This is a genomic window from Streptomyces sp. NPDC059169 (assembly GCF_042755225.1).
In the GTDB taxonomy this organism is placed as follows: Bacteria; Actinomycetota; Actinomycetes; order Streptomycetales; family Streptomycetaceae; genus Streptomyces.
In genome coordinates, this window is the sequence record NZ_JBHZCF010000032.1 from 1 (window position 1) to 42964 (window position 42964).

Annotated in this window: 26 protein-coding genes and 4 pseudogenes; 13 read left to right on the forward strand and 17 right to left on the reverse strand. The window is 71.8% G+C overall.

Annotation, left to right across the window (positions count from 1 at the left end):
- The 3 genes from ACFXOM_RS34965 to ACFXOM_RS34975 all read right to left on the reverse strand — a co-directional run.
- Positions 1-5810: SDR family NAD(P)-dependent oxidoreductase (locus tag ACFXOM_RS34965; protein ID WP_385041516.1), on the reverse strand; the 5810-nt coding region annotated here is incomplete at its 3' end.
- A gap of 135 nt (positions 5811-5945) precedes the next feature.
- Positions 5946-6881 carry an ACP S-malonyltransferase gene (locus ACFXOM_RS34970; protein ID WP_384948723.1) on the reverse strand — a complete coding sequence of 312 codons (936 nt, stop codon included), beginning with the start codon at positions 6879-6881 and terminating at the stop codon, positions 5946-5948.
- A 220-nt stretch (positions 6882-7101) separates the two neighbouring features.
- Positions 7102-7386 (reverse strand): hypothetical protein, encoded by a 285-nt coding sequence (locus ACFXOM_RS34975; protein WP_384948725.1) that lies wholly within the window; start codon positions 7384-7386, stop codon positions 7102-7104.
- A gap of 99 nt (positions 7387-7485) precedes the next feature.
- On the opposite strand from ACFXOM_RS34975, the pseudogene ACFXOM_RS34980 reads away from it, so the two are divergent.
- Positions 7486-7668, forward strand: a pseudogene (locus ACFXOM_RS34980) (IS256 family transposase); the annotation flags it as partial.
- Between the two features lie 32 nt (positions 7669-7700).
- Here ACFXOM_RS34980 and ACFXOM_RS34985 read toward each other — a convergent pair.
- On the reverse strand, positions 7701-8711 hold the full coding sequence (locus ACFXOM_RS34985) for a GlxA family transcriptional regulator (RefSeq protein WP_385041518.1): 1011 nt from the start codon (positions 8709-8711) through the stop codon (positions 7701-7703).
- A gap of 216 nt (positions 8712-8927) precedes the next feature.
- Here ACFXOM_RS34985 and ACFXOM_RS34990 point away from each other — a divergent pair, with 216 nt between their 5' ends.
- The 9 genes and pseudogenes from ACFXOM_RS34990 (at position 8928) to ACFXOM_RS35030 (ending at position 18274) form a co-directional block, all read left to right on the forward strand.
- Positions 8928-9419 carry a DUF4352 domain-containing protein gene (locus ACFXOM_RS34990; protein ID WP_384942446.1) on the forward strand — a complete coding sequence of 164 codons (492 nt, stop codon included), beginning with the start codon at positions 8928-8930 and terminating at the stop codon, positions 9417-9419.
- Positions 9420-9885: 466 nt separating this feature from the next.
- Positions 9886-10638, forward strand: a complete 753-nt coding sequence (locus ACFXOM_RS34995) for a thioesterase II family protein (RefSeq protein WP_384942444.1) — start codon at positions 9886-9888, stop codon at positions 10636-10638.
- A gap of 196 nt (positions 10639-10834) precedes the next feature.
- The gene (locus ACFXOM_RS35000; protein WP_384942442.1) at positions 10835-13603 is read left to right on the forward strand and encodes an AAA family ATPase; all 2769 of its coding nucleotides are present in this window, start codon (positions 10835-10837) and stop codon (positions 13601-13603) included.
- 61 nt (positions 13604-13664) lie between these two features.
- A pseudogene (locus ACFXOM_RS35005) lies at positions 13665-14019 on the forward strand (metallophosphoesterase); the annotation flags it as partial.
- On the forward strand, positions 14016-14843 hold the full coding sequence (locus ACFXOM_RS35010; RefSeq protein ID WP_385041521.1) for a 4'-phosphopantetheinyl transferase: 828 nt from the start codon (positions 14016-14018) through the stop codon (positions 14841-14843). The pseudogene ACFXOM_RS35005 and the gene ACFXOM_RS35010, both read left to right, overlap by 4 nt.
- Before the next feature lie 49 nt (positions 14844-14892).
- Complete coding sequence (locus ACFXOM_RS35015) at positions 14893-15552, forward strand: thioesterase II family protein (protein ID WP_384942438.1); 660 nt, start codon at positions 14893-14895, stop codon at positions 15550-15552.
- Positions 15553-15662: 110 nt separating this feature from the next.
- Complete coding sequence (locus ACFXOM_RS35020) at positions 15663-17132, forward strand: class I adenylate-forming enzyme family protein (protein WP_384948731.1); 1470 nt, start codon at positions 15663-15665, stop codon at positions 17130-17132.
- A gap of 15 nt (positions 17133-17147) precedes the next feature.
- A complete protein-coding gene (locus ACFXOM_RS35025) occupies positions 17148-17936 on the forward strand; it encodes a carbon-nitrogen hydrolase family protein (protein ID WP_385041524.1) in 789 nt (262 codons plus the stop codon).
- A 140-nt stretch (positions 17937-18076) separates the two neighbouring features.
- On the forward strand, positions 18077-18274 hold the full coding sequence (locus ACFXOM_RS35030) for a hypothetical protein (RefSeq protein ID WP_384942432.1): 198 nt from the start codon (positions 18077-18079) through the stop codon (positions 18272-18274).
- Positions 18275-18279: 5 nt separating this feature from the next.
- Here ACFXOM_RS35030 and ACFXOM_RS35035 read toward each other — a convergent pair whose 3' ends face one another.
- From ACFXOM_RS35035 to ACFXOM_RS35080, 10 genes are all read right to left on the reverse strand, one after another.
- Positions 18280-19431 carry a sensor histidine kinase gene (locus ACFXOM_RS35035; protein WP_384942430.1) on the reverse strand — a complete coding sequence of 384 codons (1152 nt, stop codon included), beginning with the start codon at positions 19429-19431 and terminating at the stop codon, positions 18280-18282.
- 72 nt (positions 19432-19503) lie between these two features.
- Positions 19504-19674 carry a hypothetical protein gene (locus tag ACFXOM_RS35040; protein WP_384942428.1) on the reverse strand — a complete coding sequence of 57 codons (171 nt, stop codon included), beginning with the start codon at positions 19672-19674 and terminating at the stop codon, positions 19504-19506.
- Positions 19671-19958 (reverse strand): hypothetical protein, encoded by a 288-nt coding sequence (locus tag ACFXOM_RS35045; protein WP_384942427.1) that lies wholly within the window; start codon positions 19956-19958, stop codon positions 19671-19673. Before ACFXOM_RS35045 ends, ACFXOM_RS35040 begins: the two co-directional genes overlap by 4 nt.
- A 129-nt stretch (positions 19959-20087) precedes the next feature.
- Entirely contained in the window at positions 20088-21338 is a 1251-nt protein-coding gene (locus ACFXOM_RS35050; protein ID WP_384942425.1) for a nucleotide sugar dehydrogenase, read from the reverse strand.
- Positions 21339-21390: 52 nt separating this feature from the next.
- Positions 21391-22125 (reverse strand): PIG-L deacetylase family protein, encoded by a 735-nt coding sequence (locus tag ACFXOM_RS35055; protein ID WP_384942423.1) that lies wholly within the window; start codon positions 22123-22125, stop codon positions 21391-21393.
- Positions 22122-23357: a nucleotide disphospho-sugar-binding domain-containing protein gene (locus ACFXOM_RS35060; protein ID WP_384942421.1), complete on the reverse strand. Its 1236-nt coding sequence runs from the start codon at positions 23355-23357 to the stop codon at positions 22122-22124. The genes ACFXOM_RS35055 and ACFXOM_RS35060 overlap by 4 nt, the downstream gene beginning before the upstream one ends.
- An 85-nt stretch (positions 23358-23442) precedes the next feature.
- Positions 23443-24702 carry a crotonyl-CoA carboxylase/reductase gene (gene ccrA, locus ACFXOM_RS35065; protein ID WP_384948747.1) on the reverse strand — a complete coding sequence of 420 codons (1260 nt, stop codon included), beginning with the start codon at positions 24700-24702 and terminating at the stop codon, positions 23443-23445.
- Between the two features lie 539 nt (positions 24703-25241).
- On the reverse strand, positions 25242-25550 hold the full coding sequence (locus ACFXOM_RS35070) for a hypothetical protein (protein WP_384942417.1): 309 nt from the start codon (positions 25548-25550) through the stop codon (positions 25242-25244).
- A gap of 159 nt (positions 25551-25709) precedes the next feature.
- Complete coding sequence (locus ACFXOM_RS35075; RefSeq protein ID WP_384942415.1) at positions 25710-26750, reverse strand: aminoglycoside phosphotransferase family protein; 1041 nt, start codon at positions 26748-26750, stop codon at positions 25710-25712.
- Entirely contained in the window at positions 26747-28546 is a 1800-nt protein-coding gene (locus tag ACFXOM_RS35080) for an MDR family MFS transporter (RefSeq protein ID WP_385041526.1), read from the reverse strand. The genes ACFXOM_RS35075 and ACFXOM_RS35080 overlap by 4 nt, the downstream gene beginning before the upstream one ends.
- A 238-nt stretch (positions 28547-28784) precedes the next feature.
- Here ACFXOM_RS35080 and ACFXOM_RS35085 point away from each other — a divergent pair, with 238 nt between their 5' ends.
- The 3 genes from ACFXOM_RS35085 (at position 28785) to ACFXOM_RS35095 (ending at position 33155) form a co-directional block, all read left to right on the forward strand.
- Positions 28785-30470, forward strand: a complete 1686-nt coding sequence (locus ACFXOM_RS35085) for a flavin monoamine oxidase family protein (RefSeq protein WP_385041529.1) — start codon at positions 28785-28787, stop codon at positions 30468-30470.
- A gap of 18 nt (positions 30471-30488) precedes the next feature.
- A complete protein-coding gene (locus ACFXOM_RS35090; protein ID WP_384942411.1) occupies positions 30489-32273 on the forward strand; it encodes a fatty acyl-AMP ligase in 1785 nt (594 codons plus the stop codon).
- A gap of 156 nt (positions 32274-32429) precedes the next feature.
- On the forward strand, positions 32430-33155 hold the full coding sequence (locus ACFXOM_RS35095; protein WP_384942409.1) for a response regulator: 726 nt from the start codon (positions 32430-32432) through the stop codon (positions 33153-33155).
- Between the two features lie 39 nt (positions 33156-33194).
- On the opposite strand, the gene ACFXOM_RS35100 is transcribed toward ACFXOM_RS35095, so the two are convergent.
- The 3 genes and pseudogenes from ACFXOM_RS35100 to ACFXOM_RS35110 all read right to left on the reverse strand — a co-directional run.
- Positions 33195-33839 (reverse strand): hypothetical protein, encoded by a 645-nt coding sequence (locus ACFXOM_RS35100; RefSeq protein ID WP_384942407.1) that lies wholly within the window; start codon positions 33837-33839, stop codon positions 33195-33197.
- A gap of 199 nt (positions 33840-34038) precedes the next feature.
- A pseudogene (locus ACFXOM_RS35105) lies at positions 34039-40717 on the reverse strand (type I polyketide synthase); the annotation flags it as partial.
- Positions 40718-41098: 381 nt separating this feature from the next.
- Positions 41099-42961, reverse strand: a pseudogene (locus tag ACFXOM_RS35110) (SDR family oxidoreductase); the annotation flags it as partial.
- Between the last annotated feature and the right edge of the window lie 3 nt (positions 42962-42964).

Here is a 42964-nt window from a genome sequence, read left to right on the forward strand (position 1 = left end):
CCATCCGCGCCCTCCACCACCATCCGCCACAGGTCCTCCGGCGAGGACACACCACCCGGATAGCGACAAGCCATGCCGACGATCGCAATCGGGTCGTCGTCGGCGCCGGTACCGCTGTCGGCCGTCCCGTCGGCCGGGCGGGCCGGGAGCCGTGGCGTGTCGTCGTTCACGAGGGTGGTGGCGAGCTCGCGGGCGAGGGCGTGCGGTGTGGGGTAGTCGAAGATCAGGGTGGCGGGGAGTCGTACGCCGGTGGTGGCGGTGAGCCGGTTGCGGAGCTCGACGGCGGACAGCGAGTCGAAGCCGAGCTCCTTGAACGCCTGCTGGTCGTCGATGCCGGCGCTTCCGGCGGTGCCGAGGACGAGGGTGACGGTGTGTCGTACGAGGTCGAGCGCGGTCTTGTGGCGCTCCTCGGGGGAAAGGGCGGCGAGCTGGTCGGCGAAGGTGCGGGCGGTGCCGGTGTCGGCGGTGCCTCGCCGGGCTGTGGTGGTGCGGACGAGGCCGCGTAGCACCGCCGGTACGTCGCCGGAACCGCGTACGGCCGCGAGGTCGAGGCGGACTGGGGCGACGACGGGCAGGCCAGTGTGCCGTGCCAGGTCGAGGAGTTCGAGGCCGAGTTCGGTGGGCAGCGGCAGGGAACCGGCCCGCTTCATCCGTTCGATGTCCGCTTCGGTGAGGTGGGAGGTCATGCCGCTGCGCTCTTCCCACAGGCCCCAGGTGAGGGACAGGGCAGGAAGGCCCTGTGCGTGCCTGTGCTGGGCGAAGGCGTCGAGGAAGGTGTTGGCGGCGGCGTAGTTACCCTGTCCGGGCGCGTTGATGACGCCCGCGTCGGAGGAGAAGAGGATGAACGCGGTCAGGTTCTGATCGCGGGTGAGTTCGTGCAGGTTGACGGCGGCGTCGACCTTGGGGCGCAGGACGCGGGCGAGGCGCTCAGGGTTGAGGGATCCGATGAGGGCGTCGTCCAGGACGCCGGCGGTGTGCACGACGCCGGTGAGCGGGTGGGCGGCCGGGAGGGCGCCGAGGACGGTGCGCAGTGCGTCGCGGTCGACGGCGTCGCAGGCGGCGACGGTCACGGTCGCGCCGAGGGCGGTCAGTTCGTCGCGGAGCTCGGGGGCGCCCTGGGCGTCGATGCCGCGGCGGCTGGTGAGGAGCAGTCTGCGGGCGCCGTGACGGGTGACCAGGTGGCGGGCGACGAGGGCGCCGAGGGCGCCGGTGCCGCCGGTGACGAGCCAGGTTCCGTCGGGGTCGTCGGCGTGCTCGGTCTGCTCGGCGGGGACGGGGACGCGGCCGAGGCGACGGGCATGGGGGATGCCGTCGCGGAGGGCGAGTTCCGGTTCGTCGAGGCCGAGGACGGCGGGGAGGCCGGCCGCGGCGGCAGGCTCGTCGAGGTCGATGAGGCGGATGCGGTCGGGGTTCTCCGCCTGGGCGGAGCGGACAAGTCCCCAGAGTGACGCGCCGGGCAGGTCCACGGGGGCGGGTGTGGTGGCGACGGCCTGGCGGGTGAGGACGACGAGCTTGGCGGCGTCGAAGCGGGGGTCGGCGAGCCATTCCTGGAGCAGGTCGAGGGTGCGGGCGACGCGCTGGTGGACGGCGGCGGCGAGATCGTCGCCGGTGTCCTGGGCGAGGTCGAGGACGACGGTGTCAGGAGCGCCGGCGGCGGCGGAGTCGAGGTCGTGGTGGGCGGTGGCGGTGATCGGGGTGTCGGCCAGGGCCGCGGTGATGGTGGTTGCGTCGGCGCCGACGACGGCCCAGACGGCGGGTGTGGGCTCCGGTAGCCGCGCGGTGAGGGCGGTCCATTCGACGCGGTGGAGGGCGTCGTGGCCGGCGTGCGCGGGGGCGAGCTGTGCGGCGGTGGCGGGGCGCAGGGTGAGGGCATCGACGGTGGCGACGGTGGCTCCGGTGGCGTCCACGAGGGTGAGCCGTACGGTGTCCGGGGTGTCCGGGGTGGTCGCGGTGGCGATGACGCGGCAGTCGGACGCGCCGCCGAGGGTGAGCCGGACACCGCTCCAGGAGAACGGCAGGTGCACACCGTGGCCGTTGTCGGGGGTGAGGAGGCTGGTGGTGTGCAGGGCGGCGTCGAGGAGCGCGGGGTGCAGGCCGAAGTCCGCGGCGCTGTCGGCGGCCAGGTCGGGGAGTGCGACCTCGGCGTACACGTCCTGGCCGTGTCGCCAGGCGGCACGCAGCCCCTGGAAGGCGGGGCCGTAGCCGTACCCGTCGGCTTCGAGGCGCTCGTAGAAGCCGGTGAGGTCGAGGGGTTCGGCGTCGGCGGGCGGCCAGGCGGCGGGGGTGGTGGTGCCGGCTGGTGCGCCGTGGGTGAGCAGGCCGGTGGCGTGCAGGGTCCACTCGTCGTCGGGGGCGTCCTCGGGGTGGGAGTGGATGCTGAGTTCGCGGGAGCCGTCGGCGGCGGGTGCGGCGACGGTGGCGCGCAGGGTGACGCCGCCTCGTTCGGGTACGGCGAGCGGGGTGGCGAGGGTGAGCTCGTCGAGGAGTTCGCAGCCGGCTTCGTCTCCTGCGCGGACGGCCATCTCGACGAACGCGGTGCCGGGGAGGAGGACGGTGCCGGTCACGGCGTGGTCGGCGAGCCAGGGGTGCGTACGGAGGGAGATACGTCCGGTGAGGACGACGCCGTCGGTGTCGGGGAGGGTGACGGCCGCGCCGAGGAAGGGGTGGCCGGTGGCTCGCTGGCCGAGGCTTTCGGCGTTGGTGCCGGCGGGGGCGGTGTCGAGCCAGTAACGCTGGTGCTGGAAGGCGTAGGTGGGCAGGTCGGTGCGCCGGCCGCCGCGGCCGGTGAGGGCCGCGGCCCAGTCGACGGTGGCGCCGTGGGTGTGGAGTTCGGCCAGTGCGGTGGTGAAGGTGCGTGCCTCGGGGCGTTGGCTGCGCAGGGCGGCGGTGAAGTGGGCGGGGGTGTCGTCGCCGGCGGTCTGGCGCGCCATGGCGGTGAGGACGCTGTCGGGGCCGAGTTCCAGGAAGTGGGTGACGTCCTGGGCGCGCAGGTGGCGGACGGCGTCGGCGAAGCGTACGGCGTGCCGGACGTGGCGTACCCAGTAGTCGGGGGTGCAGAGCTCGTCGGTGGCGGTGGTGCCGGTCAGGTTGGAGACGACGGGGATGGTGGGTGGCCGGTAGTCGACGATGCGGGCGATCCACCGGAACTCGTCGAGCATGGGTTCCATCAGCGGCGAGTGGAAGGCGTGGCTGACGGTGAGCCGATGGGTGCGGCGGCCGCGCTCCTTCCAGGCTGCGGCGGTCTCGGTGACGGCTTCCTCGGTGCCGGAGAGGACGAGGGAGTCAGGGCCGTTGAGGGCGGCGATGCCGATCTCGTGCTCCCGTCCGGAGAGTGAGGGCAGCATCTCGTCCTCGGTGGCCTCGACGGCCACCATGGCTCCGCCCGCGGGGAGTTCCTGCATGAGGCGGCCGCGTGCGGCGACGAGGAGTGCGGCGTCGGGGAGGTTCAGCACTCCGGACACGTGGGCGGCGGTCAGTTCACCGATGGAGTGGCCGGTGACGTAGTCGGGGCGCAGTCCCCAGGATTCGGCGAGCCGGTAGAGGGCGACTTCGAGGGCGAAGAGAGCGGGCTGGGTGTAGCGGGTCTCGTCGAGGAGGGCGGCTTCGGGGGTGCCCTCGTCGGCGAACATGAGCTGCTTGAGCGGGTGGTCGAGGTGGGCGTCGAGGGCGGCGCAGGCCTCGTCGAGGGCTACGGCGAACACGGGGAAGGCATGGTGGAGTTCGCGGCCCATGCCAGGGCGTTGGCTGCCCTGGCCGGTGAAGAGGACGGCGGTGCCGCCTTCGGTGCGGGTGCCGGTGACGGTGCCGGGGCGTTCGGTGCCCTCGGCGAGTGCGTCGAGGGCCTCGAGGAGGTCGGTCCGGTCGTCGGCGACGACGACGGCGCGGTGGGCCAGCCGGCCGCGGGTGGTGGCGAGGGAGTACGCGATGTCGGCGTCAGATGCGGCGGAGGTGTCGGAGTCGACGGCGGTGAGCCGGCCCGCGAGGCGTCGGGCTTGGTCGCGCAGGGCGTCGGCGGTGGCGGCGGAGAGGGCGTGGGGGAGGGGGGTTCCGTCGGCAGCGGGCGGGGGGCCGGTCGGGGTGTCGGTGGGCTCGGGGGTGGCGGCGGGGGCTTCTTCGATGATGGCGTGGGCGTTGGTGCCGCTCATGCCGAAGGAGGAGACGCCGGCGCGGCGGGGGGTGTCGCCGTGCGGTGTCCAGGGGCGGTTGTCGTCGAGGAGCCGGACGTGGCCGGCGGTCCAGTCGACGTGGGGGGTGGGTTCGGCGGCGTGCAGGGTCGCCGGGAGGGTGCCGTGGCGCAGGGCCTGGACCATCTTGATGACGCCGGCGACGCCTGCGGCGGCCTGGGTGTGGCCGAGGTTGGACTTGATGGAGCCGAGCCAGAGGGGCCGCTCCTCGTCGCGGTCCTGGCCGTAGGTCTCGATGAGGGCGCGGGCCTCGATGGGGTCGCCGAGGACGGTGCCGGTGCCGTGGGCTTCGACGGCGTCCACGTCGGCGCTGGTGAGGGCGGCGTCGCCGAGCGCGTCGCGGATGACGCGGCGCTGTGCGGAGCCGCTGGGCGCGGTGAGGCCGTTGGAGGCTCCGTCGGAGTTGACGGCGGTGCCGCGGACGACGGCGAGTACGCGGTGGCCGTTGCGGCGGGCGTCGGAGAGCCGTTCGAGGACGAGGACGCCGACGCCTTCGGACCAGCCGGTGCCGTCGGCGTGGGCGGAGAAGGGCTTGCAGCGGCCGTCGGGGGCGAGTCCGCGGGCCCGGCTGAAGGCGAGGAAGCCGCCGGGTGAGGACATGACGGCGACGCCGCCGGCGAGGGCGAGGGTGCACTCGCGGGAGCGCAGCGCCCGGACGGCGAGGTGGAGGGCGACGAGGGAGCCGGAGCAGGCGGTGTCGACGGTGAGGGTGGGGCCTTCGAGGCCGAAGGTGTAGGCGAGTCGGCCGGAGGCGACGCTGGCGGCGTTGCCGGTGAGGAGGTAGCCCTCGAGACCGGCTTCGGCGTCGCCGAGGCGGGGTCCGTACTCCTGGGTCTCGGCGCCCACGAACACGCCGGTGCGGCTGCCGCGCAGCATGGCGGGGTCGATGCCGGCGTGTTCGAGCGCTTCCCAGCCGGTCTCCAGGAGGAGGCGCTGCTGGGGGTCGGTGGCGAGGGCTTCGCGAGGGGTGATTCCGAAGAACTGGGGGTCGAAGCAGTCGGCGTCGTGGAGGAAGCCGCCGTGGCGGGTGTAGCTGGTGCCGGGGTGGTCGGGGTCGGGGTGGTAGAGGCCGTCGAGGTCCCAGCCCCGGTTGTCGGGGAAGCCGGTGACGGCGTCCCCGCCGTCGGCGACGAGGTCCCACAGGTGGGCGGGTGAGGTGACTCCGCCGGGGTAGCGGCAGCCCATGCCGACGATGACGACGGGGTCGTCGGTGTGGTCGCCGGCGGGGGCGGGGGCGGGGGCAGTCTCGTCGGTGTCGTCGGCGGGGACGCCGTCGCCGGCGAGTTCGGCGATCAGCTGCTCGGCGAGGGCCCGGGGGGTGGGGTGGTCGTAGACGAGGACGAGCGGCAGGCGCAGCTCGGTGGCGTCGCCGATGCGGCGGACGAGTTCGACGGCCGCGAGCGAGCCGAATCCCAGGTCCAAGAAGGAGCGGTCGGGGGTGATTTCCTCGGCAGGGTGTTCCAGGATGTCCGCCACCTGCTCGCGGACGAGGGTGACGAGTATGCGCTTGCGTTCGTACGCGGAGGCTTGGGCAAGTGCGTCGCGAATGGAGGGCCGATGGGTCTCGGTGTCTCCCTGGCGGGCGTAATCCGTCTGCGCACCGAATTCGCGGGACTCATCCAGCATTCTTGACCACTCCAGAGTTCTGCCGTGCTTCTCAGCGGACGCCGATCCACTGGTGAGGCTACGCAGCCGACTGGGCTCGTTCGCACCCCTAAAACCCCCTGACTGACGGTGAATTCGCCAGCCGTGGGGGAGGTTTCAGCGGATTACGGGGGCGGTCATGGCGCGGACGGTGCTCTTCGGGTCGAACGCGGTGACCCGGAATCGGCTCGTGGTGCACGGAAGCCGGCGGAAGAGGTTGTCGGGGCCGGTGACGACGACGTGTTCCACACCGAGTCCGTGGAGTCCTTCGACGGCCGCGACCCAGTCGACGGGGCGGTCGAAGGTGTCGAGGAGCATGGTGCGCATGTCGTCTGCGGTGGTGACGATCCGGCCGTCCTGGTCTGCCACGACGGGGATGGCGGGCGCGTCGACGCGGTAGCGGTCGAAGACCTCGTGGGCGGCCTTGGCGCGGAGTGGGGCGAAGGCCCGGGCGTGGACGGCGGGCCGCATCGTGTACATGGGGTGACCGCCCAGGGTGCGGACGGCGTCGGCGAACTCGTCGAGGGTGGATTCGCGCAGGGTGACGAGGAAGAAATTGCTGTCCAGGTAGCCGGATATCTCGCAGATGTCGTCCTGTTCGCGCAGTCGGGAGACGAGTTCCTCGAGCGGTTCCCGGGGTGTGCGGGCGACTGACTGGGTGACGGTGTCGGTGTGTTCAGCGGTGAAGTACTCGGCTTCGCAGCGGGCGGTTTCGGCCGTTATCCGTATCGCGTCAGCGAAGCTCATGGTCTCCGCGTACACGGCGGCGGCCTTCTGCCCGAAGCTGGGTCCGACACACACCTCGGGGCGCGTTCCCAGATCTTCGACAGCGCGATCTGCGAGAGCCATCGAATTGACGAGGAAGGCGAGTTGGGTGTACTCGGAATAGTCGCTGTCGGAAGCATAGAACCGGTCGAGGAGGCGATATCCGAGGGCTTTGTCGGCTTCCGCGAGCCGGCGCCGCGCATAGGGGTCGAGGACCATGAACCTGCCGACTTCGGAGAAGTTCGACGGGCCCATGCCGGGGAAGACGAGGGCGGTTGCGGGGGACATGGCTCTCCTTCTCGCTTCGCCGAGCCGGACGGCCAGCCGGCGTGGCGATGTCGCCTCGCGAGGAATGGCCGGATCTCGTTCATGTGCCGGCGGGGCTGGAATCCGACCACGGCGGGTCGTCGGGTCCGCGAGGGCCGACCCTACGCGCACGGGAGTGGCGGCCCCCACCCCTAACGTCCCCTAGATGAGTGAGTCCAATGGGTTCAGTGGTCGTAGGCGATCAGGGATCGTTTGATCTCGGTGTTGGTGGTCCAGTTGTCCATATGCCGGCGGCGAGGGCGAGGAGTCGTTGTCCGGTGCGGGCGAAGACTCCGGAGGGGGTTCTGACGCCGTGTTGTTCCACGCTGAGCTGGCCTTTGAGGGTGTCGATGACCGCCTCGATCCGCTGACGGACCCGGGCGATCTTCCCGTGTCGGACCGGCTCGTCCCTGCGGTCGGGCCGTACCAGATGAACGCCGAGCCGCTCGGTGAGGAAAGCCTCGAAGTCCTTCCCCGCGAAACCCACGTTTGACGGTCTCGCGGGAGGCGGCGCACGGCAGTGGCATGGAGTCGATCAGCCGCAGGTCGCCGTGCCAGGTCGGCACCTGCCGGGCCAGCTCCTCACCGAGCCGTCCGGGCCCGAGGATGCTTCCCCTCCGAGAACGCCGCCCTGAAATGCGTCTACCTCGCGGTGATGTCCCTCGACCCGTCCGGCACGGGCCGCAGGCGATGGACGACCAGGTGGAAACGAGCCCTCCAGGCCTTCGACACCGCCTTCGACGGACGCCTCACCCACAACCGAATCTGACCAAGCCAACCAACCCAGTTGCACCGAGATCCTTACAGACCCCCCGGTTCGGGTGCGCTGTCGCAGGGGGCGTGACCCGGGCTTCGGCTCCGGAAGCGATTGCGGTATGCCCGGGGAGAGGTGGAGGTGAGCCGTCCGAAGTGGTGCCGAAGGTTGGCCGGGGTACCGAATCCGGTACGTCGGGCGATCGATTCGACGGGCTCGTCCGTGGTCTCCAGCAGCTCCTGGGCGAGCCGTATCCGCTCTTGGAGAATCCACCGCAGCGGGGTGACGCCCAGTGTCTCGCGGAAGCGGCGGGCGAGGGTGCGCTCGCTCACATGTGCCTCGCGGGCGAGCAGTGCGACGGTCAGCGGCTCGTGCAGGCGTTCCCGAGCCCACTCCAGTACGGTTCCGAGACCGCTGTCCTCAGGCAGCGGGGTGAGCGGCCTGGAGTGCTGGGCCTGCCCGCCTTCCCGGTGAGGCGGGACGACCATGCGCCGGGCCACCTCGTTGGCGACCGCCGAGCCGTGGTCGTGGCGCACCAGGTGCAGACACAGATCGATCGAGGCTCCGGTACCGGCCGAGGTGAACACGGTGTCGTCTCCGACGTAGAGCACGGTCGGGTCGTACCCGATGCTGGGGAAGCGGTCCGCGAGGTCAAGCCCGTTCATCCAGTGTGTGGTGGCTCGCCGCCCGTCCAGCAGTCCGGCTGCTGCAAGGACATAGCTTCCATTGCACAGGGCAACGATTCGCCGGCCTCTTTCGTGGGCGGTGCGCACCGCGTCGACCAGCGGCTGCGGCGGGGTGGTCTGCACCCGGCGCGAGGAGGCGGCGACCACGACGGTATCCGCGTTCACGAGGTCGTCCAGGCTGTAGCACGTGTCCAGGCGAAGGCCGGCGCTGGTGCGGATCGGTCCCGGCTCGGCTGCGCAGAGGCGCAGCTCGTACCAAGGGGCAACGATGTCGCTGCGGTCGGTGCCGAAGACCTCGCAGGGAACGGCGAGTTCGAAGGTGGGGGCGCCGTCTGTCACTGCCACCGCCACGACATGCCGCTTCCCCCTCATAAGACGGGATTTTAGCGCACTGTGTCGCTTTCTCCACTGGTCAGAGGCGTAGGCCCCCTCGGAAGCTAGTACCACGGAAGGCAAACGATCAATCTTCCCGCGCGCTGCCGTGGCAGCGCTCGCCAGAAGGATCCGACGTTCCTTCATCCTGCCGATCCAAGGTCAACCGCCCACGGGGCTCCCTCCCGACGCGGCGCCGAATGGAGAACCATCTCAGTGAAGAAGACAGGACCCGCCCTCCTTGCCGTCCTCACGGCGCTGGCTCTGCCCGCCTGTGGACCCACCGTGGGCCAGAACTCCCCGGACAGCGGCTCCGGGAAGGCCGCATCATCCGCCCCGACACAGAACGCCCCGAGGAGCGAGCAGCCGAAGGAGGGGGATGCACCGGTCGATCTCGTCGCGAGGAAGACGGACTTCACCCCAGGCGTCCTGCACGACGGCGGCGACTACACCAGCGTTCTGGTGACGGTCAGCAACAACGGCGACAAGGAGATCAGCGTCAACCCGCTGTACTTCTCCCTCACCGACACCGCCGGAACCAAGCACACGGCCTCCCTCGCCGTCGACAAGAACCAAATCGACACGGTCAGACTCGCGCCCGGCGAGAAGGCTTCGGGCACCGTCACCGGCAAAGGGGACTTCACCGCTCGGTACGTGACGTACACCGACGGCATCCTCGGCGACCCGGTCCGCGCCACGGTTGGCTGACCGCAGTCGGCCGGACCGCGTCCGCGGCATCGATGACATGCCCGTCTAGATGAGTGAGTCCGATGTGTGTGCTGGTTGTGACCATGGTGAAGGGCTCCCGTTGGTCAGTGGACGGCTCCGGGGCGGGGGCGGGGTGGGGCGAGGGTGGCCGGATTGCGGTGCGCCTGTTCCGGCGGAAACCACGAGGAACCCGACACGGAGATCGGGCAGTACCCACGGAGGGAACCCCTAGCCCCCCTCACGCGATCCTCAAGGAAGGCTCAAGCAGGGCCGTTCGCCTTTCCGGAAGCCGTAGGTCCCTGACAGAGCGTCAACCCTGTGCAGGCCAATCACGCTTCAAACCTTGCGTGACATGAATAGGGGTACCGTGCGCTAGATCTGGCTCGTTAGCATTCAGCAAGATTGATTCGCACAAAAATTCTGCCAAGTTCTTCACACCTTCACACCGGAAGGACTCGCCGTCACTGTGACCGCACCAGCATCCGGCAGCGCCTGGATTCGACGGTTCCACCCGGCCCCGGACAGCAGCATCCGGTTGACCTGCCTGCCGCACGCCGGCGGCTCCGCCTCCTTCTATCACCCCATGTCGCAGGCGTTCTCCGGACGCCTCGACGTCATGGCGGTCCAGTACCCGGGACGGCAGGACCGGCGTCGGGAGCCGTGCATCGAGGACATCGGCACGCTCGCCCTGGCCATCGCCGCCGAACTGGAGCCGTGTCTGGACCGGCCGATGGCCCTCTTCGGCCACAGCATGGGGGCGACCCTGGCCTTCGAGGTGTCCCGGGTCCTGGAGCGGAAGTACGGCTTCACGCCCCTGCACGTCTTCGTCTCCGGGCGCAGGGCCCCCTCCATCCACCGAGACGAAACGATCCACCTGCGCGGCGACGACGGCATCGTGCGGGAGATGCTGGCCCTGCAGGGCACGGACGCGGCGGTGCTCGCCGACGAGGAGCTGCTGCGGATGGCGCTGCCCGCGCTGCGTGGCGACTACCGGGCCATCGAGCGGTTCCGCGCCGAGCCGGGGGCGGTCACCGCGGCACCGGTCACGGCCCTGACGGGGGACGCGGACCCGCGTGTGTCGATCGCCGACGCGGAGGCGTGGCGGGGCCACACCACGGGACACTTCGATCTGAGGGTCTTCACTGGTGGCCACTTCTTCCCTGCCCAGAATCAGGGCGAGATTGTCAAGTTGATTTCAAGCCAGATTCTCTCTTCCTGAGCACACTTCCGAGCCTGCTCCTTCACGGCGGGGACCGAACGCGGGAACCGATTCGGTTGAGCGAAGATCAAAGCCGGGAAGGTCCGAGACAGGGAGGGGATGGTCTGATTTCAACCTTTGCGACTTAAACTAACTGGTTGGCGTGAGCCTGCACGACCTGTGGCTCGCGCTAGTACCTATCGGGGGAGTAAGTAAGTTGCTGTCTGCAAAGCTGACCGATCGTGATGAAGAGCTGTCAGAACTCAGAGAGATGTTCGCCCGGACCCAAGGGGCGTCCGGCCGCATCGCGCTGATAACCGGAGCCGTGGGCAGCGGGAAGACCGCTCTGCTCAACCAGTTCGCCAACGAGACCGCGGACGAGGGAGCGCTGCTCCTCGACGTGACGGCCGGCCAGGGCGACGACGACCTGTCGTTCGGGGTCCTGCGCCGCATGCTGACCGACGCGCCGCTGTCCGTCGCGGCCCGCACCGAGGCGGAGCGCCTGCTCGGGGCCCGTACCGCCGCACCAAGCCTCACCGGATCGCCGACGGAGGCGATCTCCCAGCTGGCCACCACCCTGCTCCAGTCGGTCGAGGACCGGGCCCTGGTCATCGCCGTCGACGACGTCCACCACAGCGACCCGGCCTCGCTGCGGTTCCTGCTGCACATGGCCCGGCGCATCCACCACCAGCGGGTGCTCATGGTGTTCACGGACGCCAGCCGGCGCGGCGACAGCCTGGCCCGCTACCGCTCCGAGCTCGCCCAACAGCCCCACTACCGGCGCATCCGGCTGAGGATGCTCTCCCGGACCGGGATGCAGGAAATGCTGACCGACCGGCTCAGCTCGACCGCCGCCGCCCGGCTCAGCGGCGACCTGCACCAGGCCACCGGCGGCAACCCGCTCCTCGTACGGGCGCTGCTGACGGACTACCAGGCCACCGCCGAGGCCGAGGGCACCCCCCTCAGACTCGTCCGGGCCGAGACCTACGACGAGGCCCTGCTCGACTGTCTGCACCGCTGCGGCAGCGAGAGCCTCGGGCTCGCCCGTGCCATCGCCGTGCTCGGCGACCGAGCCACGCCCGCACTGCTCGCCCGCGTCCTCGACACCAGCGCCCGCAACATCCAGATGGCGATGTACACGCTGGACCTGTGCGGTGTGGTCCAGGACGGCCGACTGCGCGACCCCGAGGCCCGCGGCACGATCTACGACTCCACCCCTTCATCGGTCCTCGCCGACCTCCACGGGCAGGCCGCGACCCTGCTCCACCAGGAGGGCGCCCCGGCGACCGAGGTGGCCCGCCATCTGCTGCGCGGCCCCGCCCGCTACGAGCCGTGGACGGTGACCGTGCTGCGCGAGGCCTCCGAACACGCCCTGGTCGCCGGGGACACGTCCCAGGCCCGGCGCTGTCTGGAGGCGGCCCTGGAGGCCGCGGTCGACGAGCGGTCGCGGGCCACGATCCGGCTGCGGCTCACCAGTGTGCTGTGGCGGATCCTGCCCACCGCCGCGGAGAAGCACTTCGCGCAGCTGACCAGTGGCATGGCGGGCGGCCTGCTGTCGCCCGTGGAGGCCGTGGCTTCGCTGTCCCAGCTCGCCTGGGCCGGGCAGGTGGAACAGGCCGCCGAGCTCGCCGAGCGGCTGCGCGAGGCCCAGCCGTGGGGCCCCACCCACACCGACCGGCTCACCGGCGCCCGCTCCTGGCTCGCCATGCTGAGCCCCCGGCTGCGCGAGCGGCTCGCCGCCGACGCGGCCGGCACCGCCGAGGACACCGCCCTCGCGGACGACCCCTACTTCCACGCCGCCGGCGCGGTCGCCGACTCCCTCACCAACGGCGCCACCGACAAGGCCCTGTTCGTCCTCCAGCGCTACCAGCTCGACGACACCACGGTGCAGCCGCTCGTCTTCGCCCTGTGGGCGCTGATCTACGCGGAGCGGCTCGACCTGGCCGACGACTGGAGCCGGCGGCTGCTCACCGAGTGCTCCGGCACCCACGCCCCCTCCTGGCAGGCGCTGCTGATCTCCGTACGCGGCGAGGTGGAGCTGCGCCGCTCGCGGCTGAGCAGCGCCGACCACTTGGCGATCACGGGCCTGCGGGGCATGTCGATGCGCAGCTGGGGCCTGGGCGTGGGCTTCCCGGTGGCGATCCGGGTCGAGGCGCTGACCGGGATGGGCCGCTTCGACGAGGCGCTGGACATGCTCAGCCGGCCGGTGCCCGACGAGATGCTGGACACGCTCCCGGGACTGCACTACCGCCAGGCCCGGGGCCGCTTCTTCCTGGCGACCAACCGTCACCACGCCGCCCTCGGCGACTTCCTGGCCTGTGGCGAGCTGGTGGAGCGGTGGGGGGCGGACGCGCCCGCACTCGTGCCGTGGCGGACCAACGCGGCCGAGGCGTATCTGGCGCTCGGGCAGCACCAGCAGGCGGCGGCGCTCGCGGAGGAGCAGCTGAAGCTGATCCCGGACCGGCAGCGTCGGCTGCGCGGCATGACGCTGTGCGTGTTGGGCATGGCGACGCGGGACCCGGCCGCGCGTACGGCCGTGCTGCACGAGTCCGTCGAGCTCCTCGAAGGCGGTGAGGGCCAGCTGCAGCTGGCCCTCGCGCTGGGCGAGCTCGGCCGCGTCCACCACGCGATGGGTGACTTCGGCCGGGCCAGGATGCTCACGCGCCGGGCCTGGCATCTGGCGAAGTCCTGCTCCGCGGAACCGGTCTGCCGCAGGCTGGCCCCGCAGAGCCCGGAGGCGGCCCCTGTCGAGGCGGGACCGGAGGCGGAGGTGTCCCAGGTGAACGACGCCTTGCTGTCGGAGGCCGAGAACCGGGTGGCGGTGCTTGCGGCCCAGGGTCTGACGAACCGTGAGATCTCGGCGAAGCTGTACATCACGGTGAGTACGGTCGAACAGCATCTGACCCGGATCTACCGCAAGCTGAGCGTGAAGCGCCGGCGGGACCTGCCCACCGCGCTCGCCGAGCTCAGCCCGGTGGCCAGCTGATGGAGCGTCATCCGACGGGCGCCGTACCGGCTTCCGGGACGGCGCCTGGACCGGCGCCCGGGCTGGTGCCCGGGCCCGGGTGGCCGCCGCCCTGGAGCGGCTGGAGGCCCGCGACCCGGACGTGCCGCTGCTCCTCGTGAACCACTTCCCGCTGGTGCGGGTAGCCCACGAGGATGCTGCGCCATCCGCAGGCCGCTCAGTGGTGCGGCACCGAGCTGACCGCGGACTGGCACGTCCGGTTCCGGGCCACCGCCGTCGTCCACGGGCATCTGCACATCCCGCGCACGACCCGGCACGACGGGGTGTGCTTCGAGGAGGTGTCCATCGGCCAGCCGCGGGAGTGGCGCCGGCGCGGCCACCCCGAGGTGTCGCTCCGGCAGATACTTCCCTACCCGGCCGCCGGGGAGCACTCGTGATCGGCGCGCTCGTACCGGCGCCGGTGGTCGCCGTCGACACCGTCGACGAGGGCGGCGAAGGCACCCTGTGCGCCGAGGCGTTCCGGCTGGTTCAGCACGCGGCGCCGGTCCGCCGCAAGGAGTTCAGCGCCGTCCGGGCCTGTGCCCGAACGGCGCTCGCCGGGCTCGGGCTGCCGCCGGTCCCCGTGCTGCCGGGGTGCGCAGATCGCCCGTTGGCCCGGGGCGTGGTAGGCAGCATGACGCGCTGCGACGGCTACCGCGCGGCAGCCGTCGCGCCGGCGGCCGCCGTGCATACGGTGGGCATCGACGCGGAGCCCGACCTGCCGCTGCCCACGGGCGTCCCGGAGTCGATCGCGACGCCGTACGAGGCGGGCTGGGTGGCCGCGACCCCGACCGGTGGTCCGGTGAACTGGTCACGGCTGCTGTTCAGCGCCAAGGAGTGCGTCGACAGGGCGTGGTTCCCGCTGACGCGGGAGGAGCCGGACCTCCCGGACGCGACGATCGACGCCCGGATCACCTCGCTCGCGCAGGCCGGCGCCGATCACGACGCACGGGGTGTGTTCACGGCGCGTCTGCGGCGCCGCGGGCGGACGCCCGTCGGGCGTCCGGCGACCCGCTTCGACGGCCGCTTGCGGGGCGGGGCGGGGCGTCGCGGTCGCGGCGATCACCCTGCCGGCCGCTCCCTGACAGGGGGCGTACCGCGTACGGCCGTGCGCCACCGGGAGGAACCCCTGCGCAGGCGTTCCAACCCACCCGGCCACCCCTTATTCGATCCCTTAATCCTGCGGAGATCCCTTCCGTCAGGAATACGGCTCACGCCTTAATGAGAAGTGGCCGGCTGACCGTCGGGCGGCTGCCAATGTCGTGCTGCCCATGTCCAGCCAGCGGAGGTTCCTTTTGTACGCCGACCGGAACGATGGCGTCTGTGTCATCCGGACTTACTGTGCCACTGAACCGGGCACGTACCGATTGGCCTGCTTCCCGCATTTCACGGAATACCCATCCCGCTACCAGCGGCTTTCCGGGCAGTTGCTGCCGGGAGTGGAAGTCCTGTCGTTCCAGTACATGGGGCATCTCCCGGACGGCACCCCTGCGCACATCAGGGACGTCGTGGATCTGGCCGACCAGTGCCTGCGGGAGCTGCTCGACTGGACCGATCTACCGCTCGCCCTCATCGGCCACCGCGGCGGCGCCTATCTGGCGCTCCTGGTGGCCCAGCGCCTGGAGCACCGCTTCGGCGTGACCCCGTCGACGCTGTTCGTGGCAGACCGGGCGGCCCCTTCGGAGGCCGAGCGCCGCGAGTGGCGCAAACCGAGCTGCCGCATCGTCGCGCTCACCGGCGACGCCTCGCCCAGCGGGCACGCGACGGCCGCGGCCTGGCGGGAATGCACGAGCGGACCGTTCGACCTGGAGCTGTTCCCGGGTTCGCGGCAATTCCCGTACGACGACTCGAGCCTGGTCAACCTCATTCACGACCAGCTTCTCTCGCTGCCCAACCCCGCGCTCCCGCTCTCGGCGATGAGGGGCGACTAGGGGCCCCGTTAGGGGTTCCACCGGCCCTCGCACGAAGGGCAGGGTTCAACAGCGGGATCCCTCTACGCCGGCGGCGTCCTCGTGTGCGGACGCGGAAGGAGCGTGCAGAAATGACAGCGAAGATATTCGCATCCGACTCCGTGCAGACCCTGGAGGAATTCGAGGACGGCGCTCTCCGTGTCGCCGACGCACTCGCGGAGCGCGGCGTCACCCCCGGGCAGCGCGTCATCCTCAAGGCAGGGAACTCGGCCGCGTACGTCGCCACCCTGCTCGGCCTGATGCACGCCGCGGCGTCGATCATCCTCGTCGATCAGCAGGAGCGTCCCGAGGAGACGCTGCGGATCGCGCGGCGCACCGGCGCCAAGCTGGTCCTCGTCGACAACGACGCCCCCGTCGCCGACGGCCTGGACCCGATCACCCTGTACGAGCTGCTGGTATCGGCCGCAGGCCGTACCCGGCTCGACAGCCGGCTGTCCTTCGACACCTGGTGCGAGATGCCCGACTCGCTGATCATGTGGACCTCGGGCTCCACCGGGAGCCCGAAGGGCATCGTCAAGTCGGGCGGGAAGTTCCTGAGGAACCTGCGGCGCAACGCCGACCAGGTCGGCCATGTCGCCGACGACGTGCTGGTGCCGCTGCTGCCGTTCTCCCACCAGTACGGCCTCTCGATGGTGCTGATCGCCTGGCTGGTGCGGTGCTCGCTGGTGATCGCCCCGTACCGGCGGCTCGACCGCTCGCTGGTGATGGCCGGCCAGTCCGGCGGCACCGTGTTCGACGCGACGCCCGCCAGCTACCGCAGCATGCTCAACATCGTGACCCGCAACCCGGGGCTGCGGGAACACCTCGACCGGGTGCGCATGTTCTGCGTCGGCGCGGCGCCCTTGGACCAGCCGCTGGTCGACCGGTACGTCGAGGAGTTCGAGCTCCCCCTGCTCGACAGCTACGGCAGCACGGAACTGGGCAACGTCGCCTTCGCGACCCTCGACAACCCGGTCGCCTGCGGCCGGGCCATGGAGGGCATCGGGCTGCGGGTCGTCGACGAGGAGGGGCTGCCCGTGCCGGCCGGGCGGCCCGGCGAGATCGAGGTGCACACCCCCGACGGTCTCGAGGGCTACCTCGGCGAGGAGGGCGAGCTGGTGCCGGTGCCCGGAGGCTGGACCCGCACCGGCGACCTCGGCCATCTCGACGAACAGGACAACGTGTTCGTGCTCGGCCGCAAGTACGCCGTCCACCGCAACGGCTACACCCTCCATCCCGAGCTGATCGAGCGGAAGGCGGCCGCGGCCGGCTGTTCGACCCGGATCGTCGCCCTGGACGACGGGTCGCGCGGCTCGCACCTGGTGTTCTTCGTCGAGGACGAGGAGGACCGCGGTGTGCCGCACTGGCGCGAGGTGCTGCGCGGGGCGCTGCCGGAGTTCGAGCACCCCAACGCGGTCGTCGCGATGGACCGCTTCCCGCTCAACCGCAACGGCAAGCCGGACAAGCTGCTGCTGCGGGAGCTGGCGGAGAAGCAGCGCGCCGGCGGCCTGCTGCCGCGGCAGCGCGACAGCGCGGGGCAGAGCCGACCCACTCCGGCCTGAGCGAACGAGGAACGCATGAGGATCGCGTGCTGGCAGGCGACCTGCGCCCCGGGGGGTGTGCCCGCCTTCCTGGAGGCGCTGGAGTCCGTCGCCCGCAGGGCGGCGGACGGCGGGGCGGCGCTGCTCGTCACCCCCGAGATGTCGGTGGGCGGCTATCCGTTGAGCGCGGCCGCCCTCGCCGAGGCCCGTGAACCGGCGACCGGCCGGCACAGCGCGGCGGTCGCGCGGATCGCCCGGGAGAGCGGGGTGGCGATCGTGCACGGTTGGCCGGAGGCGGCGGGGCCGGTCGTGCACAACACGGCGGCGGTCACCTCGCCCACCGGGCGGCTGCTCGCCTACCGCAAGAGCCATCTGTACGGGCCGCAGGAACGGGCGCTGTTCGCGCCGGGCTCCGACGGGGTCGTCCAGGCCCGGTTCGGGGGCTTCACCGTCGGGCTGCTCATCTGCTACGACGTGGAGTTCCCCGAGGCCGTCCGGGCGCACGCCCTGGCCGGCACGGACCTGCTCGTGGTGCCCACGGCCCTGATGCGGCCGTGGGACTTCGTGGCCCGGGTCGTCGTACCGGCGCGGGCCTTCGAGAACGGGCTCTTCCTGGTGTACACCAACTGGTCCGGTGACCGGGACGGTCTCGGCTTCTGCGGGCTCACCAGGGTCGTGGGACCGGACGGGGCGGTGCTGGCCGCGGCGGGCGACGGGGAGGAGCTGCTGTTCGCCGACATCGACCCGGCGCGAGTCCTGGCCGCCCGGTCGCGCACCACCTACCTTCAGGACCGCCGGCCCGAGCTGTACGAGCCGGCCCCTTGACGCGCTCCGGTCGCCCGCGGTGGAGGCTCCACCTGGCAGTTCCACCTGCCTCTCCACCCCCGGGACCAGGTGATGAAGCGCGCACGCTCAGTAGCGTTTCGGTGCAAGCATGTCTACCTCGTCCCAGGAGGAGATTCTCCGTGGCCGTCTCCGTCGTGGTTCTGCTGTTACTCGGAGTGATCATCTTCTTCGTCTGGCGTGGCGGCGGGCTCAAGCTCGGCCATGCCGTTCTGTGTGTGCTGATGGGGCTCTTCCTCGGGCAGACGGCCAACATCGGGCCGTGGCTGCTGAGCGGGACCTCGTCGCTGGCCGGGCTCATCGGGAAGATCCAGTTCTGACGTTCCTAGGCGGGCACCTGGGCCGTCACCACCCAGAGCCTGCCGTCGTCCTCCCTGGCCGCGGTGAGCATGCCGTCGACGAGGGCGAGGCGTTCCCGCATGCCCGTCAGGCCGTAGCCGGGGACGTGGTCGACGGTCGGCGGGCCGGCGCAGCCAGTGGTGTTCTCCACCCTGAGGTCGACGCTGTCGGGGCCGAAGTCCACCGAGATCTCCACGCGCTCCCCCGGGGCGTGCTTGGCCGCGTTCGTCAGGGCCTCGCGGGTGGCCTGCAACAGGGTGACCGCGGCTGCCGGTTCGAGGCGGCGCTGCTCCCCCGTGAGGCGCAGGGTGACCTCACCGGGGTGGTTCTGGCGGTGGTCCGCCACCAGACGTTCGAAGGCCTCGGGGAGGGACGGGACGTCGTCCCGCAGGGCGGCCACCGCGTTGCGGGCCTCCGTGAGGCCCTCGTCGGCGAGGCGGTTGGCGCGGCGCACCCTCGCGAGGGCCACCTCCGTGTCGCCCTTCTCGATGAGCGCCGTGGCCACCTTCAGCTGGACGGACAGGGCCCCGAGGGAGTGGGCGAGCACATCGTGCATCTCCCGGGCGATGCGGGTGCGTTCGGCGAGCGCCGCGGCACGGGCCTGCTCCCGCTGGACGAGCCGGGACTGGTCGAGGAGCTGCTCGGCCTGCTCGGCGCGGAGCTGCGACTGACGGCGGTTCAGGCCGATGAGGGTGAGGACCAGGACCAGCAGCGGGTAGCCGAGTACATCGCTGAGCGGACGGTCGGCGGCGGTGCAACTGATCCACGTGAGGACGAGGCACGACACGGTCACTCCGGCGATCACCTGCCCCGAAGGGGAGGTGAGCGAGGTGAACCGGCCCAGGGCCACACAGAGCAGGATCACGGCGGTCGAGTCGTCCGCCGCGCCCACCACGACCGCCGGCAGCAGGGCGCTGAACGCGAGCATGGTGGCGGCGGTGCGCGGATGCCACGAGTGGAGGGCGACGAAGAGGATCCAGGTGATGACGCCGAGGGCGTAGACACCCCAGATCCACAGGCTGTCCTCCTTGGCGGTCACCAACGCCACCACGAGCATGCCGGTACCGAGGAACTGGACGACCAGCCAGCCCGGGGCGAGTCGGTCGATGAAGTGGCCGCCGTCGGGCGTCGAGGTCATGCGCACAGCTCCGGGAGGGGGTGGGCCGCGGCCCGCTGCCGGGCCGCATCGCCAGGGAGGCGTCGGCGTACGCTACTTGACGCCGACCTTCTTGTAGATGACGACCATGGCGGTCAGCACGACCACCGCGGCGACGATCACGATACCGAGCTTCCACAGGTGGTCGCGGATGAGGTGGTGGAGGATCTCGTCCTTCTCCTCGCCCTCGCCCAACGCCAGGGCGGTCAGCTGCTGGGTGATCACTTGCGGTCTCCTTGCCGGCCGATGAAGTCGAGGACCGAGATCAGCGCGCTGCGCCGCAGTCCGGGGCGCCGGCCGTAGCGGTCGGTGTTCAGGATGCGGCTCTGGCTGAGAGCCCGGGCAGCGGGTCCGACGTGCTTCTGCACGTCGCCGAGTCGGCCCTTCCGCTTGAGGGCGATCACGATGGCGAATCCGATGACCAGCAGCACGGACACACCCGCGACCACCAGTGCGAAGCGGACCAGCATGACCGTCATGACCGTGTCGAGGTCCAGGGCGAGTTGCATGTTGGCACTCCTTTCGACGGATGCCCCACAGTAGAGACAGACCGGGTACGACAAACCCACCCGACGGTGGAGATCGGGGCGGAGAATCGCTCTCCGCCCCGCCCTCCACCGGGGTGGGTGGGCGCACGGTTACAGCACGACTCCGGCGACGTCCTTGGCGGCCCCACTGGTGTCGAACAGCCTGCGGGCGGCGCGGTTGAGGTGGGCCGTGTCGTACTCCCGGTGACGCTGGAGCAGCACGGTCATGTCGGCTTCGCCGAGGGCCTGGTCCAGGTCGGGAACCGACTCGATGCGACCCTCCGGCCAGCTCAGCCCGTCGGTGTACGGGTCGTGGCACACGACCCGTACACCACGCTCGACGAGCGCCTGGGCGATGGGCGCCGCCGGGGTGTGCCGGGTGTCGGCCGTGTCCGCCTTGTACGTGACGCCGAGCAGGAGCACCGTGGCGGTGTCGGCGGGCGTTCCCGCCGACTCCAGTTCCTTGACGATCCGGTCGGCCACCCACAGCGGCATGCCCTCGTTGACGCGGTGCGCCGTCTCGGCCATGTGGAACGGCAGTCCCATGGTCGCGACGTGGTGCACCAGGTACAGCGGGTCGGCCGGGATGCAGTGACCGCCGACACCGGGACCCGGACGGAACGACGTGAATCCGTACGGCTTGGTCGCGGCCGCCTCGATGGTGTCCCAGACGTCGATCCCCATGCTGTGGCACAACTGGGCGAACTCGTTGACCAGGGCGATGTTGACCTGTCGGTACGTGTTCTCCAGGATCTTCGCGGCCTCGGCCTCCCGCATGCCGCGGGTGCGGTGGACCTCGGTCACCTGCCGGTACAGCGCCACCGCGCGGTCGGCGCAGGCCTCGGTGAGGCCGCCGACCACCCGGGGCGTGGTGGTGATGCCGTAACGGGTGTTGCCCGGATCGATCCGCTCGGGCGAGTAGGCGAGGTTGAAGTCGCTGCCCGCCGTGAGCCCCGTCTCCTCCAGGACCGGCAGCACCAGGCTGTCGGTGGTACCCGGGTGGGTGGTGGACTCGACGACGACCAGCTGGCCGCGCCGCAAGTTGTCCCGTACGGACGCGACGGCGGCGAGCAGCGGCGCGAGGTCCGGGCGGTCCCCGCGCACCGGGGTCGGCGCACAGACAACGATCACCTCGCAGTCGGCGAGGACGGCGGCGTCCGTGGAGGCGTCCAGCCGGCCCCCGAGTGCTCGGATGTCGTCGTCGGTGACGGTGTCCACCGGGGACCGCCCCGAGTTGACCAGGTCGACCCGCTCCCGGTCGATGTCGAAGCCGGTCACGTGGTTGCCCACGCGGGCCAGCTCCACGGCGAGGGGGAGCCCGGCGTATCCGATGCCGACCATGCCCACGCGCTGACCGCTCATGTGCTGTCTCCTTGCTGTGAAGACGCGGGCCCTGTCGGGGGCCGGCGGCGATTCATGACTGCCTGTAGGCCATCCGGTAGGGGACGAAGGACTCCGCGCAGCCGAAGTCGAGGGACGAGCCGGCGACGGTGTCCACCTGCCGGATCTGCTCGACCGACCGCGGCCCCTCGGCCCGCATCTGGCTTCCGTACGCCCGCAGGGCCTCCTCCTTGGCGCCCCAGAACCGGGTGGTGTCGACATGCACCCACCACGACTCGTTCTGCGCGGACCAGCGGTCCTCGACGCCCCGGTAGCCGAGGACCAGCTCCGGCGTGGGCTTGAGGCCAGCCGCCTGGACCCGGGCCGCGGCGAATGCGGCCCGGTGGACGGCCTGGTGGTCCTGGTGGAAGCCGCCGGCTGACGGCATCAGCATCAGCCGGGGCCGCGTCACCACCAGCGACGCCTCCTCGTGCCGCTCGATCAGGTCGACGAGGGCCCGCCCGCGGGTGGTGATGTCGAGTTCGCCGGTCTCGTCGACCCAGGCGATCGCCGCGCGGGTGACGCCGAGCGCCGTGCAGGCCTTCTCGAACTCCGCGAGGCGGGTGGACGGATCACTCACGCTGCCGTACATGCGGGCCGCGCGCACCGTCACGCACAGCACATGGACCTCGATGCCCTCGGCCGCCATACGGGCGACGGTGCCGCCCGGGCCGATGGTCTCGTCGTCCGGGTGGGGGGCCACGACCAGGGCGCGGTCACCCGGTCGCAGCCCGAACACGGCCGGGCCGTCATGGGGTTCGGTGTTCACGCCACGGCCCGCTCGTGTCCCGCGAGCCGCTCCAGGTGGGCGACCGCGGCGTCGATGCCGGGCAGGCCCAGCATCCTGCGGTGGGCGGTACGGACGTTGGCGGTGATCTTCTCGTCGGTGAGGAGTCGCTCGCAGACGGCGGCGATGCCCTCGGGGGTGACCTCCTCGATGGGGGCGCCGAGGCCCAACTCGCCGATGCGCACGGCGTTGTGCGGCTCGTCGGCGTACTGCGGCAGGGTGGCCATCGGGACGCCGGCCTTGATGCCCTCGCGGATGCCGTTGTAGCCGGCGTGGGTGAGGAAGACCTGGGCGCACTGCAGCAGCAGCGGCTGCGGGACCCAGTCGACGACGTGCACGTTGGGGCCGGGGTTCAGGTCCTCGACGGGCAGGCCGCCGCTGGAGACGATGCCGTGGCAGTCGAGTGCGGACAGGCCACCGACGATGGCGCGCAGCGTGTCGGCCGGGTCCATCATGCCGTCGGGCATCTCGATGCCCATCAGCTGCATGCCCATCACGACCGGCAGCGATGTGCCGACCGAGGCGAGGATCAGCGGCTTGTCACCGGACAGCTCGGAGAACTCGGGCGGCAGACCGCCGTGTCCGTCGGTGAGCATCGGCTGGCTGTAGCGGAACGGCTCGGGCGACTCGAAGGCGTTGAAGGCGTAGCCCTGCGGCATGCAGTCGATGCGGCCGTGTGCGTAGATGGACCACTTGTCGTCCTGTACGGGCAGGCCGAGTTCCTCGCGGCGGACGTTCAGGAGCGAGTGGAGGCCGGCCGGGTCGATGAGGTTGCCGGCGCCGGACGGGGCGGAGATGTGCGGGATCCCGAGCTTCTCGGCGATCAGGCAGCCGGCGAGCTCGCCGCCGTCGCGCAGGACCAGGTCGGGGCGGAACTCCTCGGCAAGCGGCAGCACGGCGCGGTAGGCGCTGGCGACCTGCGGGCCGCCGGCGAATCCGATGAGCTGGGCGCGCTCGTCGACCTCCCCGTTCGGGCCGAGCAGCGACGGGGCCATGTTCTCGAGGTTCTCCCGGAGCTGGCGCATCTCCTGCATGGCCGCGATGAAGTCGGGCAGCGCGGGCTCGACGCGGGCGCCGGAGTCGGCGTACACCTCGGCGAGGTGCGGCGGCAGGGCCACGACGACCTCATGGCCCGCCGCGGCCAGGGCCCGGACGAGGGGCAGCACGGCACGAGCGTGCCCCTGCGAGCCGGTGACGGTGGACAGAACGCGCATGACGGTGGGACCTTTCGGCGAAGTCGGTGTGAGGGGTGGCGCGGCTGAGGGTGAAGCGCCGGGTGAGGGTGAAGCGCCGGGCGCGTCAGGGGCGGGCGAAGGACGTGAGGCCGCGCTCCGGGGCGTTCACGAGGGCGGTCATGTTGCCCGCCGGGTGAGCGTTGTCGTGCAGCATCTGGTGGGCCGGACCGATGTCCTCGAAGGTGCCGCAGTAGGTGACGCACGGGTCGATGCGGCCGCTGCCCACGAGGCTGATGATCTCGCGGTTCTGCGCCGTGTCCGAGCCGTGCGACCCCTGGAGCCGCTTGCTGCGCATCCACAGGTAACGCAGGTCGAGGTCGCCGTTGTAGCCACTGGTGCCGCCGCAGATGGCGACCATGCCGCCGTAGTCGCAGACGAACATCGAGGTAGGCAGGGTGTCCTGGCCGGAGTGCTCGAGGACGATCCTGGGAGCCCGGCGCTCGCCGAGGATCTCCCAGATCTTCTTGCCGAAGCGGCGGGCCTCGGCGCTCCACGCCTCGGTGGCAGCCGTATCGGTCACGTCGGGGAGCCGGCCCCAGTGGTCGAACTCCTTGCGGTTGATGAAGCCTTCGGCGCCGAGCTCCATGCAGAAACGGCCGCGCTCCTCGTCGGAAACGACGGCGATCGGGATGCCACCGCGGTAGCGGACGATCTGGATGGCCATGGAGCCGAGGCCTCCGGCGCCGCCCCAGATGAGCACCGGGTCGCCTGGCCGCACGGTGTGCGGCTCCCAGCCGCACAGCTGCCGGTAGGCGGTAGCGGCGGTGACGATGAAGCTGCCGGCGTTCTCCCAGGACAGGGAGGCGGGCTTGGGGTGGCACTGGTACTCGTCGACCAGGGCGTACTGCGCGAACGAGCCGTAGTTGGTCTCGTAGCCCCAGGCCTGGAGGGAAGTCGACCACAGGGGATTGGCGCCCAGGCGCACGTCCGCGGCCTGCTCGTCCCACTGGGCACCGGACATGATGACCTCGTCGCCGACCTTGACGCCCTTGACGCCCTCGCCGACGGCCCAGACGACGCCGGAGCCGTCGGTGCCGCCGATGTGGAAGTCCTCGGTGGCGCCGAACATCTTCTGGCGCATGCCGATCACGTCGATCGGGGCGCCGAGCGAGGCCCACACGTTGTTGTAGTTGATCCCGGCGGCCATGACGTACACCAGCACCTGGCCGCGGCCCGGCTTCGGGGTGTCGACGACCTCGGTACGGAAGGCCTGCTTCGGCTCGCCGAAGCGGTCCTGGCGGATCACCGAGGCGTACATCTGCGAGGGAACTTCACCGAGCGGGGGAAACTCGCCTATTTCATAAAGAGACTTGGGCACGTCCACCATTCCCAGGTTTTTCGAGGTCGATTGCCGAGAACCGGCATGGAATGGATCCCATTCATTCGGCGAAGCAGTAATTGCTGGCCGGGATCTTCGGCTTCGGACGCTATCGAGGGCCCGAGTTCGGCAACAACCCCCTAACCGCCCCTAGAATCGGCGGCCGAATAGGGAACTACGCGGACGCTCCTATGACTGTCAAGCAGCTGGAGCCAGGCCGGTTTGAGTGATTCGGTCGGTTGGTGTGCTGGTCAGGGCGCGGTAGACCTCGCGGGCGACGAATCGCTTGAGGCAGCGCATGCCGTCTTTCTTGGACGGCCCTTCCGCAGGGCGTTGTTCGCGGCCAGGTCGCCGCGGTTGATCGGTGGCGGTGGGTGCGGCCGGAAGGGGCCGGTGGGCGACGCCGGCCCGGTGCGCGAACGCACCCTCGGACCACGTCCGTTCGGGATCGTCCCCGGGCCGTGGCCGGCAGCCGGCCGGCGGTCTCGGGGCCGCCCCGAACAGCTCCAGCAGCGCCGGGGCGGACTGCTTGACCAGCGGGCCGACTACGGCGTCCGGTTCGTGGACTGGGCGCGGGCCTTGACGGCGCTGCGGCGCGCGATCCGCAGGACGCGCACGGCTTCGACACGCCGGCCCGGCTCTTCGGCGTGCGTGGCCCGGCCGGACAGTACCGCCGCCGCGGCGGCGTGGGCGTCGAGCACGTCGAACTGCTTTTCATCCGCTGCGTTGTGCGATCGGGTCCGGTCCGCGTCGACGACGGTGTCCCCGGCGGCGTTCAGCACGCGGGTGGGATCGGCCCCGTCGGCGCCGGTACCCTCCACCCCCACCGTGACCAGCTCGCCGTGCGGGCGCATCCGTCCACCGGGTCGCGGTAGCCGCGGATCGTGGTCGGACTCCCGGTCGCCGACTGCCGGCCTACCTGGTCGATCACCGCGCCGTGGCGTGAGGCCGGAGGCGCCGGTCAGTCGGAGCGTCGGACCCACCCGCAGCGTCACCACGCCGCATCCTCACCGTCAGTCGGCGAGCATCAGCCCGCAGGCGGCCGCGAGCCCCTCCTGGACGCCCACCGAGTGCATCGCCCTCAGGTCCAGCTCGCTGCCCGGGAACATGCGGCCCGGCGCGAGTGCCCGTACGGCCCGGCCCATCGGCCCGACCCGGGTGGCGAGGTCGGCGAGGCGGCGCAGCTCGGGCAGGGAGTGGCCGTCGTCGGTCCACGGCTCCAGGTAGACGTCCCGCAGCCTGGCCAGCACGGCGGGTGCCTCCTCACCGAAGCGTTCCCGTACGACCCGGGCCACGACGAGGAGGCTGGTGAAGGGCATGGCCACGGAGGCCGCGTCCCAGTCGTGGAAGACGTACGAGCCGCCGCCGGCCCGGAACATCTGCCCCTCCTGGAGGTCGGAGTGGTCGAGGGTGGCCGCGATACCGGAGGCGTCGAGTTCTGCGCACCATCCGGCGAACCGGCCGGCCAGCTGCCTGAGGGCGCCGTGCACCTGGTCGTCGAGGCCGCCGGTGCGGTGCGTCAGCAGGCCGAAGACGGGCCCGAGCATCGCGGGCCGCAGGTCGGGCAGTCCGAACGCGAGGAGTTCGTCGCGGTGCGCGGACACGGTCCGCTGCAGTACCGCGTACTGCAGCAGTGCGTCCTGCCACGCCTGCGGGTCGGCAGCCAGGTCACCGAAGAGCTCTCCGCCGTGGGGGTGGAGTGTCCAACCGCGCTCGGTGTCCACGGCGAGCGGTTCGAGGACCTGGCCGGGCACCCAGGAGTGCAGGGCCGTCGCGAGCGCCGGTTCGAAGCGGGACGCGGGCGGGTTGGCCTTGAACCAGACGGGGCTGCCGCCCTCGACGGGCACGCGCACCAGGACCGACCAGGGGCGCAGCCGCACCCGCAGGCCGTCCGCGGACGGCTTCAGGCCGCGCCGGGCGAGGCTCTCGGCCACCCAGGACAGCGCCCCGGCCCGCCAGTCCTCCTCGGCCCACGGGGTCACCGCGTCGAAGCCGGCGGTGTCGGTGTCGGTGACCGGGCCGAGCGGCTGGTCGACTGTTTCTGCGGTGGTCATGCGTACTCCTTGGCGGCGGTCTCCCGCTCGGCGATCTGGGCCGCGCTCAGCTCGCGCAGCGGTACTTCCTTCAGGAACAGGGCGAGCACGGCGGTGACGGCCATCACGCCGCCTCCGATGAGGAACACCAGGTCGGTCGCGGTGTCGAAGGCCTCGCGGAACGGGCCGCTCAGCCGGGGATCGGCGTGGTCGAGGAACGAGGAGTCGTCGAGCTGCCGCCGGGAACCGTCCTCGATCTCGAAGAACGGCGCGTTCCGCGGATCGCGGGCGACGGCCGGGTCTGCGGCGGCGGCCGCGACCTCGGGCCGGTCGGCGGCCTCGGCGAGCCGCCCGGGCAGGGCGCCGAACAGCACCGACAGGAACAGGGCCACCCCGAACACCCCTGCCACCTGCCGGAAGAAGGTGACCGAGGCGGTGGCCGTCCCGATGTCGGCGACCGGCACCGAGTTCTGCGCGGCGACCATGAGGGTGCGGGTGCAGTTGCCGATGCCGATGCCGAAGGCGACGAGTACCAGCATCGGTACCCAGGACGGGGTGCCGGGGCCCGCCGTACGGAACACGAACATGCCGGCCCCGGTGACGAACGCGCCGACGACCGGGAACATCTTGTAACTGCCGCCGCGTTTGAGGACCTTGCTGGACCAGATGGTCGAGATGACGACGCCGGCCATCATCGGCAGCATCATCAATCCCGCCTGCACGGGTGCGTTGCCGCCGACGATCTGCAGATAGAGCGGTACGACGGAGATCGCGCCGAACATGCCCCCGCCGACCAGCATCGACACGGCGACGGCGACGCTGAACGTCGGTATGCGGAAGAGGTGCAGCGGGATCAGGGCGTCCGCGCCCATCCGCCGCTCGACCAGCAGGAATCCCAGGAATCCGGCGACGCCGAGCGCGGCGCAGGTCAGCGACCAGGCGGAGGTCCAGCCGCGCTGCTGCCCCTGCTCGGCAAGCAGCAGCAGCGGGACGGTGCCGGCCGTGATGGCGGCGGCGCCCCAGTGGTCGATCCGGCGCGACCGGGCTCGGTGCGGCACGTTGAGCACCCGAACGATCACCACCAGGGCGACGGCCGCGACGGGCACATTGATCAGGAAGATCCAGCGCCAGCCGGACAGGCCGAGGACGTCGCCCGCGCCGGCGAACAGACCGCCGACCAGCGGGCCGAGCAGGCTCGCCGACAGCCACACCGCCATGGACATGCCCTGGTACCGGGCCCGGTCCCTGGGCGGCACGAGATCGGCGGTGATCGCCATCGCGACGGCGGTGAGTCCGCCGCCTCCGAGACCTTGCAGGCCCCGGAACAGCGCCAGTTGGTGCATGGTGCCGGCCGCGGCGCAGGCGAGCGAGCCCGCGGTGAACAGCAGGACCGCGGCGACGAACAGGGGTTTGCGTCCGTAGATGTCGGACAGCTTGCCGTAGAGCGGCGTCGTCACCGTCGAGGTGATCAGATACGCGGTGGTCGCCCAGGCTTGCAACTGGAGGCCACCGAGGTCGTCGGCGATCGTACGGATCGACGCGCTCATGACCATCTGGTCCAGCGCCGAGAGGAACATGCCCGCCATCAGGCCCGGCATGACCGCCATGATCAGCCGGTGGGTGCGCTCTCGCTCCTCCTGCGACGCACCGTCCCCGGCCGGGGCCTCGACCCGTTCAACGGCCGGAGCCTCGACCGGGTCCGCGGACTGGGCCTCGTCTTCCCGCCGGTGCTTCTCCCCGCGGCGTCCGGCCCGGGACCACCCGCGGAGTTTCCGATGCCTTCCGCGCGCACGGCGAGCAGAGCTCGAGGTTGTCATGCGTGCGTCCCCCTCGGTGTTCGCCGCCGGATACCCAGCGCATTTCACTGAATTCCCCGACTGCCGGAGTCATCAGAGTGAACGGACGGAATGCGCGCGGGCAAGCCCCTATCGGATCCGCGCCGCACCCTGGGGCGACTAGGGGTTGCCCCAGGCCGGGCCCGATCGGCTCAATTCATGGTGTCCGCCGGATTCCGCTGCCTTCCGATCCGCCCTTCCGGTCCTGCTTTCGATCCGGATTTCGCGCACGGCCCGAGAGGTCTTCTCGATGACGCCAGACAGTTCCCCTCCGGTGACCATGCTCGTACCGGATTTCCCCTTCGCCTATGACGATTGGCTCCGGCGTCCCGCGGGCCTCGGCTCCCTGCCGCCGGAACGCCACGGCACGGAGGTCGCCGTCGTCGGCGCCGGCATGGCCGGCATGACCGCCGCCTACGAGCTGCTGCGGCTCGGGCTGCGCCCCGTTGTGTACGAGGCGGGCGGCATCGGCGGCCGGATGCGTTCCGTGCCGTTCCCCCGCCATCCGTCGAGCGTCGCGGAGATGGGCGCCATGCGGTTCCCCGTCTCCGCCCGCGCCCTGTTCCACTACGTGGACTTGCTGGGCCTCGATACCCGCCCCTTCCCGAACCCCCTCGCCCCGGGCACGCCGACGACGGTCGTCGACCTCGCCGGGCGGCGCGAGTGGGCGCGTACCGCCGACGAACTCCCCGCCGTCTTCCACGAGGTGTCCACCGCCTGGGACAAGTCGCTGCAGGAGCGCGCGGAGCTGTCCGTCCTGCGGGGCGCCGTCCAGGACCGTGACACGGCCACGCTCAAGGCTGTGTGGAACCGGCTGGTCGGCGAGTACGACGACGTGTCGTTCTACGGCTTCCTCGCCTCGTCGCCCGCGTTCCGCTCGTTCCGGCACCGGGAGATCTTCGGCCAGGTCGGCTTCGGCAGCGGCGGTTGGGACACCGACTTCCCCAACTCGATGCTCGAGATCCTGCGGGTCGTCGCCACCGACGCCGACAGCGACCACGTCCTCGTCGACGGCGGGTCCGAACGGATCCCGCGCGGCCTGTGGACCCACTCCCCCGAGCACCCGGCCCACTGGCCCGGCGGTACCTCGCTCGCCTCGCTGCACGACGACACCCCCCTGCCCGGAGTACGGGCACTGCGCGGGGTCGGCCCCGACATCGAGATCACCGACGCGTCAGGCACCGTCCGCCGGCACGCGGCCGTCGTGTTCACCCCCCATGTGTGGACGCTGCTCGGCCGGATCGATTGCGACGCCTCGCTGCTCTCCACCGACCAGTGGCTCGCCGTCGAGCGCACCCACTACATGGGCAGCTCCAAGCTCTTCGTGCTCACCGACCGCCCGTTCTGGCGCGACATCGATCCGCGTACCGGCCACGAGACCATGGGCATGACCCTCACCGACCGCTCCGCGCGCGGTGTGTACCTCTTCGACGAGGGCCCGGACCGGCCCGGCGTCATGTGTCTGTCGTACACGTGGAACGACGACTCGCTGAAGTTCGCCACCCTGTCGGAGCGGGAGCGGCTCGACGTCCTCCTCGCCCGGCTCGCCGACATCTATCCCGGTGTCGACATCCGCTCGCACATCATCGACGGTCCCCTCGGCGTCACGTGGGAGACCGAGCCGCACTTCATGGGTGCCTTCCGCGCCAACCTGCCCGGCCAGTACCGCTATCAGCGGCGCCTGTTCACCCAGTTCACGCACGGTGGGAACGGAGGGCACGGCGGGCTGTTCCTGTGCGGTGACGGCATCTCCTGGACACCCGGCTTCGCCGAAGGCGCGGTGACCACCGCCCTGAACGCGGTCTGGGGCGTCCTGCACCGGCTCGGCGGGCGCACGCATCCCACGAACCCGGGCCCCGGTGACCTCTTCGACCTCCTCGCTCCGGTTGTGCTCCCCTACGACTGAAGAACAGGACCAGCCACCATGTCCCTCACCAGGCCGCCCACGGCCAGACCACAGCCCACACCCCTGCACGACCGGGACCGAGCCCCGGCCGCCGTGCTCACGGTGACGGAGGCCCTCGCACTGCACAGCGTCAAGCAGCCGGACGAGACCGCCTACGTGTACCTGCGGGACGGCGAGACACCCGACAGCGAGATCACCTACCGCGAACTCGAGTCCGACGCCCGGGCGCGGGCAGCCGCCCTGTCCGCATCAGGGCTCGGCGCCGGCGACAGCGTCGTTCTGCTCTACCCGTCCGGCCTCGAGTTCGTCCGCACCCTCCTCGGCTGCATGTACGGGCGGATCGCCCCCGCCCCCGTCCAAGTGCCCACCCGCCGCCGCGGCCTGGAGCGGCTGCGGCGGATCGCCGACGACGCGGGCACCACCACGATCCTGACCACCGGCGCCATCAAGCAGGACCTGGAGGAACGGTTCGCCGGAGTGCCGGAGCTCGCCGGGCTGCGCCTCGTCGACACGGAGACGCTGCCGTACGGGCCTGACGGCTGGGACGGGCCCGCACCCGGCCCCGAGGACATCGCCCTGCTCCAGTACACCTCCGGCTCCACCGGCCACCCCAAGGCCGTGACAGTCACCCACGCCAACTTCCTGCACAACGTGGCGGAGACCGAGGACATCTGGCCGACCGGCCCCGACGGCGTCGTCGTGTCCTGGCTGCCCCTCTTCCACGACATGGGCATGCTGTTCGGCGTCCTGCTGCCGCTGTGCTCCGGCGTCCCCGCCTACCTCATGGAACCCGCCGCCTTCATCCGCAGGCCGCTGCGCTGGCTGGAGGCGCTGACCCGGTACCGCGGTACCCACGCCGCGGCGCCCAGTTTCGCCTACGAGCTGTGCGTGTCCGACCTCGCGGAGAACGGGCCCCGCGCGCCCCTGGACCTGTCCGCGTGGCGAGTGGCCGCCAACGGCGCGGAGCCGGTGCGCCACCGGGCGGTACGGGCGTTCACCGAGGCCTTCGCCTCCGCCGGCTTCGCACCGGAGGCCATGTGCCCCGGCTACGGGCTCGCCGAGAACACCCTGAAGGCCACCGCCTCCCCGTCGGACCGGGTGCCGAGCGTGCTGTGGGTCGGCTCCGACGCGCTCCTGGACGGCCGCTTCGAGCCGCGCGGCGAAGCCGAGGAGGGCGCACAGCCGCTGGTCGGCGCCGGAGCGGCGGCGGCCACGACCCGCGTGACGATCGTCGACCCGGTCACCCGGGAGGCACGGCCGGACGGCCGGATCGGCGAGATCTGGATCTCCGGGCCGTGCGTGGCACAGGGCTACCGGGACCGCGCCGAGGAGACCCGGGAGACCTTCGGAGCCGCGGTCGTGGGCGAGCCCGGGGTCCCGCACCTGCGCACCGGTGACCTGGGCTTCATGCACGACGGCGAACTGTTCGTGGCGGGCCGGCTGAAGGACGTCATCATCCGCAACGGCCGGAACTTCTACCCACAGGACATCGAACTGTCCGCCGAGAACGCGGTCGAGGGCCTGCGTCCCAACTGCGCGGCGGCGTTCTCCGTCGACGACGGCGACACCGAACGCCTGGTCGTCGTGGTGGAGACCGACGGCCGGGTGCTGCGCGGGCCCGGCGCCGAGCAGGTGCGCGAGAAGGTGCGGTCCGCCGTGCACGACGGGCAGCGGCTGCACACCGACGAGGTCCTCCTCATCCGCCGAGGCGCTCTGCCCCGCACGACCAGCGGCAAGGTGCAGCGCCGCGCCTGCCGGGCGCTGTACCTGGCCGGCGAGCTGGCCCTGGCCACCGCACGCTGACCGCCTTCGACCACGGGCACGGTCCCGCGGCTGCTCCGGAGTCGTCCTCCTCCGGAAGCCGCGGGCCCGTGCCCTTCCTCGTACAAGCGATAGGTTCGTCGCTGCGCGATGCGCCGACGACGACACGACGAACAGCACGACAACGGGGGTTTGCGCGTGAGCGAGACGGAACAGACGGGCGGACCGGTCCGGGTCCTGGTCGTGGATGATCAGCAGCTCGTCCGCGAGGGGCTGATGTCCCTGCTCGACCTGATGGACGACATCGAGGTCGTCGGCGGCGCCGCCGACGGCGCCGAGGCGGTCCAGCTGGTGGCCGAGACCCGGCCGCGGGTGGTCCTGATGGACTTGCGGATGCCGAAGATGGGCGGGGCGGAGGCGACCGCCCGCATCCTCGCCGACCATCCGGACGTGACCGTCCTCGCCCTGTCCACCTACGCCGATGACGAGTCGATCGCCGCTGCGCTGAGCGCCGGAGCACGCGGCTACCTCACCAAGGACGCCAACCGCGAGCAGATCGCGATGGCGATCCGCAACTCGGCGCACGGCCAGTCCACGTTCGACCCGACGATCACCCGCCGGCTCGCCGCGGCGCTCGCCGCGTCCCCTCCGCCTCCGCCGGCGTCGGCAGGTGCGGAACCGGAGCGCACGGAGCAGCCGCGGCCGAACCGTCGGCGGGTCTTCCCCGACGGCCTGACGGCCCGCGAGGTCGACGTGCTGCGGCTGATCGCCGAGGGGCTGAGCAACGCGGAGATCGCATCGACGCTGTTCATCGAGGAGACGACCGTCAAGACGCACATCAACAACGCGTTCGCGAAGATCGACGCGCGCAACCGGGCGGACGCGGTGCGCTACGCCTTCCAACAGGGACTGGCCCGGCCCTGAGGTATCAGGGCCGGGCCAGTCGGGCGGGGCGGCGGACGGTCAGAACGTCGCCGCCCCGTCGCGCGCGGCGGCGGTGGAACCGTTGACGGGGGATTCCTCGGTCTCCTCCGGGCCCGCCGCGGGCGTCGTGGCCGTACCGGCGGGAGTGCCGGACGGAGGGTTCTGGGCCGGGGCGGGGGGCAGGCGCCGGGCGCGGATCAGGCAGACCAGGGTGCGGTAACCGACCATCGTCATGGCCATCATGACGAAGAAGGCGGCAATGCCGTCCGAGCCCAGATCATTCTCGATCATGAACTTTCCGACCTTCTCGGCGAAGGAATCGGAGTTCTCGAGCCCCAGCAGGAACGCGGTGCGCAGGACCAGGACGGCGATCCAGATCCCGAGGTAGGCCCAGCCGGCCCGGGTGTAGACCCTGTGCTTCTTCAGCTCATTGCGATAGACGACCATGTTCCGCATCAGGAAGTACCCGATGCCGGCGCCGATCAGCGTGCCCACCAGCGCGGCCGTGTAGTTCGCGGCGGTGTAGGGCGTCCGCTCGTACGTGTCCCAGTACAGGTAGAGCGTGAAGCCCATGGACACGCTGAACTTGAACCAGCCGAAGCTGTGCCTGCCGACCTGCGTCAGCATGACGATGGCGAACAGCGCGCCGCTGAGCAGCAGTGCTTCCTTCATGGCGTCACTCATGTGAGCCCCCTTCATCCGCCCCAGGGACCAGGGGCTTTCCTCGTCGACATCGAAATTACGGCGGGGCGTCGTTGGTTTCCTGGGCCCGGCGGTGGAGGTACGGGGCCGGACGGGTGGGGACTTTCCTCCACCCCCGGGTCCACCCGGGTGGACCCGGGGGTTCGGGGGCACGCCCGTCCGGCGGTCGAGCAGGTGCCGCTCAGCCGGCTCGTGCGGCGAGCCAGCCGTCCACGGCCCCGGCGGTGGTGGCCGCGTGCTCCTCCATCATCGAGAAGTGGTCGCCGGCGGTGTCCACGGCCTCGTGCGGGTGCTCCCAGCGGGAGCGCCACTCGGCGTCGCCCGCGTCCCACGCAGCGAGCGGTGCCTCCGCGCGGACCAGCAGCGTCGGCGCCTCGACGGGCTCCGGCCGCCACTGCCCGAAGAGCCGGAAGTAGCCGCCCATGGCCGTGAGCCGTGCGTCGTCCATGGGCAGGAACCCGCCCGTGTCCCCGCCCATTCCGTCGGCCAGCCTGCTCTCGATCCCGTCGAACGCCTTACGGCTCGGCGCGTACACGTCCATGAGCACAAGGGCCTCGGGCCGCACCCCGCGGGCTTCCAGGGTCCGCACCAGGGCGTGTGCGAGCAGCCCGCCAGAGGAGTGCGCGGCGACCGCGAACGGCTCCTCGCCGACATGGGCGAGCAGGGCGTCCGCCTGTGCCTCGGCGAGCGCATCGACGCTGGCCGGGAACAGTTCCCCGGCGAGGAACCCGGGCGCCGGCAGCACCGACACGTCCCGCACCTCGCGCAGCGCGGCGGCGAACCGCGCGTACTCGTGCGGCCCCGACATCGCGAGGACCGACGGGATGCACACCAGGCCGGGCCCGGCGGGCCCCTTCGAGAGGCGTACGACGTCGAGCTCGCCGGTCAACTGGTCCCCGGAGGTGAACACGGGGCGGAACTCGGAGGCGGCGGACAGCAGTCCGGTGAACTCGGCCAACCGGTCCGTCTCCACCGCGCGCCGGGCCATCGGCCCGAACACGCTCGGTTCCCGCACGGCCGCCCGGGTGGCCGACTGCGCGCCGGCGGTGCCGCCGGCGGCCGCCGCGTCGCCGAACGCGCCCGCGATGTACGCGGCGAGGTCGGACGGTGTCGGGTTCTCGAAGACCACGGTCGGCGGCAGCGACACACCGGCCGCCTTCGCCAGCCGGTTGCGGAGCTCGACGCCGGTCAGCGAGTCGAAGCCCATCTCCAGGAAGGCCCGCCCGGGGTCGACCGCCGTGGCATCGGGCAGGGCGAGCACGGACGCCACCTGAGCCCTGAGGAACTCCAGTACGACGGCGGGCCGTTCGTCCTCACCCGCACGTTCCAGACGGTTCCGGAACTCCCGCGCGGCGCCGTCGAGGGGTCCGGAGCGCCGCGACGGCACCCTGATCAGGCCGCGCAGCAGCGGCGGCACCTCGTCCAGCTGGGCACGCAGGGCGGCGAAGTCGAGGCGCATCGGCACCAGATGATCCCGGTCGGAGCCGAGCGCGAGGTCGAACAGGGCGAGCCCCTCCTCGGTGTCGAGGCCCGCGATGCCGGTCCGCAGCGCCGCCTTCAGCGCCTCGTCGTCACGGTCGCCCGCCATGCCGCTGCGCTCGTTCCACAGGCCCCAGGCGAGGGAGACGACGGGCAGGCCGAGGGCCCGGCGGTGGGCGGCGAGGGCGTCGAGGAAGGCGTTCGCGGCGGCGTAGTTGGCCTGACCCGGGTTGCCGGCGACACCGGCCGCGGACGAGAACAGGACGAACGCCGAGAGGTCCGTCTCCCGGGTCAACTCGTGCAGGTGCAGGGCAGCGTCCACCTTGGGCCTGAGGACGGCACCGAGCCGGTCGGGGGTCAGGGTCTCGAGGACACCGTCGTCCAGGACACCCGCGCCGTGGACGACGGCGGTCAGCGGCCGGTCCGCGGGAATCCCCGCGAGCAGCGCGGCCACGGCCTCCCGGTCGGCGGTATCGCAGGCCTCGAACGCCACCTCGGCGCCGAGCGCGGACAGTTCGTCGCGCAGTGCGGCCGCGCCCTCGGCGGCCGGACCTCGCCGGCTGGCGAGCAGCAGGCTGCGCACCCCGTGCTCGGCCACGAGGTGCCGGGCAACCAGGGCACCGAGGGTGCCGCTCGCACCGGTGACGAGCACGGTACCCCCGGCATGGGCCAGCCGGCCCGCGGCCCGTTCGTCGACGGCGGGCCGGACGAGCCTCGGGGCGCTGACGGCACCGTCCCTGACCGCGGTCTGCGGCTCGCCGCTCGCCAGAGCGGCGGCCAGGGCACGCCCGGCGCCGGCGGAGCCGACGGGGACGTCGAGGTCCACCAGCGCGAACCGGCCGGGGTTCTCCGACTGCGCGGACCGGACCAGTCCCCACACGGCGGCGTGCCCCAGACCGGCGACCTCCTCGCCCGGCCGGGCGGCGACGGCGTTCCGGGTGACGAACACGAGCCGCGTCCCGGCAGCCGGCCCACAGGCCAGCCAGCCCTGAAGAAGCCCCAGCACACCGGCGGTGCGCCGGTGCACGTCGGCGGGTGTGGGGAGCGCCGAGGGCTGGGTGCCCTGGACCGGCGTGGTCGGGTCGGGGGTCGGGAGTGGGAGCAGGACCAGCTCGGGAGCGGGGGTGCCCTGCTCCATGGCCTTGATCAGGGCGTCGAGTGTCTCGTAACGGGTGCCGGGGGCTAGCTCGCCCGGCCGGTCGCCGTCGCCCGTGCCCGCGTCACCGACGACGACGTAGTCGCCGAGGTCCGCACGGCCCGTGCCGGCGACCGGCGTCCAGTCGACCGCGAACAGGGTGTCGTGGTGCCGGCCGGCCGCACCCCGCAGCGCCTCCGCGGGCACCTCCCGTACGACGAGGCCGTCGGCGGACAGCACCGGGGAGCCGTCATCGTCGGCGGCCCGCAGGGAGATCTCGTGCTCCCCGGTCCGGGTCAAGCGGATCCGCAGCCGGTCGGCGCCGTCCCGGTGACGCGACACCCCCGTCCACGAGAACGGCAGCCGCAGCGGCGCCTCCCCGGAGATCTCGGCGCCGACCATCCCGGCGTGCAGGGAGGCGTCGAGCAGGGCGGGATGCAGTCCGAACCGGGCGGCATCGGACGACGCCTGCTCGGGCAGCGTGATGTCGGCGTACGTGTCGTCGCCGGACCGCCAGGCGGCCCGCAGCCCCTGGAACACGGGCCCGTAGTCGACCCCCGCCGCGTGCAGCCGCTCGTAGAGCCCGTCGACGGCGAGCGGTTCGGCGCCGGCCGGCGGCCACGCGGCGAAGTCGAAGTCGGGGGCGGCGGGTTCGGGGGCGAGCTCGCCGGTTGCGTGCGTCGTCCACGGCACCTCGTCGGCTGCACCGTCAAGGCGGGAGTGCACCGATACGGGGCGCCGCCCGTCGGCATCCGGCGGGCCGACGACGACCTGCACGGCGGCCCTTTCGTCACCGGCGAGGACCAGCGGTGTGGCGAGGGTGAGTTCGTCGAGCCGGTGGCATTCGGCCCGCTCACCCGCGCTCAGCGCCATCTCGACGAACGCGGTCCCGGGCACCAGCACCGTGCCGTCGACGGCGTGGTCGGCGAGCCACGGGTGGGTGCGCAGCGCGAGGCGTCCGGTGAGCACCGTATGACCACCGTCGGCCATGGTGAGGGCTGCCGGGAGCAGCGGGTGCGCGGCGGACTGGAGTCCCACGGTGGAGACGTCGCCGACGGACGGGGCGCTGTCGAGCCAGTAGCGGTCGCGCTGGAAGGCGTACGTCGGCAGCTCGACGGCACGGCTCTCGGCGGGGAACACGGTGTCCCAGTCGGGCACCGCCCCGCAGCTCGCCGCGTGGGCGAGCGCGCCGAGGAACCGGTCCTGCCCGCCCTCGTCGCGCCGCAGCGTCGGGACGAGTTCGACGGGGACACCGGCGTCGTCGGCGATGCCCTGGAGCGGGACGGTCAGCACCGGGTGCGGGCTGACCTCCAGGAAGACCCGATGACCGTCGGCGAGCATCGCCCGGGCGGCGGCGTCGAACTGCACGGTCTGGCGGGCGTTGCGGTACCAGTAGTCACCGTCCATGTCCGTGGTGTCGACCAGTCCGCCGGTCACGGTCGAGTACAGCGGCAGCGTCGACACGACGGGCCGCACGGCCAGTTCGCCGAGCATCCGGTCGCGCAGCGCCTCCACCTGGACCGAGTGGCCGGCGGCGTTCGCCCCGCGGATCCGGCGGGCCCGTATGCGGTCCTCGTCGCACGCGGCGACGAAGGCGTCCACCGCGTCGGGGTCGCCGGAAACCACGCAGGCGGAGGGGCCGTTGGCGGCCGCGACCGACAGCTTGCCCTCCCAGCGGGCGATCCGGGCGAGGACCTCGTCCCGGCCGGCCAGTACGGACGCCATGGCGCCCTTGCCGGCCAGTGAGCACAGGGCCGTGTTGCGCGCGGCGGTGATCCGGGCCGCGTCCCGCAGCCCGATCACGCCCGCCACGCAGGCGGCGGCCACCTCGCCCTGGGAGTGCCCGACGACGGCGCCCGGTTCGATGCCGTACGAACGCCACAGGGCAGCCAGGGACACCATCATGGTGAACAGCACCGGCTGCACCGCGTCGATGCGGTCCAGGGTGGGCGCGGCGGGGTCGCCCCGCAGGACGGCCTCCACCGACCAGTCCTGGAACTCGGCGAACGCCGCGTCACAGGCCGCGACCGACTCCGCGAACACCTGCGAGGAATCCAGGAGCCCCTGTGCCATGCCGACCCACTGGGTGCCGTGCCCGGGGAACACGAACACGGGCCGGGTGCCGGGCCGAGCCGTCCCGCGCACCACGTTCGCTGCGCTCTCCTCGCCGGCGAGCACCGCGAGCCCGCGCAGCAGCTCCTCCCGGTCGGCGGCCACGACCGCGCCCCGGTGGTCGAACACGGCCCGCTCCCGGACGAGCGCCCGCCCCGCCTCGTACGGCGTGATGCCGGCGTGACGACGCAGGTGGACGCGCAGCGCACGCGCCTGCCCCCGCAACGCCCCGGGCGACTTCGCCGAGAGGAGCACGGGGACGGGGGTCTGACCGGCCTGGGCGTGGTCCGCCTCGGCCTCACCGGCCGACGGCCGTTCGTCCTGGGCCTGCTCGGTCGGCGCTTGCTCGGTCGGCGCTTGCTCGATGATGGCGTGGGCGTTGGTGCCGCTCAGGCCGAACGAGGACACCCCGGCGCGGCGCGGCGCGCCGGTCTCCGGCCAGGGCCGGGCCTCGGTGAGCAGTTCGACTCCGCCGCCCGCCCAGTCGACTTTGGTGGACGCCGCGTCCACGTGCAGCGTCTTGGGCAGCACGCCGTTCCGGATCGCCTGCACCATCTTGATCACACCGGCGACCCCGGCTGCGGCCTGGGTGTGCCCAATGTTCGACTTCAGGGACCCCAGCCACAGCGGCCGGCCCTCAGGACGGCCGTCGCCGTACGTGGCCATCAACCCCTGAGCCTCGATCGGGTCGCCGAGCGTCGTGCCGGTGCCGTGCGCGTCGACCGCGTCGACCTGATCGGGCGTCAGCCGGGCGTTGGTGAGCGCGGCGAGGATGACGTCCCGCTGGGACGGACCGCTGGGGGCGGTGAGCCCGTTGGACGCGCCGTCCTGATTGACAGCGGTACCCCGAACCACCGCGAGCACCCGGTGCCCGTTGCGGCGGGCGTCCGAGAGGCGCTCCAGCACGAGCAGGCCCGCGCCCTCCGCGAAACCGGTCCCGTCGGCCGCGTCCGCGAACGACTTGCACCGGCCGTCGGGCGCGAGGCCCTGCAGCAGGCTCAGCTCGAAGAACGTCGTCGGCGTGCACATCACCGTGACCCCGCCGGCCAGTGCCAACGAGCAGTCGCCCTGCCGCAGCGCCTGCACGGCGAGGTGCAGGGTCACGAGCGACGACGAGCAGGCCGTGTCGACGGTGATCGCGGGGCCCTCCAGGCCGAGGCTGTAGGCGATGCGGCCGGACACGATGCTTCCGGTGCTTCCGGTGCCGAGGAACGCCTCGACGCCCTCCGGCACGGCGGTCAGCGCGGAGACGTAATCCGAGTTGTTCATCAGCCCGGCGTACACACCGGTGCTGCTGCCGCGCAGGCTCGTCGGATCGATGCCGGCGTGCTCGAACGCCTCCCACGCCACTTCGAGCAGCAGTCGGTGCTGGGGATCCATGGCCGCCGCCTCGCGCGGCGAGATCCCGAAGAACACCGGGTCGAACCCGGCCACATCCTCCAGGAAACCGCCGCTGCGGCAGGCCAGCGGCCGGACGCCGTTGTCGACGTCCCAGCCACGGTCGGTCGGGAACGGCACGACACCGTCGCGGCCCTGCTCGACCAGCTCCCACAGATCGTCGGCCGACTCGACGCCGCCGGGGAACCGGCAGCCGATGCCGACGATCGCGATCGGCTCGTGCGCCTTCTCCTCTTCCTCGCTCAGCCGCCGGCGCGTCTGGTGCAGATCGGCCGTGACCTGCTTGAGGAAGTGTCGCAGTTTCTCTTCGTTCGCCATGGTGTCGCGTCCTCGCAGATCAGGAGATACCGAACTCTTTGCCGATGAAGTCGAAGATCTCGTCGTCGCTCGCCGACTCGATCGTTCCGGTGATGTCGCCGCCGTCCGTGCTCTCCGGCTCACCGTCCTCGGACCAGCTCGCGAGCAGCGCCCGCAGCCGGGCCGTGACCCGGGCGCGCTGGCCGCTGTCGGGCCGCGCCCCGGCCAGCGTCCGGGCAAGCCGGTCGAGGTCGGCGAGCACCGGGGAATCGCCCTGCGCCTCGTCCAGTTCGGCCGCGATGTGGGCGACCAGCTCCGTCGGCGACGGGTGGTCGAAGACCAGCGTCGCGGCCATCCTCAGCCCGGTGATCTCACCGAGCCTGTTGCGCAGCTCCACCGCGGTCAACGAGTCGAAGCCGAGGTCGCGGAAGGCCCGGTCGGCCTGGACCTCGTGGGCCCCGGCGTAGCCGAGCACCGCCGCCACCTCCGACGTGACCGCCTCCAGGAGCACGGCCTCCCGCTCGGGGCCGCCGAGCCCGGCGAGCCGCTCACGCAGGGCCGACCCCGCTGCCGCCACTCGCTTGGCCCGAGCCTTGACGAGCCGCGAGAGCAGCGGAGGAACCGCCCCGCCCGCGGCGCGCAGCGCCGGGAGGTCGAGTCGGATCGGCACGAGGGCCGGGGTGTCGACGGCACCGAGGGCGGCATCGAGCAGGGCGAGGCCGTCACCGTCGGACAGCGCGACCACACCGTCCCGGGCCATCCGCCGCACCTCGCCGCCGCCCAGGTCGGTGATCATGCCGCTGTCCTTCTGCCACAGGCCCCAGGCCAGGGAGAGACCGGGCAGGCCGAGGGCTTGGCGGTGGGCGGCGAGGGCGTCGAGGAAGGCGTTCGCAGCCGCGTAGTTCGCCTGACCCGGGTTGCCCACCACACCGGCCGCGGACGAGAACAGGACGAACGCCGAAAGGTCCATCTCCCGGGTCAACTCATGCAGATGCAGGGCCGCGTCGACCTTCGGCCGCATCACCGCATCCAGACGCCCCGGCGTCATCGCCGACAACACACCATCATCGAGAACACCGGCCGCATGCACCACACCCGACAGATCAACAACATCACGCAACAGCGCAGCCAACGCCTCACGATCAGCCACATCACACGCCGCCACAACAACCTCAGCACCCAACTCACCCAACTCCGCCACCAGCTCGACCACCCCAGGCGCCTCCACACCACGCCGACTGGTCAACAACAGACTCCGCACCCCGTGCTCGACCACCAAGTGCCGCGCCACCAAAGCACCCAACGCACCCGTACCACCCGTAACGAGAACCGTCCCCTCACCGAAAGCCCGAGACACACCCCCCTGCCCCCCGCCACCCGGACCAGTCCGCACCAACCTCGGCACCAGAGTCCGGTTGTCACGGACGGCCAGCTGCGGCTCGCCACAACCCACCGCCGAGGCAAGCCCGGCCACCGAGTCGAGGTCGTCCACGTCCACGAGCAGGAAGCGGCCCGGATTCTCGGACTGCGCAGCCCTGATCAGACCCCAGACGGGGGCGTGCACCAAGTCGGTGACCTCGTCCCCGGGCGTCGCCGCGACCGCGCCCGAGGTCACGAACACCATCGGCGTCTCGGCGAACATGTCGTCCGCGAGCCACTCGTGCAGCAGACCGAGCACCCGGTGCGCAGCCGCACGGGCGGTGACGGCCAGGTCGCCGACCGGGGCCGCCGGTCCGCCCCGAACGGCCCCAAGCGGTACGAGGACGGCGGACGGCACGGGGGCGCCGGCGGCAACCTCCTCGCGGAGCGAGGCGATCGTCGCCCGGTCCACCGCCTCGATCTCCACACCCTTGAGCGCGGGAAGCAGACCGAGACCGTCGTCACCGGCCACCACCCACTGGCCGAAGGGGAACGCGGGAGCGGCCGGAATCACCTCCCAGGCCAGCCGGAACAGGTCCTCGTGCGCCGAGTCCGCGTCCCCGGCCGCGACAAGCTGTTCGGCGGAGACGGTACGGAGGTCGAGGGCACCGATCGTGGCGACGGGGCGACCGTGGTCGTCGGCGACCGCGAGCGTGACGCTGTCGGCGCCGGCCGTGGTGATCCGCACGCGCAGCGCGGTGGCGCCCGTGGCGTGGAGGGCGACTCCCCTCCAGGAGAACGGCAGCTTGGCCGTCTCCGTCTCCGCCTGCTCCTCGCCGTAACCAATGGCGTGCAGGGCGGCGTCGAGGAGCGCCGGGTGGATGCCGTACGAGGCGGCGTCGGCGCCGTCAGGAAGGGCGACCTCGGCGAACACCTCACCGTCCGCACCCCGCCAGGCAGCCCGCAGGCCCTGGAACAACGGCCCGTACTCAAGACCGAGCCCGGCCAACTCGTCATACACGTTCTCCGCGTCGACTGGCTCTGTTCCGGTCGGGGGCCAGTCGCTGAACGCCTCGGTGCGGCCGACGGTGTCGTCGGACACCGAAACGCGGCCGGTCGCGTGGAGGACCCAGGGCGCGTCGGCCGTGGAGCCTTCCCTGCGGGAGTGGACGGTCAGGTCGCGCCGCTCGGAGTCGTCGGCCGAACCGACCACGACCCGAAGGTCCACCGCTCCGTGCTCGGGCAGGACCAGGGGGGCGGCAAGGGTGAGCTCGTCGACCAGATCACAGCCGACCTCATCCCCCGCCCGCAGGGCGAGTTCCACGAA

Excerpts from the sequence above, each read along its gene's own strand:
- ACFXOM_RS35100 (WP_384942407.1), bottom strand. The coding sequence starts at position 33,839 with ATGAGTGACGCCATGAAGGAAGCACTGCTGCTCAGCGGCGCGCTGTTC.
- ACFXOM_RS35020 (WP_384948731.1), top strand. The coding sequence starts at position 15,663 with ATGACAGCGAAGATATTCGCATCCGACTCCGTGCAGACCCTGGAGGAA.
- ACFXOM_RS35090 (WP_384942411.1), top strand. The coding sequence starts at position 30,489 with ATGTCCCTCACCAGGCCGCCCACGGCCAGACCACAGCCCACACCCCTG.
- ACFXOM_RS35025 (WP_385041524.1), top strand. The coding sequence starts at position 17,148 with ATGAGGATCGCGTGCTGGCAGGCGACCTGCGCCCCGGGGGGTGTGCCC.
- ACFXOM_RS35080 (WP_385041526.1), bottom strand. The coding sequence starts at position 28,546 with ATGACAACCTCGAGCTCTGCTCGCCGTGCGCGCGGAAGGCATCGGAAA.
- ACFXOM_RS35015 (WP_384942438.1), top strand. The coding sequence starts at position 14,893 with ATGTCCAGCCAGCGGAGGTTCCTTTTGTACGCCGACCGGAACGATGGC.
- ACFXOM_RS34985 (WP_385041518.1), bottom strand. The coding sequence starts at position 8,711 with ATGAGGGGGAAGCGGCATGTCGTGGCGGTGGCAGTGACAGACGGCGCC.
- ACFXOM_RS35070 (WP_384942417.1), bottom strand. The coding sequence starts at position 25,550 with ATGCGCCCGCACGGCGAGCTGGTCACGGTGGGGGTGGAGGGTACCGGC.
- ACFXOM_RS35035 (WP_384942430.1), bottom strand. The coding sequence starts at position 19,431 with ATGACCTCGACGCCCGACGGCGGCCACTTCATCGACCGACTCGCCCCG.
- ACFXOM_RS35050 (WP_384942425.1), bottom strand. The coding sequence starts at position 21,338 with ATGAGCGGTCAGCGCGTGGGCATGGTCGGCATCGGATACGCCGGGCTC.
- ACFXOM_RS35045 (WP_384942427.1), bottom strand. The coding sequence starts at position 19,958 with ATGCAACTCGCCCTGGACCTCGACACGGTCATGACGGTCATGCTGGTC.
- ACFXOM_RS35060 (WP_384942421.1), bottom strand. The coding sequence starts at position 23,357 with ATGCGCGTTCTGTCCACCGTCACCGGCTCGCAGGGGCACGCTCGTGCC.
- ACFXOM_RS35075 (WP_384942415.1), bottom strand. The coding sequence starts at position 26,750 with ATGACCACCGCAGAAACAGTCGACCAGCCGCTCGGCCCGGTCACCGAC.
- ACFXOM_RS34970 (WP_384948723.1), bottom strand. The coding sequence starts at position 6,881 with ATGTCCCCCGCAACCGCCCTCGTCTTCCCCGGCATGGGCCCGTCGAAC.